Below are 57,671 nucleotides of genomic sequence, written 5' to 3'. Positions count from 1 at the left end.
CCACTTCTACTTTTGCTTCCAATGCAGAAGCCGGATATGGGAATTTACTCTGCTCAGAAGAAAGAGTATATTGATCCGGATTGCAAAGTTTTTCGGATTGATAAAATCTTCTATTCGGTAAGCAGCACTCATACATTATACGTGACAAATCTCTAAGAGGATCCCGGATAGTTTTCTGACCTGGCAAGTAATTCCTCAATACGATCCAAAACCTTTTTCGCAGTTTTAAATCCTTTCTTTACTGAATTCTTGTCATAGTAATCATCTACCTTAGTCAATCCTGCTAAATGTACACGGTTTCTGTGGGACGGTCAGCGAAAACTACCTCCAGGTACACTTCAATTTCATTCTTGCAGATTTTCAGTGAGTTTAAATCAGGATTTACATTCTTTTTAAACTTCCTCCTGAATTCCCAGCTAATTCAATTTTTTCAGTCATCGTGAACGTTTCTATAATCTTGACCTCCCTTTGGGATTTTTTATTTTTGAATTGGCAGATGTCACATTTTCTATTCGTGAAATTAAAGATTTAAAAAAAAGCTGCAATTTTATATTCTAAATTATTTGATTCGAATTAGCAAATTGTTTTATAATAATATAGGAAAACAACGAATGAAAACTTCTGCAATGCTCACGGGTTAACCTGGAAATAATACATTCCCCATGAAAGCAATTGTCCTGACTAAAAACGGTTCCCCGCAAGAAGCCTTTGAAATGAGGGAACTACCAATACCCGAACCTAAAGGAGGGGAGGTGCTGGTAAAATCTGAGGCATTCGGGCTGAACTTTGCCGATGTGCTGTCGCGGCAGGGGCTGTACCGCGATGCCCCAGAACTTCCGGCTACTATTGGTTATGAGGCTGTGGGCCGCATTGAAAAAACAGGAAGCGGCACTTCCCGTCTGAAGCCGGGGCAGCGCGTGGTAGCTTTTACGCTTTTCGGAGGCTACGGCCAGTATCTCTGCACAGGCGAGGAAGGCGTAGCGGCCATCCCTGAAGATATGGATGCAGGCGTGGCGGTGGCATTGGCCGCACAATATTGTACTGCTTGGTATGCCGCCTACGAAATGATGAACCTCTATCCGGGTGACAAAGTCCTGATCCATGCAGCAGCGGGCGGTGTGGGAACAGCCCTGGTACAGCTTTGCAAGCGGAAAGGCTGCATAATCTTCGGCACAGCAAGCCAGCCGCAGAAGCTGACTTTCTTGAAGGAGCAGGGTGTGGATTATCCGGTTAATTACAAGGAAAAAGATTTTGAGGAGGAAATAAAGCACATCCTGAACGGTGACAAACTGGACGTGGTGTTTGATTCTGTGGGTGGCAAAACGTTCAGGAAAAGCCGGGCGCTGCTGGGCGCAGGCGGCAGGATCGTAGGATATGGCGCATCTTCCCGCAGCGGTGGAAGCGATTTTTTCGGCAAGCTAAAACTGGTATTTGGCTACGGGTTTCTGCACCCGGCCATGATGCTGATGAAGTCGCAGTCCATTATAGGAGTGTATATGCTTCCCGTGGCCGAGCGGAAACCTGCAGTTTTACAACGCTGCCTTCAGGGTGTGGTGGACCTTGCGGCAAAAGGCGAAATATCGCCCCACGTTGGTGGCCGCTTTAAAGCCACCCAAATTGCGGAGGCGCACCAAATGCTGGAAAGCCGCAACTCCATGGGAAAGATCGTGGTGGAATGGTAGCCTCGGGCCATGTACCTCCGGGCAGAAGCCCGGAGAATTGTGGCGCTTTCATCATTTGGTTTTGCGAATCGTCCCACTGAAAGCAATTTTTATATCAGAACAATTTTGTGAATAAGTTCGCCATCGGCTGTTGTTACCTTTAATAGGTACGTTCCTCTTGGGATGTCAATTAGGTCCAGCAGCCGCATATCCTTTGGGAATTTTTTGAGTAGCCGCCCGTTCAGGTCCAATAGTGAAATATCCAGAATTTCAACCGGTTTATTCAATTTTAAATAAACCGTTCCCCCTGTAGGATTTGGGAAAATCTCAATTCCCTCAATTCCTGGCGCTACCAAACTTTGCGTGGATAGGCCGCCCCCATTGGTGGTTTTGATGATGATCCCGTCCTGGCCTACGGCAAATCCGGTCATTAAATCTGTGAAATAGACGGCATAAAAATTCTCGTTACCGAAGTTTTGTTTTATCCAGGTGTGGCCTGCATTGGTCGTGTTATAGATCTCTCCATACCAGCCCACCGCATATCCTGTATCCTTGCCTGGAAAATAAACGGAATTGATCTGAAACGAACCTGTAGAATCTCCCAGGTCAGTCCAGGTATCCGCACCATCTGAGGTTTTCCATAAGACGGCATTGTACCAGCCCCCGATATAGCCTGTATTGGCATCTGTAAAATAGCAGCTTTCCAAAATACTGAACGGAAAAACAGAGTCCTTTCCTCCTTCATAATAGATAGCAAGCGACCAGCTATCCCCTGCATTAGTTGTTTTTATTACACCCGATCTGAATACAGCATAACCGGTATCCACCGTAGGAAAATGAATGCTATTTAATTGAAAATCAGATGAAAGCCCGTGAGACAAAGCCACCTGGTTCCAGGCTGCGCCTCCGTCCGTGGATTTCAGAATGACAGGATCGGCAAACTCGCTGCCCACAATTAATCCTACCGTTTGACTGGCAAAGTATATATCATTAAACTGAAAATTGGAATCCTGAGCATTTAGGTTCCAGTTAGCACCTCCGTCCGTTGTTCTCAGGATCTTTCCCTTGTCTCCAACGGCCAGTCCAATATCATTATTAATAAAATGAACGGCATTAATGGCAGAAGTTACAGGGCAAGCCAGAGAATCCCAGGTTGTGCCTGCATTTGTGGTTTTTAAAATTGTACCGTTAATTCCGACAGCATACCCGGTTTCCGCGCTGGGAAAATGCACATCGTGAAGGGTATTGGTGGTTCCGGAGGTAAGTTCCTTCCACTGCGCATTGAGGCTCAGGGTGGAGGTCATAAGGACCATGAAGCTTATATGAAATATTTTGTTTTTCATGTTGTTTCGTTTTTTAGTACCGCCTGGCAGGCAGATGATGAGGATCAAAGGTGAGGAAGTACAGCCGGAGAATAGCTGTAAATTTTCTCCTTTTAATGGTATATATATTCTGTACCAATATGATTCATACAAAATGGTCAGGCTACCGGACTGTCATAATTGAAGCAATGGTAATGTCATGAAAAACCGTGGCGGCCTGGCGGAAGACCTGAAAATAACATTGCAAAGATTAAATTCGCTATTATTGCCACGCAAACACAAAAATCTATGGATTATGGAACAGATACTAGACCGTACGGATGAAACACTTTCAGGGGAGCAGGTGGAGTATGCAGGCTTTTGGATCAGAGTTGTGGCCTATATTATTGATGCGATTATTCTGGGTATTGTGAATGTTTCTCTCACTTGGGGGATGACAGGCACCTTCTATTCCACAGAAATGAACATTGGGCTGAGTAGTGTCACTTTTCTGATAAATCTTGTCTACTTCGCGGCAATGGAAAGTTCATCGTACCAGGGTACGCTCGGTAAAATTGCGATCAATGCAAAAGTAGTTGACGAAGCGGGCCAGCGGATTTCTTTTGCTAATGCATTGGGCCGTTATCTGTCCAAGATCATTTCGGCCATCATTCTGCTTATCGGCTTTATGATGGTAGGATGGGACGACCGCAAGCAAGGTCTTCACGATAAAATTGCCTCTACTTTTGTAATTTACAAATAATGGAAGTATTAATTATTTAAATTTTTTAAACATTAAAACAACTAATCAAAACAAACCTAATTATGAATAAAATACTGTCAGCGATCGTATTAGTTTTTGCAGCTTTAAATTTTGCGGCTGCTCAGCACATTACGGATGAAAAAGGCCGTACATATTACGATGAGGAAAAAACAAAACCGAAAGAGGTTTTCATTTATAAGGAGGTACATAGTTTTAGCTCTACCAATCCCAAAGAAATGACTACCACGCAGGTGAAGGACGGAGCCTATTTCCTCTACCGTGAAGATGATGGGTCATTGGAGGTGGAAGGCCATTACACGCAGGACAAGAAAAGTGGCGAATGGAAATATTATGATAAAGAGGGGAAAGTCATTAAAACGGAAAATTATAAGAATGGAGAATTAGTAGAGTAATTTTAAATTTAATAAAATTACCGGGTTCGTCATACCATAAATGTTTGGTGGCGGGCCCGGTGCTGTTTATTGTTTAAATGTGTTGCTTTAAATTATTAGAAAATTACACTTTTCGTTTGTATTAGAATTTTGAGTAATAAACATTTCCTTGAAAATCCTGATCATCCGCTTTAGCTCAATAGGTGATATCGTATTGACCACTCCAGTGATTCGTTGCCTCAGGAAGCAGTTTCCGGAAGCAGAGATCCATTACCTTACGAAAAGTGCCAATGCGCAATTGCTGCTGCACAATCCGTATCTCACAAAATTGCATTTGCTGAAGGAAAGTTTGCAGGAGGTGAATAAAGTGCTTGCAAAAGAGCGGTTTCATTATGTGGTGGATTTGCATAACAACCTGCGCTCTTTGCTGGTAAAAACAAGGCTGGGCCGCAGCAGTTTCAGTTTTAATAAATTGAATGCGGAAAAATGGATGCTTGTGAATTTAAAAGTAAACCGGCTGCCGCAACAGCATATTGTTGACCGCTATATGGAAACCGTGGAGATGCTGGGTGTGAAAAATGATGGTGAGGGCCTCGATTATTTTTTTCCGCCTGAAGGCCCGCCATCCCTGGATTTTTTGCCTGAATCATTTAAGCGGGGATTTCACGCTTTTGTAATTGGTGCGGGGCACGAGACGAAAAAATTGCCAAAAGAAAAGATTCTGGCGCTATGCGAACGAATTGAATATCCGGTAGTGCTGGTAGGCGGAAAGCAGGAAGAAGCCGCGGGTGCCTGGCTTCAGGAGCAGTTGCCGGAAAAGATCCTGAGCGTATGCGGGCAACTTTCGCTGCACGAGTCGGCTGCGGTGGTGAGGCAGGCCGAAAAGATTATTTCGCATGATACCGGCTATATGCACATTGCGGCTGCATTTTTCAAACCCATTCTATCCATCTGGGGAAATACGGTACCTGAGTTTGGGATGTATCCTTACTATCCCGGTGGTTCGGCTTTGCAAGAGCAACAGATGATGGCTGAAGTAAACGGCCTGGGTTGCCGGCCCTGCTCAAAAATCGGTTTCAGCCGCTGCCCGAAAGGACACTTTAAGTGCATGAGAGAGCAGGACGTGGGCGAAATGGCCAATTGGGTGAATCGCTGATAATGGGTTATTCGTAGCGCAAAGCTTCTATGGGATTTTCGCGGGCTGCCTTCAAGGCCGGAAGAAGCCCCGCAGTAATACCCACCACAAAACAAAGCAGAAATCCTGTGATCACCCAGACCCAGGGCACAATAAAACTTCCGCCAATGGCCATGGAAACGAAGTTGCCCAGCAGCAATCCCATTCCTATGCCCGCCAACCCGCCTACCTGGCCAATCACGATCGCCTCCATCAGAAATTGGTTGCGGATATCAGCGGTGGTGGCGCCAATAGCTTTGCGCGTTCCGATCTCTTTTGTGCGCTCTGTAACGGAGACCAGCATAATGTTCATCAACCCGATGACGGCACCGAGCAGCGTCATCAGGCCGATCACAAACGCTGCTACCTGCAAAAAGCTGAGATTTTCAGAGAGGCTGCGGGCCAGGCTGTCACTGCGGGTAATGGTAAAGTCGTTCTCCCTGCCCACGTTCAACCGCCTGATGATGCGGAAGATGCCCGTAGCCTCCTCCACTGCCATGTTTAGTTCGCCCTGATGGGCTACTGTCACCTTAATCTCATAGGTCTTGTTATTGTCAGGAAAGATAGGACGGGCGGCATTCACAGGAATGTAGGCATCTTTATCCAGCGTCATGCCCATTGTGCTGCCTTTTTCTTCGAGCACGCCCACGACCCGGAACCTGTAGCTGCCAATATTGATATTCTGCCCCAGGGCTTCGCGATTGCCAAAGAGTTGGTCGCGCAGGGCTTTTCCAATGATCACCAGGTTATTTCCATATTCGGTTTCGATCGCGGTAAAATTCCGGCCTTCTTTCACCTGCATCCCCGAGGCGGCAAGATAATTTTCGTCAATCGCTTTCACATTAATGTTGGGATTGGTCTTTTCATCAGGGGTTTTTAATATGGCCGAGCCGGTGGCATCGTAGGAAATGGAAACATTGCCTGAGAATTTGAAATGGTCGCGGAAGCGCTGAGCCTGGCGGTATTCGATGAGTTGCGCTGATCTTTGCCTGCCGTGGCCTCCCGAAATAAAAGTTTCGTAAAGGGGGGTGATAACGAATGAATTTGCGCCCATGTCTGAAAACTTACTCACGAGGTTGCTCTTCAGGCCTTCCAGCGCGGTGAGCATCCCGATGAGCGCCATAATTCCAAATGCAATGATACACATGGTAAGGATGGCCCGCAAGAGGTTCATCCTGATGGCGATAAATGCGATATTAATATTGTCCAGCAGTTTCTTCATGTCGGTATTTGCAGGAAGCAAGCACAGCGGCTGTAAACAGGAGGAGCGGCCGGGTATGGCAGGCTAACGCAGAAATGGTAATTTAGCCCCCGAAATTATGCAATGGCAACGGGAAGTATACCACCTTTTGTCGTTTCAGCCGTTCTGAACTTAGACAATAGAATAAAATAGCACATGGAATTTCTTGATCTCATGATGATACTGCTGCCTTCAGTGGTAGTATTTCTCACGGCTTTTTTCATACTGAAAAAATTTCTGGAAGCCGAATACAACCTGCGCAAGTTGGATATGAGGATGAAGCATGCGCAAACTACCTTGCCCATCCAGCTTCAGGCGTATGAACGGATGATCCTGCTGATGGAGCGCCTCACCCCGAACAATCTCATCTTCCGCACCAAGCAACCGGGAATGTCAGCCACAGATCTGCAGGTGGCACTGCTGGCCGAGATCCGTGCTGAATTTGACCATAACCTGTCGCAGCAATTGTACATATCTCAGGCAGGCTGGGAACACGTGAAGCAGGCAAAAGAAGAGGTCATTAAGCTCATTAATATTTCTTACAGCCACTTGCAAAATGAAGATGCCACAGCGCTGGAGCTAAGTAAGGTTATTTTCAATAATGTGATCAGTATCGAAGCGGTGCCCACGCAAAAAGCACTTGACCACCTGAAAAGGGAGGCGCAAAAGCTTTTTTAATGTTTAATTTTAATATTGGATTTTTTAAAAATTGCGGGTTTTGAAATCTTAAAAATTTAATTATATAATTATTTTAGAAAAAGATGATTTGATTCAATTCTCGCATCATTTCAGCGATGACACATGCAGAATAAAAATTCAGTATCAGCCAATAACCCTATTTTCATTCCTTTTAAAACCTTAGTAAACTGTAAATAGAAGTAACCCAACTTTATTATTTTCTGCCACGGGCCATCTCATCTGTTTCTGTTAAATAAGGTTGTATGAGGTAGGCGTTCCGAGGTTACTAAGGTTTATTCTGAAAATAAGGTTGGGCAGAATTCACTTAATAGAAGGCAGAGGGTTCCAAACCCTCAGATCGCTAACACCCACAGGTGGGCAAAGAATACCCTTCAATCAAAGATTACATTATTATTTTTGAGCGCAAACAATTAAGGTTCTGAGAATAACATCCTCCCCTTGCAGTTGCACAGGCGGTTCTTCCAGTTCAGCAGCACTCACCACCTCCAGCTTGTTCTGAGATAACAATTGCACCAGCTCCGGTTCTGCGTATAATTCAAATCCCCATTTAACAAAAGGAAAGTTTTCCATTAAAGATTTTGGCCTTACAGAAATATATAGCCGGCCTCCGGGTTTTAAGACCTTCCATATTTGCGAAAGTGCAAGAGATACGTCATCCCAGAAATAAATGCAATTCACTGCAAATACTTTATTAAATTGTGCTTCGGCAAAAGGTAGATTGAATACGCTGGCAACATGAAATTCAGCTTTTTCCTCGTTTATCAATTTTGCATTATGCCTGCTTGCCTCCTCCACCATTTTCCCGGAAAAGTCGCAGCCGGTATAATGAATTTCATCGCTGAAGGCAAATATATCCTTTACGAATAATCCGTTTCCCATACCGATCTCAAGAATGTTATCTCCGGCTGAAACCTCCAGCGCATCAATGGTAAAATGGTTTTGGTGGAAATTTGATTTATTCATTTCATTGCTCACCTCCACTCCAAATTCTCCCTGTGGCTGCCTCAGTTGTCCCGCCAGCATTCGCAGTGTGTTTTCATCCATCTTTTCAGTCATAGTTTTAATTATTTAATGTTGATAAAGCGTGAATATTCCATTTATTGATCATTCTGATCCTTTGGTTTCGGAAAATTATTTCCTGACAATCTAAGGTTCTTTCGTTCGATGCCAAACACCACTGCCACGAAGATGGCCAGGAATCCGGTATTAATGATCAGCATCCAAATATTCAGGCCCTCCCTCACAAATCCGGCTGAGAAAACAATCTGCGAAATACCCAGCGAAATGAAAAAGAGCAGCAAAGCAAAAGCTACATAAGCCAGAATTGTAAATACCGGATAGGGCACGGGATAGAATCTTTGGCCGAGGAAATATCCGGCAATGGCCATTGAGCCATAGGCCGCCAGCGTGGCCCAGGCAGCCGCCATATATCCGATCACGGGAATGAGCGAAATATTCAGCCCCAGCGTAATGATTGCGCCCATCACGGAGATTAAGGCACCGTAACGCGTGCGGTCTGTGGCCTTATACCAGATGCTGAGAATGTAATACATGCCTAAAAAGAGATTGGCCAGCAAGAGGATGGGAACGATCACCAACCCTGACCGGTAATCCGGACCAATGATGAATTTGGCGATATCTATATAAAGTACCACCACCAGGAATATAAAGCAACCAAGGATGGCGAAATAGCGCATCACCTTAGCATAGGTCTGCTGCGCGTCCTGCTCTTTAAATTGCGCGAAAAAGAACGGTTCTGCACCCATCCTGAAAGATTGGATGGCAAGCGTCATAAAAATAGAAAGTTTATAGCAGGCACCGTAAATACCGAGCTGGGCAAGCCGGTATTCGGTATCGCCCGGCAACAGGTATTTGAGGAGTATCCGGTCAATCGTCTCGTTGATCATTCCTGCAAAACCCACGATTACCAAAGGACTGCAGTAAATAAGCATTTTCCGCAGCAACGGAAGGTCTATCCATGCGCGGAGCCGGCTGATCTCTTTCCAGAGCATCGGTAGCGTAAATGCACTGGCCAATAGGTGGGAGAGAAATACATAGCCCACCCCGGTTTCAGGATTATAAACAGCATTGATAAAGGGATGTAATGCAGACCAGGCGGAAGACGCAAGTATGGCGGGGCAGGCTATCAGGAAGAACAGGTTAAAGCCTATGTTGATCAGGATATTGGAAATTTTGATCAGGGCAAATTTCTTTGGCCTTGCATCCTTACGCAGTTGTGCAAAAGGAACCGTTGCCAAAGTATCAAAGGCGAGGGTGAGCGCGATATACTGGAAAAATTCAGGATGCTGCGGATAGGATAGCGTAGTGGCAATATTAGGTGCCAGGAGAAAAATGATCCCTGAAAACAGGCCGCTGAGAATGAGCAGCGAATTAAAGGAAGTACTGAAAACTTTACGGCTGTCGCTTTCGCGGTTGCTGAAATGGAAGAACCCGGTTTCCATTCCGTAAGTATAGATCACCAAAAGGAAAGTGACGTAAGCATATAGTTCCGTTACAACGCCATATTCATCAGGAGTGAAAATAGCATAAGTGTAGAGCGGAACAAGCAGGTAATTGAGCATCCGCCCGATAATGCTGCTGAGGCCATAAATTGCCGTCTGCCCTGCCAGTGATTTGAGTTTGCTCATGTATCGCGGTAAATGGTCGCTCTGCTGGTTTTATAAGATTTGCGAAACTAAAACATTAACGGAAGCATAAAATGTATGTCATTGAACGGGGTCTCACAAATTAAGAGGAACAGGTAACTTATTTTTGCGCTCTTTTTGAAATTTTAATGGTTTAGAAATGAATAGTGCTGATATAAATATAACGTTGCCGGATGGCAGTCAGCGGCAATATCCCTCCGGAACCAGCGGCCGGCAGATCGCTGAAAGCATCAGCAGCGGCCTGGCGAGAAATGCACTGGCTGTGGAGGTTGATGATCAGATCAGGGAACTGAACCGCCCGCTCCACAAGGATGCAAAGGTGAGCATCCTTACCTGGGAAACGGATGGCGGAAAGAATGCATTCTGGCATTCCTCAGCTCACCTGCTTGCCGAAGCACTGGAATCGTTATATCCCGGTATCCGGTTCGGTATAGGCCCTCCAATTGACCGCGGTTTTTACTATGACGTTGATCCTGGAGATCGTACCATCAACGAAGAAGATTTGCCAAAGATTGAAGCCAGGATGATTGAACTCGCGCGCCAAAAGAATGAATTTTTGCGCAGGGAAGTGAGCAAGCAGGAAGCGCTGGAATATTTTACCGAAAAAGGTGATGAATATAAATTGGAGCTAATCAGGGATCTTCCGGATGGAGAGATCAGTTTTTATACCCAGGGAAATTTTACGGATCTCTGCCGTGGGGGCCATATTCCGGACACGGGCCTCATCAAAGCCGTTAAACTGCTGAGCATAGCCGGAGCCTATTGGCGCGGGGATGAATCGCGCAAGCAGCTTACGCGGATCTATGGCGTATCCTTTCCCAAGCAAAAAATGCTTGAAGAGCACCTGGCCATGCTGGAGGAAGCCAAAAAACGCGATCATCGCAGGCTGGGGAAGGAACTGGAGCTTTTTGCTTTTTCTGATAAGGTGGGCCCCGGGTTACCGCTTTGGTTGCCCAAAGGCGTGATCGTACGCGAGCAACTTGAAAAATTCCTGAAAAATGAGCAGCGCAAACGTGGTTATCAACCCGTGATCAGTCCCCATATCGGAAAGAAGGATCTGTATGTAACATCAGGCCACTATGCTAAATATGGTAAAGACAGTTACCAGCCTATTCATACACCCGATGATAAGGAAGAATACCTGCTCAAGCCGATGAATTGCCCGCATCATTGCGAGATCTATAAAACACTACCCAGATCGTATAAAGATCTGCCGGTCCGGCTGTCAGAGTTTGGAACCGTATATCGCTATGAACAGTCTGGAGAGCTGAATGGGTTGGTGCGGGTTCGTGGATTTACACAAGATGATGCCCACATTTTTTGTGCAGCGGAGCAGCTCAAGGATGAGTTTAAAGATGTAATAGACATCACGATGCTGGTGCTGAAGAAGTTGAGCTTCGATGAATTTACAGCGCAGATATCTCTTCGTGATCTGACAAATAAGGAAAAATACATTGGGGCTGATGATGCCTGGGATAAAGCAGAACAGGCCATTATTGAAGCGGCTGCAGAATCAGGATTGGAAACCAAACAGGTGGCTGGCGAAGCAGCCTTTTACGGCCCAAAGCTGGACTTTATGGTGAAAGATGCGCTGGGCCGGCCCTGGCAGCTCGGTACTATCCAGGTTGACTATAATCTGCCGGAGCGGTTTGAACTGGAATATATCGGAAATGATAACCAGAAGCACCGGCCGGTGATGATCCACCGGGCTCCTTTTGGAAGCATGGAGCGTTTAATGGGTGTTTTCCTGGAACATACCGGTGGAGACTTCCCGCTTTGGCTTGCACCTGTTCAGGTAAGCATTTTACCCATAAGCGATAAGTACCTGGCGTATGCTGAAAAAGTTTCTCAGATGCTAAATAATTCCGATCTTCGCACCCTTATTGACGACCGGGCCGAAAAGATCGGAAAAAAGATCAGGGATTCGGAAGTTAAAAAATCACCTTACATGCTGATCCTGGGCGAGAAAGAAGAAAATGCAAATACTGTTTCCGCCCGTAAACATAAAGAAGGTGATATTGGTACATTTAATATAGATGAATTTGTGAGCCGTCTCCTTTCGGAGATCGGCAATTAGGTTTAAACCAATTTTTCAAAAAAGGAGGAAGTCATAGCAAGAGATTACAGAGGCAACAGGCGTGAGGATAGTAAATTCAACTATCTGATAAACGAAGAGATCAGAGCACCTGAAGTAAGGGTGGTAGGTGATAATGTTGACGAGGGTATTTACCAGATTCGGGAGGCACTGCACATGGCGGAGCAACAGGAACTTGACCTTGTTCAGATTTTTGCCAAGAGCGTACCTCCTGTTTGCAAAGTGATTGATTACCGCAAGTTCATTTACGAACAAAAGAAAAAACAGAAAGAGCTTAAAGCTAAAAGTGCCAAAACGGTTTTAAAGGAAATTCGATTTGGCCCTAATACCGATGACCATGATTTTCAGTTTAAACTGAATCATGCAAAGAAGTTTCTTGAAGAAGGAGCAAAGGTGAAAGCGTTTGTGCATTTTAAAGGGCGTACAATCGTTCATCAGGATAGAGGAAAATTGCTCCTCCTCAAATTTGCTCAGGAACTTGACGATCTTGGAAAAGTAGAACAACTCCCGGCACTTGAAGGTAAAAGGATGATCATGTTCCTTACCCCAAGAGGGAATAATTAAAAAAAGTAGAAATGCCTAAAATGAAAACACATTCCGGAGCGAAGAAAAGATTCAAGCTTACGGCTTCCGGTAAAATTAAGCGAAAGCACGCATTCAAAAGCCACATCCTGACTAAGAAAGAAACCAAGCAAAAGCGTAATCTTACGCAAAGTACCCTGGTTCATAAGACGGATGAAAAGCGCGTGAAGCGGATGCTCGTCATTTAATCTATAACTGTTACCTGCTGGCAGTACAGAGACTCCAGCGGTTTTTATTTTTTTTAACATTCAATTCCTAAACACTTATCAGTTATGCCTCGTGCTACTAATAACGTTGCCTCCAGGGCCCGCAGGAAGAAAATCCTGAAAAATGCAAAGGGCTACTTTGGGCGGAGAAAGAATGTGTATACGGTTGCCAAGAACGCTGTAGAGCGGGCATGGCAATACGCGTACACAGGCCGTAAACAAAAAAAGAGAAAATTCAGAGCGCTGTGGATTCAGCGTATCAATGCGGCCTCCCGTCAACACGGACTTTCTTACTCTCAGCTCATGGGTGCTTTGCACAAGAACAATATTGACATCAACAGGAAAGTGCTGGCCCACCTGGCAACAGAGAATCCTGACGCCTTTAAGGCTATTGTTGATAAAGTCAAATAAAAATATTGTTTGATGTTTAATTAAAAAAGGAGGCCCAGGTCTCCTTTTTTATTTTGGTAAAACGATGAAAATGAAAAAGATCAGGAAAACGGGGAGCAAACTCATTCATGATGGTTTTCTGCAAATAGAGAAGCAATACTTTACGAGTGAAGGCGATGAAAGTTTTGACCGCGAAGTGATAACAAGGCAGGACGCTGCCGGCATTGTTCTTTATAATCAATCAAGGAAAACCGTAGTGCTGGTGAGGCAGTTTCGTGCACCAGTGCTTGGGCAGGATGATCCTTACGTGCTGGAAATACCGGCCGGCCTTTTAGAGAAAGATGAGGAACCGGAAAAGACCATAATTCGCGAAACATTGGAGGAGACCGGGTACCAGATCCACAAGCCCAGGCTGATCCAAACATTTTATACCTCCGTTGGCTATACCACAGAACGATGTCATATCTACTATGCCGGAGTAACGGATGACGACAAAACCGGTAAAGGCGGGGGAGTAGCCGAAGAAACCGAGTATCTTGAAATCGTGGAAATGCCCGTAAGTGAAGTGATGCAACTTCTGGATGAGGGCAAAATATCAGACGGAAAAACCATTGTTGCGCTTTGGTGGTTTCGCTGGAATATCATGAACCCCTGATCTTCGCTAACGCTGCGGAATCTTTATCTTTGGGCTTCATACCGTTTAACAAAAACAAAAGTTATGGCCATATCAGCACCTTTTAATTTTACGAAATGGATTGATGAGCACCGGGATATTCTGAAACCTCCGGTAGGAAATGCACAAGTCTATAAGGATGTGAAGGATTTTATCGTAATGGTGGTTGGCGGCCCGAATGCGCGCAAGGATTATCATTACAATGAAAGCGAGGAATTCTTTTATCAGATTGAAGGGGACATTTCTGTTGGAATTATTGAAAACGGAAAACCACGCGAAGTGCAAATAAAGGAAGGAGATATTTTCCTGCTTCCGGCCAAAGTTCCTCATGCACCCAAGCGACCGGCCAATACCATTGGATTGGTCATAGAGAAAGTACGATCAGGAGGAGAGATTGATGGATTTTTATGGTTCTGCGAAAACTGTGGTAATAAACTCTATGAGGAATATTTCGAGATGACCGACATCGTTAAGCAGTTGCCGCCCATTATGAAGCGCTTTTATTCCTCGGAAGCACTGCGCACATGTGAGAATTGTGGAACTGTAATGCAACCACCTGCTCAGCCAAAAACAGAAACTGCAGACTGATCGTATTTACTTTTCGCGAAAACTCCCGGTTTGGTTCCGGACCGGTTTATAATATTATTGCTGCCTATGCCCCAGGATAATGACATCTTCAAAATTGACATCCACACACACATTTTACCGGAGAAATGGCCGGACCTGAGAGAACGTTATGGTTATGGCGGATTTATCAGGCTGGAGCACCATAAACCTTGCTGCGCCCGCATGATGATGGATGATAAATTTTTCCGGGAAATAGAGAGCAACTGCTGGGACCCGGTGACCAGGATGCATGAGTGCGACAATCACAAAGTAAATGTCCAGGTCTTGAGCACGGTTCCGGTGATGTTCGCTTATTGGGCTAAGCCACAACATGCCCATGATCTTTCTATGATGCTGAACGATCACATAGCCGGGATCGTCCGGGATTATCCAGATCGCTTTTTAGGATTGGGAAGCCTGCCGCTGCAGGATCCTGAATTATCCGTAAAAGAACTGGAGCGCTGCGTTACTGAACTGGGATTACCAGGCGTTCAGATCGGTACCCACGTGAACCAGTGGAATCTGAATGCGCCAGAATTATTTCCAGTCTTTGAAGCAGCCGCTGATTTGGGCGCAGCAGTGTTTGTTCACCCCTGGGATATGATGGGCAAAGAGGAGATGAACCGCTACTGGCTGCCCTGGCTCGTAGGGATGCCGGCCGAGACCTCCCGCTCTATTTGCTCTGTGATTTTTGGTGGAGTACTGGAAAGGTTGCCGGAACTGCGGATGGCTTTTGCACATGGAGGAGGTGCTTTTCCATCCACTGTGGGGCGTGTGGAGCACGGGTTCAAGGTACGTCCGGACTTATGTGCTATTGACAATGACGTAAATCCCCGCAGCTACCTCGGCAAAATTTACTTTGACAGTTTGGTTCACGATGACATGATGCTGGAGTACCTCGTAACGCTTGCTGGCAGGGAATGCGTGGCCCTGGGATCTGATTATCCTTTTCCGCTGGGCGAGCACCACCCCGGCTCTTTGATCAGCAGTAGCAAATTCGACCGTGGAACAAAGGAATGGCTGCTTCATAAATCTGCTGCAAAATGGTTGGGCCTGAGCCGGGAGCAGCTAAAAAAGATCGGCCTTTCAGCCGCTGTCAGTGCATAAAAAAACCCGGCTGCCGAATGACATAACCGGGTTTTGCGCTAAGAAATTGGCTTCCCTTTTCTACACATTATGACGATTCAGTTTTTGCTTGAGTTCTTTTCTCGCAAAATGAATCCGGCTTTTGATGGTTCCAATCGGCAGTTCAAACTCCTCTGCAATCTCCTGGTATTTAAACCCGCGGTAGTGCATTAAGAATGGAATTTTGATTTCCGGATTCATTGACGCAAAAGCGTGGTCAAGATCCGTCATGGAAAGATTGGTCTCAGCATCGTTCGGGATAGCTGAACTTGAGGAATTAAGATAGTAGAGGTTATCTGATGAATCTACAAAAGTCTTTCGCTTCGTTTTTTTCCGGTATTCATTGATGAATATGTTTTTCATAATGGTGTAAAGCCATGCTTTGAGATTTGTACCGTCCTGGAATTTATCCTGGCTGCTGAGTGCGCGCAGCATGGTTTCCTGCAAGAGGTCGTTCGCGTCTTCTGCATCCTTGGTGAGCGCCATTGCTATTGGCTTTAAGACTTTGGAAGAATCAATTAGTGCGGAATTAAATTGTGATGCTTTCATGTCAGTCAGTATTTTGTTGGGTGAAAGGGTAAGTGTTTTTCATTAAATACGTAGGCAAAGATACTGACGTTTTGGAAATATCCAAATTTATCTGCGTATTTTTTTAAAAATTTATATAAAAAGTACGTAAAAAATACGAACCTTATTGAAAATCACGCTGATAAAATACGTAAGGGCAAGGCATAAAAAAAGCCTCCGTATGGGAGGCTCTCGTAAGTATAAGTACTGTGTATATAGAAGTGGGCTACACGGCAAAACTTTCACCACAACCACAGGTTCGTGTCGCATTCGGGTTTATAAACTGAAAACCCTTTCCGTTCAACCCATCACTAAAGTCGAGTTCAGTTCCAAAAAGGTAGAGAAAGCTCTTGGTATCCACCACCACCTTCACATTTTTGTCCTCAAAGGTCTGGTCTCCTTCCTGCATTTTATTATCAAATTCAAGCTTATAGGTTAATCCTGAACACCCTCCGCCTGCTACTCCTACACGTACAAAATAACTGGTATCGTGTCCTTCTTCGGTTCTAAGCTTTTCGAGCCTGTCTTTCGCCTTGTCTGTTATAGTTATCATCTTTTCTGATCTTAGAGAAATGCAAATTTAAAAAATGCCTGCCGGCCTGAGTCTTAATATAAGAAAAGATTCAAATTTTATACCCTAACCCCACTATCCACGAACAACGAGAATCGGATCCTCCGGAAACTCAATCCTTCAATCCTTCAATCATTGAACAAACGAACATAATCTACCGGCTTTTACTTTCTGAGAGAAACATATTGAGATGGCAGGAAACAGTATCGGACATTTATTCAGGATCACTACCTATGGTGAAAGTCATGGAACAGCCATAGGCGCAGTGATTGACGGCTGTCCCGCAGGACTTGAGATTGATGAAATCTTTATACAAGCCGAAATGCAGCGCAGGAAGCCCGGCCAGTCTCACCTTACAACGCAGCGAAAGGAGGAAGATACCGTTGAAATCATCTCCGGGGTATATGAAGGTATTTCGACCGGTACGCCCATTCATTTAATGATAAAGAATAAGGATCAGCGCAGCAAAGATTACAGTGCGCTCAAGGATGTATACCGGCCATCTCATGCGGATTATACGTTCGATCAAAAATTTGGAATCCGCGACCACAGGGGTGGAGGAAGGGCGTCAGCCAGGGAAACAGCGGCCCGCGTTGCTGCGGGGGCCATTGCAAAGTTGCTGCTGCGGTATTACCAAATTACGGTCACCGGATTTGTAGAGCAGGTAGGAACAGTGGGAATGGCAAAAACCTATACAGAACTTGACCTTTCGGAGGCAGAGAAAAATCTTGTGCGGTGCCCGGATGCAGAGGTAGCTGCCGTTATGATCGCGGAAATAGAGAAGGCCAGGAAATCCGGGGACAGCCTGGGCGGCATCATCAGTTGCGTGATCCGGAACGCCCCGGCAGGACTTGGTGAACCCGTATTTGATAAGCTTCATTCGGATCTGGCAAAAGCTGTGATGAGCATAAATGCCACGAGAGGATTTGAAATAGGTGCCGGGTTTCATGCAGCATCCATGAAGGGCTCGCAGCATAATGATCGTTTTGTAGCAACTGAAGGAAGCATTACCACTGAAACCAATCGTTCAGGCGGCATTCAGGGCGGCATCAGCAACGGGGAGGATATTCTTTTTCGGGTAGCTTTTAAGCCGGTAGCCACCATCGCAATGTCACAGCAAACAGTAGATAAGGAAGGCCGCGAGGTGCAGGTGGAGGGGAAAGGCCGTCATGATCCTTGCGTAGTGCCCAGGGCCGTTCCGATTGTAGAAGGGATGGCTGCCATCGTTCTTGCGGATCACCTGCTTTTATCACGAAACAACCGGCTATGAACCGGCAAAGCTGTTATTCCGGAACTCAACTTTTGGCTACCACTCAAAGTAGCTCATCTTAAACACATTACCTTCCACCTTGCAAAGAAAGCCGCTTCTCACGGTGTTCTCATCAGGATCAATCTCCATTTCCCGCGCATAGAGGATCTCCCGGAATGCCAGCTCATTTGAGAAATAGTACGAATTATTATAGTGATGCTTCGCGGAGATCTGAAATGCTGCGGCCTTCAAAGTATGAAAATGTGTGCTTTGATCATATTGAGGAATAAGAATATATCCGGTCATTGCCTTGTCCAACGAATATTCCTTATCCATTTTACCCTCGTGCAGCACGAAATACTTTACCGTATCCTGGCCTACAAATACCTGATATACCTTATCATCCTGCGCGAATGAAGGAAAACAGCAGACGAGGAAAAGAATAACTGAAAGAAGGATTTTCAAAATGGAGGAGAATGTTTAGGCTTGCAGGTTTGATCAACCAATTTATTTTGGATGCTTCTGCAAGGCGATGAATGGCAAAAACAATACAATATACTTTATTAAAACAATGGCATTATATACCCTGACCGCATTTGCCGGCAATAAATCCTGTGGTCCATGCTGCCTGGAAGTTGAAACCGCCCGTGATGCCGTCTATATCCATTACTTCTCCGGCAAAGTATAATCCTGGACACTTGCGGCTCTGCATCGTAGCCGGAGAAATATCCTGCAGGCTCACTCCGCCACAGGTTACGAATTCTTCCTTAAAAGTGGTTTTTCCGGAAGCGCAATACAGGTCGTTGGTCAAAACATTGATCAAGCGGTTCAGTGCTTTCTTCCCCAGTTCGCCCCATGTCTTTTGTAAAGGGATCCCGGTTTTTTGCAGCAAATACAGCCAAAGACGCGTTGGCAGTTGAAAAGGATTTTTATTGCCGACCTGTCTTTTGGAGAACGTTGGCTTTTCCACCTCCAGATGTTGGCGGAGCAAATGTTCAGTAGCCGTATCCAGCCAGTTTACCTGCACGTGGAAGCGATAATCCATGTCATGGAGGATTCTGGCGCCAAAAGCCGAAAGCCGCAAAATGGCCGGGCCGCTCATTCCCCAATGGGTGATGAGCAGCGGTCCGCTGGATTGCAGCTTTGTGCCTTGAATGCGCACATTCACAGGTTCCGCCACCACGCCCATTAGTTCGGTGATCGCCTCTCCCGGCATATTGAAGGTAAAGAGCGATGGAACAGGCGGCTCAATCTGATGCCCTGATTCCCGCAGCCATTCCAGCCCCTCCGTTTTTGGAGAACCTCCGGAAGCCACGATCACTTTATCAAATGCCAATTGATCGCCTCTGGAAAAATGGAGGAAGAATTTATCTCCTGCTTTCTCCAGCTTCGTAACCTTATGGTGCAACTTCAGACTGATATTTAGATTATGAAGCGCGTTGAAAAGGCAATCCACAATGGTTTGCGAGCTGTTCGAGATGGGGAACATCCTTCCATCCGGTTCCGATTTCAGCTTTACCCCGCGCTCCGCGTACCATGCGATCGTATCAGCCGTACTGAATTGATGGAAAGCTTTCTTCAGGAATTTTTCTCCTCGCGGATAGCTCTTAGAAAGCTGGGCTATCTCGTGGCAGTCGTGCGCCACGTTGCACCGTCCGCCACCGCTTACTTTCACCTTTTGCAGCACCTTGCCCGTAGCTTCAAAAAGCGCTACTTCTGCTCCGGTATGATGTGTCCTGGCCGAAATAGCTGCAAAAAATCCTGCGGCTCCGCCACCTATAACCGCTATTTTCAAATCAGTGTGATTTTATCGATCATCAGTTTTGGGGCAAAGTAAAACTGACCTGTTCATTAAATTTCATCCGGTTTAAATTCTTCTTTAAAATTTAAATACTACTTTTAAAAACTCAATTTTAAACACCTGATAACATGCCCTCCTACAACGACTTGCGGCCTTCAACTGATGAAAAGAAAGCGGAATATGCTCAGGTCTTCCCGTCTTTGACCGATACTGAAAGAAAACGGATCATTTCCCGATTGCTGCCGCTGCGGAGTGAACTTACATCTGCTATTCCTTCCAAAAGAACAGATGACAACCTTTTGCTAGCTACGTGGAATCTCAAGGAATTTGGTTTCTACACAGATCGTCTGGCAGAATCCTATTATTATATCGCTGAGATCATCAGCCGGTTCGACCTTGTGGCAATACAGGAGGTGAAGCGTGGCTTGCGCGATCTTGACATTCTTATGCGCCTTTTGGGAACCGATTGGAAGTATATTATTACTGATGTAACGGAAGGCGTGGATGGCAACCGGGAACGATTTGCTTATGTATATGATTCCAGGCGGGTGCAGCCTTCCGGCCTGTCTGGTGAACTCGTGCTCTGGGAGGAACTTACGGCCTCTTCCGGCATCAAACAGTTGAAGCGCACTCCGGCTATCACAGGCTTTATAGCAGGCTGGAAGGAATTTGCGATCGTGAACGTTCACCTCTGCCCGGGTCCCGGACCGCAGGATCGAGAATACCGGCAGGAAGAAGTGAGGCTGCTGCTTCAGGCCATTCATGAAAAATATGTGAAAGGCCATTTATGGAATGAAAACCTCCTCTTGCTGGGAGATACCAATCTGTACCGAAGTGACAGCGATACGGTGGCACTATTCAGCGATAATCAATTCCGGGAATCTTCCGGGTTGGCGGGCAAGTTTACCAACGTGAGCAATACTGAAATTTATGACCGTATATTTCTCAGGGTCAATGAATTTTTCAGGCTGAAAAGCACTGACAATGTAGAATCCGGAAATGTACTCAGCTTTTTCGATCATGTATTTACGGAAAATGAACGCGCTGCTTATCACGCTATTATGCGGGAGCATAAAACCAATCCAGCCACATTGAAAGAGGATAAGCACTATAAAAGTTATTATCACCGCTACTGGAAGCGGAATCAGATTTCAGATCATAATCCTGTTTGGATTGAGATAGAAATAAATTCCTCTGATGATTTTCTCAAAAAGAAGCTCCAAGCACTGAAGGATCATTAAACCTGGGAGGGCTGCAAAGTAGTCTGCCATTTATAAATTCAGGAAAGAACCCATTGCTTATTGTGGCGGTCTCTGCCTTATTTTCGCGCAATGAAATGTAATACCCTTCTACAATCCTGTTTCTTTTTCGTACTTCTTTATATAGCCCTTCCCGTCCATGCCCAGCAGACTGGTGAAATACGTGGGTTTGTGTATGACCAGAGCAATGGCGAGCCTATTATTTTTACGAATGTTTACCTGCGCGAAAACGGTATGGGTTCCGCTACGGATGTTAATGGCTTTTATAGCATTACCAAAGTGCCTCCCGGAGATTATTCCCTCGTAGTGAAATATGTTGGTTATGATTCCACAGTAATGAACATCACCGTGGAGCCGGGCAAAATATTGAATCAAAATATTTATCTGGAGCCCGGAGCTTTTCAGCTACAGACGGTAGAGATAACAGAGAAAGGCAGTGAGAAACAGGCTGAGACGGGGGTGAGCGTAAAAAAAGTGCAGCCGGTGGAGATTCAGCGAATTCCCTCTGTGGGGGGCGAGCCGGATCTTGCGCAGTATCTGCAGGTGCTGCCAGGTGTCATATTCACGGGCGATCAGGGCGGCCAGATCTATATTCGCGGGGGTTCACCTATACAGAACAAGGTGCTTATGGATGGCATGACCATTTACAATCCATTCCACAGCATAGGGTTCTTTTCCGTCTTTGATGTAGACGTAGTGCGTAATATTGATGTGTATACCGGAGGTTTCGGAGCCGAATATGGCGGACGCATTTCCGCGATCATGGATATTACCACCCGCGATGGAAACAAAAAGGAACTTAGCGGTAAAGTTTCCGCCAGTCCTTTTGTGGCAAAGCTCCTAGTGGAAGGGCCCCTTAAGAAATTCAAAGCTGGAGAAACCAGTTCGTCCCTGCTCTTTACTTCCCGCGCCTCTTATCTGAAAGAATCAGCGCCTATCTTTTATAACTATGCTGACAGCAATGGGCTGCCATATAATTTCCTGGACTTTTACGGAAAATATTCATGGACAGCGCCCGGAGGTACGCAGTTCAACCTGTTTGGTTTTAATCATAATGATCGGGTAACTTTTGATGCCACCACCTACAATTGGAAATCGTCAGGAGGCGGGACCAGATTCCTTGTGGTGCCCTCGCTTTCATCCACTGTGATCTCCGGAAATTTTGCGTACTCTGATTATGCAATGGAGCAATCGCAGCCTGACGAACAGCCGCGATACAGCTTCATTTCCGGCTTTGAGTCAGGATTGGATTTTTCCTATTACCCTGGGAATAATGAGATAAAATATGGTTTTGATATTTCGGGATTTAAAACGGATTTTGAGTTTTATAATGCAGCCAACAGAAGAATAAACCAAACGGATTATACCACCGAGATAGCCGGATTTATAACCTACCGGGCCGTACTCGAAAAATGGGTTATTCAGCCGGGGCTAAGGATGCATTATTATAGTTCGCTTCAGGAAATGTCGCCAGAACCGAGGTTGGCACTCAAATACAACCTTACGGAAGATGTGCGATTTAAAATGGCGGCAGGACTTTATTCGCAAAACTTTCTGAGCGCCCAAAGCGACCGCGATGTGGTGAACCTCTTTTACGGTTTCTTATCAGGACCTGAAGATCTGCCAGACTATTATAAAGGAGAAGAAGTAACCAGCCGCCTTCAAAAGGCCAGGCATGTAGTTTTTGGAATTGAATTCGATTTGGCAAAATATCATGAATTTAATATCGAAACTTATTTAAAAAATTTCAACCAGCTTACCAATATTAACCGGGATAAGATCTTTGATGATTCAAAGGAATTTGAGGATGAACCGGATTATTTGCGGGAAGATTTTATTGTAGAAACAGGAGACGCTTATGGAATTGATTTTCAATATAGTTATGACCGGAAGCCGTGGTATCTGTGGGTAGTTTACAGCTTAGGATACGTAGATCGGGACGATGGGCGCAAAACCTATCATCCCCATTGGGACAGACGCCACAGTGCTAATATCGTAACCAGCTATCTTTTTGGAAAAGACCAGACATGGGAAGTTTCAGCCCGGTGGAATTTCGGAACCGGATTTCCATTTACAAAAACGCAGGGTTTTTATGAATTACTCGATTTTCAACAAAATGGTATTTACACTGACTATACCCGCGAAAACGGTTCACTGGGCATCGTGTATGCCGGCTTGAACGAAGGCCGGTTGCCGGTTTATCACCGCCTGGACCTCTCTGCATCTAAAAAGTTTGAGTTTAAAAATAAAGATAAACTGCAGCTCACGCTGAGTATTATTAACGCATACAATCAGGAAAACATCTTTTTCTTTGACAGGGTAAAGTATCAGCGCATTAATCAATTGCCAATCCTTCCGAGTATTGGAGCTTCCTACTCTTTTTAATTAACCGGTTCTACTTGAAAATAAAACCAAATGGTTCTACTGGTATTTTAATGAAAAGGCACTCAAATGTTCTGCTGGAATTCCCTTTTTACCCCCGCGTTGAACAAGTCCTCCATTGGGTGATTTAGGGGGCTGTTACTATATTCATGATAGAACAATCTAAATATTATCCATTGTTAAAACGTTTGTTTAATTTTCGGTTAATATTTATTTGGCTCGCGCTGTTTTTCTCAGGCACCGCACTGCATTCCCAGGAAAAATATTGGGTTTTCTTTAAGGATAAAAACACGGCTGATTTATTTAATGAAAAAGAATATTTTGACATAAAGGCCATTCAAAAAAGAACCCGTCATAATTTAACATTAAATGATTCTCTCTGCTGGCCTTTGGATCCGCGATATGTTGCGCTGGTGAAGCAAATTGCTGAAGGCATTAATCAGGAAAGCCGGTGGCTGAATGCAGTTTCGGTGTTTGCAACTCCCGGCCAGGTTCGGCAATTGCAGAATCTGGATTGCGTAAAACTGGTGCAACAAATTACTTCAAGCTCCAGGCTTGCCGGTTCTGCTATAATTGGTCCCGATGGCGAGAATGTGGAACTGATGGAGTTCCAGACAGAACGGATGCAGGGAAGCCGGTTCCATCAGGCAGGCTATACGGGTGAGGGCATCAGGATAGCTGTTTTCGATGCAGGATTTCCCGGTGTGGAGGAGCACCCGGCCTTCCGGCACCTCATGCAAAATGGGAGAATTATTGACACGTACGATTTTATTAAAAAGCGAAAGAATGTATTTTATAGTTCCGCGCATGGCACGGCTGTTTTGAGCTGCATTGCCGGGAGATATACCGTTCCTGACGAGCCGGACAGCCTTGTATTTATGGGTTTGGCCCAGGATGCTGAATTCCTGCTGGCAAAAACCGAAAGAGGATTTACCGAATTTATTTCTGAAGAAGACAATTGGATAGCTGCTATGGAATGGGCAGAAAGGCTTGGGGCCGATATTATCAGCAGTTCGCTTGGCTATACCAGCCATCGCTACTTCAGCGAAGAGATGGATGGCCAGACATCCTGGCTGAGTGTGGCTGCCAACCTTGCGGCCAGCCGGGGAATATTGGTGATCAATGCTGCCGGCAACGAGGGACAAAGCAGGTGGCGTACCGTGGCGGTCCCGGCTGATGCTGACAGTGTACTGGCTGTAGGGGCCACCAATCCTTACATGGATGCAGCCACTAATTTCAGCTCGCTCGGACCTGCTTCGGACGGCAGGCTGAAACCTGATGTATCAGCCGTAGGCATTGCGGCTGTGGCAGTGAAGAAAGGATATGCCGTCTTGCAGGGCACCTCCTTTTCAGCGCCTTTGGTGGCAGGTTTTGCGGCTTGCGCCTGGCAAATGGATACTTCGCTCAGCAACATGGAATTGTTCGGCTTGTTGCAGCAGTCCGGGCATTTGCATCCTTATTTTGATCATTCTCATGGCTATGGCATTCCGCAGGCTGGATTTTTCCTGGGGAAAGATTCCACGATATCGCCAACCATAATGCTAATGCAGGAGGAGGAATTGCTGGTTGTGAAGATCATTGGAGCGCTGGCCGACAGCATAGAGAAAGAAGGGGACGAGCCGAAGCAGCGCAATCTCTACTACCGCATTGAAACGCCTGACAACCGGATCAGGAGATACGGAGCCGTATTGGCCGAAACGCTGATACCTTTTCAATTTCATAAAGACGAACTGGAGAACGGAGATATTATCACCATTCATTTTGAGGGATTTACGACTTCATTTATTTATTAAAAATATGTTTAAAATAATAATAATTGCTACATTGATTTTTAGTATTGCACCGGTTTCCACGGCCTTGGCACAGACTGTAATCCTGGAGCAGGAAAATTTATTGGATACAATGAATTCCTCATTTGGCCCAAACAGGAAGCATTTTGTGCAGCTTACGTATGGAATGAATTTCCTTTTTGGACCTGAAGAGGATGGCGCTGAATTGAAGCATTTTGCCTCCCATAGTTTCCAGGTGGGGTTGCGGTATAAGCGTAAACTCAGCTCCACATTTGCGGTTGGCGCTGAAGTGCATAGCATGCATTCCCGTTACAGCATTCAACAAAATGAGGATAAGAAAGTGGGAACTTTAAGAATCCACAACACTGAATTTTTCAATACCACGCATATTATGATGGACGTTTTTTTCCGGATTAATTTCGATCCGGGACGCGGAGATTTTCTCGGCTTTTTTATGGATATTGGTGGTGGTGGCGGCTACCTGCTTTCCTCTGGTTATCAGTATCGTGATAAGCTTCCGGGCGGAGAAATCCGGGAGGTGAAGTATTCAAAACTGCCCATTTTTCAGAATTTCAGCTACCATGCGCTGGCGAGGATCGGGTACACTGGTTTCAGTGTAAATTTCTTTTATCGCTTCTCTGATATTTTTGTAGATGGCGAACAGCAAAGAATAGAATCCGTTGAAAGGAATGTGCTTCCTGATCTTCCACGGATGGGCGTGGGGCTGGAATTGGCTGTTCCTTAATTTTTGATTTAATAAAGAATTAAATCTTCATAAAGGTGGGATTTGTAATTTATTCATTTTTAGCTAAAAATATTATTTTTTTAAATATGGTTCTACTGATAAGTTAATGAAAGAAATGGAGGATGAACAGGTGCTAAAGACTAGTGGTCCTTACCAATGAAAGGATAATCCCCCATCAAGGGTGGGACGAAGGGGGATGTGGCTGCCCTGGCTTCAAGCCACTCCCATTAATTTTCTTGGTACTTTAAATATTAATTTTTAGAATTAACAGAAACATTTTATGTCGTTAAAAATTTCAGTCATTACTATTTGTTTTAATAATCCGGAAGATGTTATTACAACGTGTAAATCTGTTGATCAGCAGACCAGGAAGCCTGATGAGCACCTGATCGTGGACGGCTCTGAAAACCAGGTAATACTGCATTATTTGGAATCTCATCCGCAGCCCGGATTTCGCAAATGGAAGAATGAGCCGGACGAAGGAATAAGCGATGCATTTAATAAGGGGATCCTTCGGGCCAGCGGAGATATTATTCACTTATTAAATTCTGGTGATTATTATTATGACGACACCGTTTTACAGCGGGCGGGAAAGACGTTTGAAGCGAACCCCGGTGTAAAATGGACAAGTGGCAAATACCTGCAATACCGGGGAAATACCTGGATAGAATCGGGCGTACCATTTGAAAAGAAGAAGCTTTACAGAGGAATGCGCCAGGTAGCTCATCCCACCATGTTCGTAAAGAAAGAATTGTATGACCGGCATGGCCTTTATGATTTAGATGTAGAAGTGGCGATGGATTATGATTTTATGGTCAGGATCCGTAACGAAAAATATTTATTTATTAATTATCCGTTGGTTTGTTTTGCTCCCGGTGGAAAAAGCGAAATTGAGTTTGGCACCGGAATTAAAAATATAAAGCACAGCTACCGCAAATACATAGGCCGAAGCGCAAAGCTAAACCTCTGGATGCTTTGGCAGCGTACATTGCCCATCATAATGGGAACCACCCTGGGCCGGCTCCTCTTCAGGATAAAAAACCGTCAGAAAATACAGCGCCCGCCTAAGGGGTAGGGATGTTCTTGGGGGGAACAATTCGGTCGCAGTGAAACCAGATGAAAAACCAGCTTCCACACCAAGCAGTAAAATATATTTAAAGTATGTTTTATTGCAGCTAAAAAAAGTAAAGCCTAAATTTAATATATATCCTATACTGAATAAGGATAAAAATAATAATAATGGAAAGAAAATTTGGTTAGCCAATTCCTTTTGTCAAGTATAGGAGGGAAACGTCTATTTCTCCTTGTTTACGGCCTTAAGAATTTATTACAAATTGGTAGTTATCGAATAAAATAGAATTAGGATACGGCAAGTGCGTCAAAGTTCTTACATTGGAATTCAATATTTTAACCTTTTGAAACCCAATGCAGCCCCAAACCTACCCGGAATATGTATTCCTGCTCGGTGGTCACGACCTCGAAATGGCTGAAATCCGCAAACTGCTGGAGCAGCACTCCCTCCCCTACCATGATGGTGGTTTGTCTTGGAACAACGCCACACTCAGCGCTTACAAGGATATTTGGGACGACCAGCGCTTTTTTGTAGGCATCGAATTGCGGGAAGATATTTCGCCTCCACCCAAATATATTTCCATTGACCACCACAACGAGCGCTCAGATGAGCCTGCGAGTATAGCGCAGGTGGCGAAGTTGCTGGGAATAACGATTGACCGGTGGCAGCAACTGGTGGCGGCAAATGACCGGGGATTTATACCGGCTATGGAGCGCATGGGAGCTACCACCCTGCGGGCAGGAGATATTAAACCGGAATGGTTGCGAAGAACAATAATAACCATAGATTTAAAGGCTAATCAATGACATCATGATAACACCTGAAGACATAAAGAAAAAGCTGGCGGATAAGCTACCGGGTCTGCAGAAACGCTATCCCATAAGTCAACTGGCTTTATTTGGGTCGGTAACACGTGAAGACTTCGATCCGGGCAAAAGCGACATTGACATTATGGTTGACTTAAATGGAGATATGGACTGGAATTATTTCGATCTGGTTTGGGAGCTACAACAGATGTTTCCCGGATACAAGGTGGATGTGATTAGTCGAAATGCCATACAGCCACATTACTGGCCTTATATCGAGGAGGACTTGCAATATGTCTAAACGCAGCGAAAAAGCGATATTACAGGATATAATCATGAACATTCAGGCCATACTGGATTTCACCAGGGGCATGGAATGGGACCAATTCAGTACCGACCTCAAGACCCAATATGCCGTTGACTGCAGCTTTGAGATCATTGGGGAAGCTACACGACAATTGCCGGAAAGCTTCCTCCACTCCCACCCGGAAATTGAATGGCAAAAAATGATTGCATTCCGCAAACTTATTGATACATGAATACTTCCGGGTAGAAAGGAGAATTGAGTGGAACATCATCCGAAACATCCTGCCTGGACTAAAACAGCAATTGGAAAATTTAAAAGACAAGTTATGAGCAACTACGAACTCACATTCAAACTCAAACAGCACACGCCCCTTATCCACTTCCAGCATAGGCAGATGGTTATATTGTGGAGCAAAGCCCGGCATCCTCAACAAAAGTATTGGCGATGAAAGCAGCCATGATAAAGCGTAAGTTGGCAGCGCACCTCCCGGACCTGATGAAGCGCTACCCCATCAAGCACCTCGCCTTGTTCGGCTCCGTAACGCGCGATGATTTTGATCCGGTGAAAAGTGACATAGACATCCTTGTGGAATTTGATGGTGATATCGCATGGGAGTTCTTTGACCTTGAGGAAGAACTACGGAAATTACTCGGAAAAAATGTTGACCTTGTTTCAAGACATGCCTTGAAGCCGCATTATTGGGAATACATTAAAAAGGATGTGATCAATGTCTGACTATAGCCCCAAAATATTGATCATTGACATGCTTGATGCAATAAGCGCCATTTTGGCTTTCAGCGGAGGATTGAGTTACGAAGATTACCTGCGTGACAGGAAAACCCGTGATGCCCTATATAGAAACATCATGGTGCTTGGCGAAGCGGTACATCGGTTGCCCCATCAGTTTATCCTGGCACATCCTGAAATTGAATGGAAAAAGATTGAATCCACCCGCAATGCCTTGGTGCATGGTTATGATAAAATAGATGACCGAATTGTTTGGAACATCATTCAAAACATCCTTCCCGGCCTTAAAGTACAATTGGAAAACCTAAAAGCACAGTTATGAGCAACTATAAACTCACCTTCAACCCAAAGCAACAAACACCCATCATCCACTTCCAACATGACCCGATGGATGCCACCCTTCGGGCAAGGGAACTTAAACCGGGTTGGTTGCGAAGAACAATAATACCCATAGATTTAAAGGCTAATCAATGATATCATGATAACACCTGAAGACATAATGAAAAAGCTGGCGGATAAGCTACCGGGTCTGCAGAAACGCTATCCCATAAGTCAACTGGCTTTATTTGGGTCGGTAACACGTGAAGACTTCGATCCGGGCAAAAGCGACATTGACATTATGGTTGACTTAAATGGAGATATGGACTGGAATTATTTCGATCTGGTTTGGGAGCTACAACAGATGTTTCCCGGATACAAGGTGGATGTGATTAGTCGAAATGCCATACAGCCACATTACTGGCCTTATATCGAGGAGGACTTGCAATATGTCTAAACGCAGCGAAAAAGCGATATTACAGGATATAATCATGAACATTCAGGCCATACTGGATTTCACCAGGGGCATGGAATGGGACCAATTCAGCACCGACCTCAAGACCCAATATGCCGTTGACCGCTGCTTTGAGATCATAGGTGAAGCCACCCGGCAATTGCCTGAAAGCTTCCTCCAGTCCCACCCTGAAATTGAATGGCAAAAAATGATCGCTTTCCGTAACCTGCTAATACATGAATACTTCCGGGTAGAACGAAGAATTGAGTGGAACATCATTCAAAACATCCTTCCTGGTCTGAAACAGCAACTGGAAACTTTAAAAGAGCAGCTATGAGCAGCAATCCTTACCAACTAACCTTCACGCTGAAACAGCAGGATTTCGAGCAGTTTATGCGGGAGCACAAGGATGAGATTACAGCCCTGCGGATATTTTATGACCAGCCTTACGAGCGCAGGAACATTACCTACAGGATGATCACGGAATTGCGAGACGTGTTGCTGCGGGAACGGTCTGCACTGGGCCCCATGCACGTGTGGCAAGCGTATGAGCAGTTGGAGAAGGTGAATGGTCAACGGCATTGGTGGCACTGGTAAGGCACGCAGCAGGTATTGACGGCCAACTGTTGCCATACGAACAAACGGTGAGCGAGAACTTCCGGCAGTGGGTGTTCAGGAAGAATGCCGGGCAGCACAACCGCTACACCGAAGAACAGATGGCATGGCTGCGCCTGATCCGCGACCATGTAACCACCTCCTTTCACTTTGACCGCGATGACCTTAACTTCACACCCTTCGATGCCCAGGGCGGAGTAGGCCGGATGTACCAATTGTTTGGGGAGGAAACGGAAGGGGTTATTGAAGAACTTAATGAAGCATTAGCAGCTTAGTTATGACTAAACAATCGAATAAAAAGGATAAACCTTGGGGTGGCCCTTGGACTGAAAAGAAGCTTGATGCCTTCATTTCATATGTGCAAGAGTACCTTAAGATAATGAAGGACAAATATTGGAAATTAATTTACTTTGATGGTTTTGCTGGAAGCGGTGAAAGAATAGAATATGAAACAGAAGGTATCAAACCATTTTTTCTGACAGAGGAACAAAAAATTTATGAAGGAGCTGCTGAAAGGGTCGTAAAATTAGATCCTCCCCATGTTTTTAACTACTATTATTTCATAGACCTTAAGGAAAACAATATATCAAAGCTTAAAGCCAAAATTAATTCTCTGGAGGAAGCAAAGGGGAAAAAACTGGAATTCCGAGCGGGCGATTGCAACGAACAGATTTTAAAGCTTGCTCAAGTACTTCGTACTAAAGAATACGCTGCACTTATCTTTATTGACCCCTTTGGGATGCATATAGAATGGGAAGCAATTTCCTCTTTGAAAAATACCAGATCAGACATATGGATCTTATTGCCAACGGCAGTAATTATAAACCGTTTATTGGACAAGAACTGCGAACTGAAAAGTATCGCCACGCTCACAAGATACTTCGGACTTTCTGAAGATGAAATCATTTCTACCTTCTATAGAAAAAGTAAGATTCAAAGTCTATTTGGTGAAGATGAAAGGATTGAGAAAGTTCTGGATCCAATTGAAAAAATTGCTGAAGTCTATATTCGACAACTTGGAACCATCTGGAAGTTTGTCACACAGCCGTTAAGATTGAACAATAGGAAAGGGGCACCACTATTTCATCTGATTTTTGCATCCAATAATGAAACAGCCTTAAGAATTGCATCGCATATAATTGCTAAAAAAAGAAGATAATGGCACAATCAAGCATAGAATGGACGGAAATGACCTGGAACCCAACAACGGGTTGCGATAAGGTTTCGGCAGGCTGCAAATTTTGCTATGCAGAAATAATGGCACGAAGGCTAAAGGCGATGGGGGTTGAGAAATATTCTGATGGCTTTAAAATTCGCACCCATGAGCAAGAGTTGGGTACGCCATACAAATGGAAAAAATCGAAAGTGGTATTTGTAAACTCGATGAGTGACCTTTTTCACAAAGATGTTCCTATCGAATTTATTCAGAAGGTCTTTGAAGTAATGCGGGATAATCCTCAGCACGTTTTTCAAATACTTACAAAGAGATCTGACCTTTTGCTGAAATATGACCAAGAAGGATGGTTAAAATGGTCACACAACATTTGGATGGGGGTGTCGGTAGAAGATGCCCGTGTTCTTGAAAGAATAGATCATCTTAGGCAAACTTCCGCGAGGGTAAAGTTCCTCTCTTGTGAGCCATTAATTGGGCCTCTTCCAAACCTAAATCTGAAAAATATTGATTGGGTGATTGTGGGCGGTGAGAGCGGAAGAAAGCCCAGGCCCATGAAAGCAGACTGGGTGCTTGATATTCAAGAACAATGTGAAGTGAAGGATGTGAAATTCTTCTTTAAGCAGTGGGGTGGGACAAATAAGAAAAAAGAAGGACGTGAATTGAATGGCCGAACGTATGATGACATGCCTTCACCAAATGCATAACTTCATAATGAATAAACAGAATCTTCTTCCCCGATTGGCGTCTTTGAGCAGAGACGCCTTTGAAGACTTTATATTTCGCTTATGGAGTGTAGACAATGTACATATTGAAACCTCCTATGTGCATACGAATAGGCTTGACGGTATTGACAAAAAAGTTTATGAACAACATTCGATAACTTGGGAAGATCCGAAAGACTCAAAGTCCTACCAAAGTTTCAACCTGATTGTGCCATTCTTTAAACCCCTTGATTTACTTCTGACATCAAAGAGCATTCATTCAGATTTTAAGGAAGAAAGGAAAATATTATATAGCTATAAGAGAATACTTGATAAGCGAATGCAGGAATGGTTCCTTCCTCAGGATGGAGAGTTTTGCTTGCCTAATATTTATTTTGTCTCGAACATATCTGGAATTAGAAAGGAGGAATATTTTGACAACATACTTCCTCGATTGAGCCCTCTAGTTAAAGGTATTACCATTAGTCAATTTGGGATAGGTACTTATGACAGCTTTATTGATCAAGTTCCTGAAAAAACAGAGGTTGTTCTTAATTCACTACTTCAGCAACACTTTAATCAAATATCAGTAAAGGTTGAAGATGGGCACTATAGATTTGAAATTTATCTTCCGGAAAGTTACTTAACATCAGGGGTTCTTCACAAGAGCCAAAATCCCGTTGAAAGCATCATCACTGATAGATCAAAATCAAATGATAATTATGAAGTTTTGAATGAATTTGCGGACCTTATAAATAGAAAAGCAAAAGAAGATATCCTTGAAAAGTTTATCAAGAAGCATTACCAATTGATATTTGGCAACCACTATGATCGAATTGAAACGCAAGTATGGTTGAAATTTCCAGACCTGGATATATCAGGAAAAAATAGAAGACTCGACATTTTTCTTCGTAATGCGGTTGAAGGTGATTGGGAGCTATTTGAGCTAAAAAGACCAACAAAATTGGTTAGGAGCTATAGAAGCATTCCATCGCTTACTGCTGAGTTTACAAATGCATTGTCTCAACTAAAAAATTACAAAAGAATTCTGTTACAGGATAACGTCCGAAGAAGGTTTGAAAAAGAGGGAATTGATTACTATGAACCAGAACTAAGGCTAGTGATAGGTAGAAAACCAAACATTCCGCAAGGTCAATGGAGGAGATTAAAGACTGAAAATCAAGATAACCTCAAGCTATTGACTTTTGATGATTTATTGGAAGAAATGAAATTTCGCCTTGATTCTTTTAGTAATTCAATTACCTGAAACCAATGTGGAACAATAAAATTTTGAATGACTCTTGTCATACCACCAGTGGTGGTACTCCAAGCCGGAAGAACAAGAGCTTTTATGGGGGCACAATTCCCTGGATTAAATCAGGGGAATTAAATAATTCGACCATCTATGTAAGTGAAGAGTTGATTACTGAAGAGGCCGTTCAGAAATCGAGTGCGAAGATTTTCACGAAAGGCACTTTACTCATTGCCTTGTATGGGGCCACGGTGGGCAAACTTGCATTTTTAGGAATTGATGCTGCTCCAAATCAAGCTATCTGCGGATTGTTTCCAAGTGAGAAACTGGATAGGAAATTTCTTTTCTGGTATCTATTCTTTAAGCGGCCACAGCTAATTAAACAAAGTATTGGCGGAGCTCAACCTAATATCAGTCAAGGCTCGTTGCGGAACTTACAGCTTTCCATACCTCCCCTTTCCGAACAACATACCATCGTGGAGCGGATTGAGGAGCTGTTCAGCGAGCTGGATAGTGGCGTGGAGAACCTGCGGAAAACACAGCTACAACTGAAAGCCTACCGCCAGTCCGTGTTAAGATGGGCCTTTGATCAGCCTTCGCCAATTGTCATGTTGGAACAAATTAGTGAAGCTGTAGGAGGTTATGCTTTTAGAAGCAAAAACTTTGATAATTACGGCCAATATCAGGTAATCAGAATAGGAAATATTAGACCGGGTATTATTAGAACTAATGAATCCCTTGTTTTTGTAAGTGATGTTGAAGATAAAGTGCTTGCGAAATATCTACTTCAGAAAGGCGATGTACTAATTTCTTTGACTGGAACTCGCAAAAAAAGAGATTATGGGTACACCACCATAGTAAACGAGGAAAACTTTCTTTTAAACCAGCGAGTGGCGTACATCAGATTTGATGACCGCTGTCTGCCAAAGTTTTTCCTTTATTTTTCATGGACAGATTTCTTCAAATCTCAATTCTGCGGTTCTGAAACGGGAAATGTAGGACAAGGAAATGTAGACATGAAATCAATAAGACAGACTTCAATCCCTTTGCCCCCAATAGTCGAACAGCACCAAATCGTCCAGGAAATTGAGAGGCGGCTAAGCGTGGCAGACCAACTGGAGCAGTCCATCAACCACAGCCTCCAACAATCCGAAGCCGTCCGCCAAAGCATCCTCAAAATGGCCTTCAATGGCAGATTAACGGAGAAGTGGCGTGAGGAGAATGAGGAAAAGGTTTAAACTTTTTCACGAAATTTGAGCCAATTCAATTTAAAGCTAAAATGAAAACCATAGAAATAGATATTGATCAAATAAAGGGTCCTGGGGAAATTAGGGAATTGATCAAGAAACAAAAGCCCCAAAAGGGGGACGAAGTAAAAGTAGCTACCAGTTTGGATGCTGACAGCTTGGCGTTTTTTGCGGTAGTTCTGGTATTGATAGCCGCCCTATCTTGGTTTTTCAAGAAAAAGGCGAATGACGAATTTGTAGATGGTGTTGAGGAAGATTTTTTTGGCAAATATTCATCAGCCAAGGAAGCAGAGGAGGATATTGAAAAGCAATATGGGATAAAAATTACCATGACGCAAAAAGATGAAGAACACCACGTATTCATAAAGGCAGGTTTGGAGAATATGTCCAACGCCTACGGTGAAGATGAACCGGATTATGACGATGTTGCCGGAGAGCCAAACCCAGATTATAAACCATGGTAGAAGGAAAGATAGCACTTACGGTTCTACCGCAGGATGAACAACAAAAGAAACGTCCGGTATTATTGCTACGGAAACTTTCTGGGTAAGGCGATTACCTGGCATGTGCCATCAGCACACAACTTCACAAGTTTATACCTGATTTTGATAAAAAGATTGAAACCCGTGTTCCCTGGTTCAACCAAACGGGTTTAAAAGCTGCCAGTGTAGTCCGGCTGAGCACCCTTTTCACTTTACCACAAGACAAAATAGAGAGAACCATTGGTGAGGTGCCGGTTCAAGTCCACCAAGATTTACTTCAGCATCTGGCGAATCATCTCACCGAAAATCTTCCATAGCGCTACTGACTGAGTTGATTATTCTGGTTTCCGGCTCACAATCCGCTACTTTTTGAGCCGAATAACTCCTACATTCGGCTCATGTATAATTGGCAACTTCCCGATTGGCCCAACTTCACCTATGAAAGCAGCCACTTGGAAGCTAACCCCATCAAGTTTGCGGAGCAGACCGGGCGCATCAGCGGAATGCTACAAACGCTGCCGGAAAATGAGCAGATGGATGTGATTATTTCCGCATTGGTGACAGAGGCGGTGAAAACTTCAGAGATCGAAGGAGAATACCTTAGCCGGCAGGATGTGATGTCTTCCATTCGCAACAACCTGGGGCTAAATCCAAGTAGATAATTTTTTGTATCTCATTTATGATACACGAATCTTCTTTGTGTCTCATCCGTCTTCACAAAAAGGTTTCGGAAAGGCACATAAAAAAGCATGATGCATTTGCCGAGACGCAGCCCTTCAAGGGTTTTAAACCCTTGAAGGGCTATATATCTATGAAAGGAAATCCTGAAGAATGTCTTAGTGCCTGAACCCCTAAGCCCGTGGATGAAAACTCTGGATCACCGATCTTAAATATTCCCGGTCAAGATGCGTATAGATCTCCGTGGTGGTGATGGAGGCGTGGCCAAGCATTTCCTGGACGGCCCTGAGATCTGCACCGCCTTCTACCAGGTGGGTGGCAAAGGAGTGGCGGAAGGTATGGGGACTGATTTTTTTCGTGATGCCGGCTTTTAGTGCCAGGTCCTTCACCAGTGTAAAGATGGCAACCCGGCTTAATTTCCTGCCGCGCCAGTTGAGGAAGAGATAATCCCGGTTTCCTTGCTGCGGCTCCTGCTCCTGGCGGGTGGTGCTCATATACAGTTTCATTTGGTTCGAGGCCTCCTCTCCTACCGGTACATAGCGTTCTTTGCCGCCTTTTCCATGCACCAGCATATAGCCTTCATCCAGGTTGCATTCCGAGATCCTGAGATTTACCAGTTCCGAGACGCGAAGGCCGCAGCCATAGAGCACATCAATAATGGCCTTATTGCGCTCGCCATCTTTGCGGCTGCGGTCAATCTGATCTATTATCCGGTCAATCTCGCTGAGCGACAGCACTACCGGCAGCTTACGCTCCAGTCTGGGCGCAGAGATGAGTTCAGTAGGGTCTGCCGTAATCACCTTTTCTGATGCCAGGTAACCGAAAAATGCTTTGATCCCGGAAATCACCCGCGCCTGGCTGGTTGTGGCAAAACCAAATTCTGAGTTGACAAAACTGATAAATGCCGCCACTTCCTCCCGCTTCACTTTTTCCGGTCCCAGGCCGGGATATTCTTTGGTAAGAAAATCGGTAAAAAGACGGAAATCAGCCAGATAGGCTGAAATGGTATTGGCGGCAAGCTGTTTCTCCAATTGCAGGTAAAGCTTAAACCCATTCCGGTAACTTTCCCACATACCGGTTATTTCACCTCGCTGGCCTTTTGTTTCGCTGTTGATCTTTCCTGTTTCAGAAAGTCGAGTTCCACCTGGTTTTTCAGCAAATCCACCTGCGTTTCCCTTTTGCGGATGAGGTGCGGACGTCCTTCATGAATAAGTATCTCTGCCGGGCGAAAACGGGAGTTGTAATTGCTGCTCATGCTGAAACCGTAGGCACCGGCATTGTGCATCACCAGCAAGTCTCCCTCGCGCACTTCCGGCAGTTTGCGGTCGGCACCAAACGTATCGGTTTCGCAGATGTAGCCCACCACCGTATAAACCCGCTGCACTCCGCCCGGATTGCTCACGTTGGTGATCTTGTGGTAGGCGTCATACATCATGGGGCGCATGAGGTGATTCTGTCCTGAATCCACTCCGGCAAAAACGGTAGAGACGGTTTGCTTCACCACATTCACCTTTACCAGCAGGTAACCGGCCTGGCTCACCAGGAATTTGCCGGGTTCGAACCATAATTCGAGATCGCGCCCATAATCCTTGCAGAAGGCATTAAAACTCTCCGTTACCAGCTTTCCAAGCTCTTCAATGTTCGTAGTAACGTCTCCATCGCGATACGCCACTTTAAATCCGGAACCAAAATCGAGGTAGGCCAAGTCAGGAAAATCGTTGGCAATGTTGAAGAGGATCTGCAATCCGTTCAGGAAAACCTGTGCATCCAGAATGTCAGATCCGGTGTGCATGTGCAGCCCTTCCACGTTTATTTCGTTGGTGGTGATCACCCGCATGGCATGGCGGATCTGGTGGATGGAAATACCAAACTTTGAGTCAATGTGCCCGGTTTGTATATGCTCGTGCGCACCGCCCAGCAAGTGAGGATTGATGCGGATGCAGACCGGGTAGCTGTTGCCGAACTCCCCACCGAATTGCTCCAGGATCGAGATATTATCAATATTTATCCGCACACCCTCTTTCACGCCTTCGCGGATCTCATCAATCGAAACGCAGTTGGGGGTAAACAGAATTTCCGAAGGTGCAAAACCTGCCTTCAATCCAAGCCGGACTTCGTTTATGGAAACCGCATCAAGTCCGGCTCCCAGATTCTTCAGCAGGCGCAGGATGTTGAGATTTGAGTTGGCCTTGAGTGCGTATTTTATGCTGTGATTCACTCCGGCAAAGGCATTTGATAATTGACGGTGCTGGCCGGTGATTTTATCAGCATCATAAAAATAAAGGGGTGTGTCAAATTCTTCCGCCAGTTTCAATACAGGGTATCCGCCCACCAAGAACTGGCCGTTTTGTAATTCCATCAGGTTGGTTTTAATAATGCAAAAGTAAAATGAAAATTGGCGGCTAAGGTTGAAGCCACCATTGGAAATGCGCGGAGGCTAATAATCCGGGCGCTTAAAAATTTCTGTGTAGATCACCGCTTTAACCGGGTCAAAATCTTCCATTAATGAAGCAGGATGATATTCCGGAAGCGGCTCGCGTTTTCGTTCCTGCTTTTCTTCTTCCAGGCGTTTTCGCTCCTGTGCAGCCCGTTTCTTTTCCTGCTCTGTCCGGAGCCTGGCGGCTTCTCTGGCAATATCGCCCTGGCGCTGCAGCTCTGCCATATCGCGGGCATTACCCTCTGCCTGCTGCCGTGCCGATTCCTCTTCTTCCTGCCATCGCGGCCCGAGAAGATCTTCCAGTGGATTATATTCCTTCTGCTGCTGCTCCCGCTCGTCAGCCAGCGGCTTCTGCCTGAACTCGTCTTGTGATACTGGCTGCGGTTGTTGGGGCCGCACCTGCCTGCGGGGCTGCTGTGGTTGCTGTGGTTGCTCCTGTCCCGGAGGTTGCTGTCCCGGCCTGTTCTGCTTATACTTCTTCCCCGCATTCCAAAAGGTATAGATGAGGTAGATGATGAGAAAAAGAAAGGGAGCATACTGTTCCATGGGGCAAAGTTAAGGCAATGTGCCCGGAACAAGAGGAATACGATCAGGAATGGACCTGGATCCAGGACGTTTTTCTGATCCAGTTTCTATCATTGTTAGAATCAGTTTTTGCCGATCTCCCTGGTTTTCAGCAAAGAAATTTATTGATCACAAATATTATTTTGCAAATGCAACGATGTTGCAACAAGCGATTACCTTTGCGCCCTCACAATGTAAAACCAATCAAATAATGAAACACCTGAATGCCATCCTGCTGGCAACTTTGGTCGTATTGATGTTCTCCGCATCCTGCAAAAAAGACGAACCCGATGATCCCATCATTCCCCATGAGGAAGAAGTAATCACCACCTTGCGCTACTCTTTAATCCATGATACCGTGGGAATCCCGGTTGTCCTCAGCTTTCAGGACCTTGACGGGGATGGCGGCAATCCTCCTGTAGTTACCGCTGACACCCTTCGGGCACATACTACCTATTCCGGATCGCTTACATTGTTAAATGAATTGGAAACACCGGCAGAAAATATTACGGAAGAAATTGAGGAAGAAGCGAGTGACCATCAGTTTTTCTTTCAATCAACCCTTAGCAATTTGATTGTGGAATATGATGATGCAGACGAAGATGGCTACCCGGTTGGGCTTTCCACCACCCTTACCACTGGCAGCCCCGGATCAGGAACCATTACCATTATTTTAAGACATGAACCGGAAAAAGATGCAGCGGGCGTTGCCAGCGGAGACATTGCCAATGCCGGAGGCGAAACCGATATTGAAGTTACATTTAACGTAGATGTTAAATAACAAAACCCTTTTATTCTTCGCATTCTTTTTCCTGCCTGCCATTGCTTTTTCGCAAAATTGTAATGTAAATGTTTCCGGTTATATATGGGATGCCAGTACTGGCGAGCCTATTTCCGATGCGCATATTTATTTGAAGGAAGCCAGGAAAGGCGCGGTGAGTGACAGTGCCGGCTTTTTCCGGCTTTCTTCCGTTTGCCCGCGCAACTACCATCTTTCGGTGAGCCACATTGGATGCAAAACCAGGGAATTGTACATGACCATGGAGGCTGACACTACGCTCCACATTGTGCTGGACCATGACAGCCGGTTGCTCGACCAGGTGACTTTTATCAGTCCGGGCGGCAAAACCACAACTGCGGAAAAGCAATCCCTCAATGAAAAGAATATTGCGGAAAATGCCAATGAGAATCTGGCCAACATGCTTTCGTCCATTTCAGGCGTGCGTGTAATTCGCAATGGGAATAATATCTCCACCCCGGTTGTACATGGATTATACGGAAACCGCTTAACGATTTTGAACAATGGCGTAACCCAAAGCGGCCAGCAATGGGGCACAGACCACAGCCCTGAAATTGACCCGTGGGCAGCCAGCCGGATCACCGTGATAAAAGGTGTGGGAGCACTGGAATACCAGGGAAATTCATTGGGAAGCATTATTCTGGTGGAACCCAGAAAAATAGAAAAAGAGCCGCACATGCACGGAAAGGGAAGTTATTTCTTTGAAACCAACGGGAACGGCCACGGACTAAATGGGCAATTGCAGCAACATTATGAAAAACCGGCTCTGGGATGGAGGGCGGTAGGGACTCTTAAAAAAAGCGGTGACAACGAAACTCCTGATTATTACCTGCGAAATACCGGACGCGAAGAAGCCAATATTGCTGTACAACTGGAAAAAGCATTTTCCGAAAGATGGACTACCGATCTCTATTTCAGCTCTTACAACACGAATATTGGTGTGCTAAGGGGCTCGCATATCGGCAACCTCACTGATCTTGAAGAAGCGCTTACCCGGGAAGTTCCATTTTTTACAGAAGAGGATTTTTCATATAATATTGAGGCGCCCTACCAAAAAGTGAATCACCATTTAATTAAATTTCATAGTAATTATTTTATTACTGATAATTTATGGTTTGACCTTACTTATTCAGGGCAACTCAACTACCGGAAAGAATTTGATGTGCGGAGAAGTGGGAGAACAGAGGACCCTTCGCTAAGCCTGCGGCAATTTTCACATTTTGCTGAAGGCAGGATCAACCGGCAGTTTAGCAAGGGCTGGAAAGTAAAGTCCGGGTTTCAGTTTAACCGGGTGGACAATATAAACCTCCCTGAAACCGGTGTACTCCCTTTAATTCCTGACTATATTTCTTACGAAAGCGGAATTTTTGTTTTGGCATCAAAAACAAAGGAAAAAGCGCTCTTTGAATTTGGGGGACGTTATGATTATGAAGACCGGAGAATTGCAGCAATCTCTTCCTCTGTTCCCAGGGAAATTATTCGTTATGATAATAGCTTTCATAATCTTGGGGCTGCCGGGGGCTTCAATTATGAGTTGATTAAATCTTTAAGTATTGCATATAACCTCGGCTACGCATCCCGAAATCCTGAAGTGAATGAACTGTACAGCAACGGTCTCCACCAAGGCGTGAGCGGCATTGAGGAGGGCGATCCGCTTTTAAAACAGGAGCAATCAATAAAAAACACTTTTTCTTTAAAAGGAAATATAAAAAATAAATTGTTTTTTGAATCAATGGTTTATTTGCAACAAATCAATGATTATATATTTCTTAACCCAACCAACGAGGTACGTTTAACCATACGCGGGGCGTTTCCTGTATTTGAATATGAGCAAACAGATGCCCGCCTTTTTGGAGTTGATGCAGCGGCTACATACAAAATTCTTGATCATTTTAATACTGTAATTAAATACAGCTTTATCAGGGGTCAGGACATCAGCAATAACCTGCCATTGATATATATGCCTTCCAACACCATTTATGCTGAATTGAATTACCAGTTGCCCAAAATTGGAAAGTTTGAGAACCTTGAACTCCAGGTAAATAACCGATATGTTTTTGAGCAGACCTACCTCCTGCCAAACCAGGATTTTACGGCCCCACCCCCAGGCTATAATTTAGCCGGACTAAAAGCCTCTGCTGAAAAGCAATCGGCCAAGATGAGACATAACTTTTTCATAAAGATGGATAATTTATTTAATGTGGCTTACCGTGATTATCTCAACCGTCAAAGATATTTTGCCGATGATCTGGGATTTAATTTAATTATTGGGGTCAGTTCATCATTTTAAAAAATCAATCCTTCATTCCATGAAATATAAACCGCAAAAAATAAAGGATTTGCTAAAAGACCGGAAGCTGAAGGCCACGCCAACCAGGGTGGAAGTGCTGTCCATTATTTCAGGGTTTGAAAGTGCAGTACCGCATTCCGAAATCCAAAAATCACTACAGGATTATGACCGCATCACGCTCTATCGAACACTTAACGCGCTGATGGACAAAGGAATTATTCACAAGGCATTATCAGACGAAAATGAGACTTTTTATGCGCTCTGCACCAACCAGTGTACTACAATAAACCACAATCATAAACATATCCATTTTAAGTGTATAAGCTGCCAGGAAGTAACCTGCCTCCAGGCTGAGCACCCGGTGAATATTTCTGTTCCTGATTATATAATACATACTATTGAAATTGCCGCCACCGGCCTCTGCCAGAAATGTATCCGTTAATTCAAAATAATCGTAATTCACCGGGCGGAAGCCCGGAGTTACATGGCTGACAAAGATGGCCCGGCAACCAAAATCGGCATAAATCGCTACCGTATGCTTTAGTTGCTTTTATCCCTTACTTTAGCCCAAAAAAAACCATGATTTTCAAACTTCATATTTCGCTGGACTATACTGATCCGCTGGTTTGGCGCAGGTTGCTGGTTCCCTCAGCCAATTTCTCGCAACTACATTGGATCATTCAGCATGCCTTCGGCTGGGAGAATTCCCATCTCTATGAATTTACCATTGTTCAGGATGGTGAAAGCGTTTCGATAGGGCCGCCCAATGAAGAATTTCCTGATGTGGTGGCTGCCGCTAAAGTGCCATTGAGAAAATACCTGACTAAGCCGGGTCAGGAGGTGAGCTACCTCTACGACTTCGGTGATTCCTGGGAGCATACGATCAAATTAGAGGAGATTTCCCGGCATAGCCTGAAAGTGCCGCTGTGCATAGATGGAGGTGGCGCATGCCCTCCGGAGGATATAGGCGCAATACCCGGATATTATGAATGGGTCGAAGCCGTAAATGATCCCAAGCATCCTGAACACCAGGAAATGCGTGAATGGCATGGAATGAAACGTGGCGCAAAATGGGATGTAGCGCATTTTGACGTAATAGAGCCTAACGCACGTCTTCAGTGAAGCAGTGAGCAGTGAAATAGTGAATTTCGATTTGCTTACTGGTATCTGACAATTGATAACCGATAAATATTCAAATCTATGCCTGTAACTTTTTCTAAGAGTCAAGCAATTAAATACCTGAAGCAGAAATCGCGGTCGCTCCCCGTGCATGATTGTTTAGTGACTGCTAACTGGCCGGAAACAGGACTGGCTACCTGTTTGATCAGCCGCCAGATGCCGGGTGGCAATTTCATTTTTGCCATTTTTCTGCTGGATACGTTTTGCCTGGGAGTTAAAAATGCCATGTATAACCTGAATCTGATACCCAGGGATTATAAAGAAATGAAAGAACGCGTTATACAGCAATCAGGGGGGAAGATTATAGAAGTTGATATTCACTATTTTCACAACCTGGTTTATGGTGCGGTTGACTTTGCCGAAATATATGGATTCAAGCCGCATAAGGACTTTGCCATTGCCGAATACCTGCTGGATCCAGACCTGATCACGGAGGGGATTGATGAACTGGAATTCGGACTTTCGGGGAAGCCTCACTATATCCGTGGCCCTCATGAATCAGACGCTGATGTGAAGCGTATCCTTAAAACCTTGGAGAGAACCGCAGGAAAGGCCAATTTTACAAAGACCATCACTGATTAACTGATCACTGAACGACTTCTCCGCAAGTCAATTTGCCATTCTTTTTGACCTGACTTCCAGTCAATAAACAGATATCCTGAAAAACTTTACATACTGAACTCGGAACGTTGAACGACCGAACACAAAACACGGAACCCAGAACCAACCTGTCGTAATGATTCGACAAATTATAGATAGTTTTGTCGAACAGAAAAGACATTTATATGGAGGTTTTGTGGTCAAGGCTTTCCTGGCAATAGATGATGTCGGAACCGGATTTAATAAAAAAATACCGCTGTGGCTGTTTGGATTTTTGTGTTAAAATAGTGGAAACAGTAAACACGATGAACGGTAAACGGTGAACATTGAACGATGAACTGTGAAACCATGCCTGGACACTGAACTCTGAACTCTAAACTCTGAACACTAATCTCTACACCCTTTTCCACCGCAAAGGAATGCGCAAAGAACGTTGAGAAAGTAATGTACAATACACCTGCTGATGCAAAACTCAAAACAACTCACTGCCTGAAGGCTTTAGTATTCCTTAGCTTGCCTCATATCTAATCAGCAAGCACAAGAAATAAAAACTGCCTGTTAAAAAATAATTGACTTAATTAAAATTAAATCTTATGAATATCTCCTTAAATTTATTTCAAAGAGGTGAAACGCTTGCCCAGATGTTTGGCTTCAGCTTCTTCCTCCATTGACATTATTGCAGGTTTCCGGTTTGGCCCATTTCCAACCGGGAATTTTCGATAGGTGAATCATTCACTAAAATCATCTATTATTGCGCTATCAATTTCATTTAATAATATAATCTCATGATAAAACACTTGACAATTCTTGCTTGCTTACTGGCTTTATCTAATGGCCTTTATGCGCAATGGGACACGATCAGCACGTTTAACCAGGTGATCTCCGATTTGCAGACCCATGATGGTAAATTATTTTTAGGCGGAGGCTTTACCAAAAATGAAGACCAGACTTGTAATTGGTCGGCTTACTACAACGGAAATTTTATAACCCGCCACACTGCGCTTATTGGCGGTTCGGGAATCAGACAAATGGCGGAATTCAATGGGGAACTTTATAGTGTTGGCGCCCTGCATATTGGTTTTGGCACCGGTGTGTCACTGTGGGATGGAAGCACATGGGTAGACGGGGGTTCTACCAATTACAGCCACTCAGTGATTTATGCTGATGAAAATGATCTTTACGTGGTGAGCGATGACGATATCGTCAGAAAGAAAACTGGTACAGGAACTTTTGAACACCTTATGACGAAGCCTATTTCGGCCATTGTACGATATAAAGACGATCTCATTTTTGCCGGAAATTTTGACTCCATCAATGGGGTGATGGCCAAAGGGATTGCCGCGTGGGACGGAACAACCTGGCGGCCGTTGGCAGGTGGCACTTCAGGTGGCATCGGAAACATGATCGTTTATAAAGACGAGCTATATGTTTCCGGATCAATAAATAATGCAGGAGGGGTTTCGGTAAAGCGCATCGCTAAATGGGACGGTACCGAATGGTTTGACGTAGGAGGCGGCATTACGGGAAATTCGTTCAATGGCATACGGGATATGGCCGTTTACCGGGATCATTTGATTATTGTGGGCGATTTTGATGAAGTTGGGAGCAGCAGTATGGAAAATGTTGCCATGTGGGATGGCAGCACATGGAAAGGCCTTGACCTGGGATTCTCTTTTCCTAACTGTGTGGAAGTGTACGATGACAAATTATATGTCGGCACATTCGATTTTGATAGAACGCATCTGCTTCGATATGCCGGTGACATTGCCGGAACCGGAGCATCCGAAAGAATGCGAAATATCAGCATCTACCCAAACCCGGTTAATGAGGTTATCAATATAAATATAGAAATAGCCGGGACGGAAAATATACAGATCCAGGTGATGGACATGCTCGGCAAAGTGATGCTGCGCGAGGAAATTACCCTCGCGGCACAAGCATCAATTAATTGCAGTGCACTGAAACCCGGCACTTATATTTTATGGATTTCGGATGGTACAAATGATGGAACCGTGCGAAGGAAGCTGATTAAAATATAGGTTGCGGTTCCCGTAACGGCCAGACGGGCTTCACTTCCATTAGATATCGTAAATAATATAAACCACGATTTACTGTTATGATCTCTTCGTTTTTGATTATTGAGAGCTACAAATAAATCGTGAGGTGATCTTGGCCCTTAAGAATAATTCGGGGTTGAAAGATCCATGAGGAATTGAACCTGAATAAATTTTAGCGGAAAAGAAGGTTTGACTTTTTTAATTTTATGATTATAAAATTTTGGCTATAAAAGCACAACGCATTACCAGGGTCTGGTAATGCGTTGTGCTAAACTGATCCTGATCAGGTATCCTACTTAATCTGGATTTTCTTATTTCCTATTATCTGACCACTGGCATTTTTTAAATTAACAAAATAAATACCGGGTAAAGTATTGTCAGGAATAGAAATGGAAAACTTGTCCATCCGGGGAGATTCCATCTTTTCTTCATAAATAACCTGTCCCATTAAATTGATTATGTGTACCGAATTAATGGCCGCTGATGAACTCAATTCAATATTCAGGTCACTTCCTTTATTTACCGGATTAGGTCCCAAAGTCAGGTCATTGGCTGCAAATTCTTCTACGGAAGATTGTTCATCGCCCAGCGCTGCGGCACCTGGCCGGTAGACAAGATTTGCTACTGCAGAGCCTTCTATGTCCAGGCTCAGCACAGGAGAGCCGAATCCGGGAGCATAGATCACATAAAAACTATCTGCTGCAACTGCTCCCTGCGTAAGTCCGAATGCTGCCATTAGGGGCGCGGGGGCGGGTGATCCACCCAAGAAAGTACTGTCGGTCGCGATTCTTACAACGCGGATCAGCAGCCCCTTAAATGGCTTGGAAGGTGACCCGTCAGCGCGTGGGATAACAACCTTTCCTTCGCCAACCACATCGCGATCTTGAGTAAAGTAGCGTACATATTTTCCTGGTGCTTTATTCAGACCAAAGGCGGCCACCGTCAATTCGTAATCAATGAACTGCTCATACGCCATTGACCATTGATTTTGGTAGCTAACCGGAAACTTAAGCTGATTATACGTTCCGGGATAAATGTAGCTGCCACCGACAAAGCGCAACGAATCATTCGCTCCACCGGTGCTGGAAGCAATTGAATAGGTAACATCGGTAATGTCTCGTCCTATTGGATACCATCCATCGGCATCCAGGGCCTCGTACTCCTCGCTCTGAATAAAATATCCCTGAAATGTCAGGTTCCGGCTTCTGTAATTCAGGGCATTGGGATAGTTTGAATTCGCTGAGGCATCCATGTATGTACTAACGCCAATAGTGTCCTCTGTAGCAGCAGAGTATTCCCACACTTGATCTGTACCATGCGCTGGAGAAATAAATGATGAGTTAGCAGCAATTACAAATGTGTCCACGAAGTCAGCAGCTCTGGGGAAATCAGATTGAGACATCGTGACTTGAGAGAATGCCTCGGAACTCAACCCTATCATGCAAATCAGCAGAAATAGGCTGGTGTTAAGTTTTTTCATGTTAGTGTTTTGATTAATTGGTTAAAAAAAGGAAACATTAATTGTGCAATGTTAATCATAATATCTCTATTGCATACCCGTGGTTTCATAATAAATTATTTTATAGGATAAATTATAAAAATGCGGCACGAATTACAACCTAAATTATATTAAACAAATAAATAAGATTTTCCTTAATACTGGCCTTGCTTCTTTATCATTTTAAAAATAATAATTAGCAAACCCGTATAAATCCCTATAAATTATAGCTGACAAATTTCCCTTTAAATTCAAGATATGAGTTCTTAATTAAAAGGAATAGAAAAATCGACCTGCGATAGCGCAGATACATTATATTTCCCACTCCTCACAATAACTTTTTCCACCGATCGTGATTAACTGATCTTCTACGTTTCATTTCTGCTTGCAATCTTTGCGGGATGACTGAAACGATGGACTTTGCAGGCAAAATAGACAAGCTCCTCAATAAGAGTGCTCCCAAGCAAACTCTTGAGAAAGGAATCCTCATTTTTTTTTCAAAGAAGGTGAATATGGAGCGGGTAAACTGGAACTCAGGAACGGCCAGCTTTAAGGTGCAGGGAACGAACCTGTACACCGTGAAATTATGGTTTTCTACCAGGAAGAAGTTTTCCTTGCTTCATTATGAATGCACTTGTCCTTATCCCATGACACCGTGTAAACACCAGGTGGCTGCCCTCTTCGCGCTGCAAAATGCATGGAAAGAAAAAGAGGGCGCGTCAGGGAATCTCCGAGTTCTCCCTGACAGCCAAGAATCCGCTCCTGATGCCATTCCTGAAAAAGGTAGCGTAAGGCTTACCATGAAAAATAAAAATACTATGCATCCGGCATCAAAACCATACCTGATTCCGGACCTTAGCAGCCTTACCCAATCAGACTTGTACAATCACGTTGCTTCTGCAAGCAGAGACCCTGATGCCCTGGAAGAATATTCCCTGACCTTCAGGCCGCACACCATCTTTGCGCAAGCGGCATTTATTTCAGGCTGGAGATCGCGGGAAACCTTTGAGGTGGTGCTGAAACAGCAGGAGAATGACTTGGCAGTAACCTGTTCCTGCAACCGAAAAGTGAAAAAGCTTTGTCTCCACGGCTATAGCGTGCTATACGAATTAATGGAAACCCGCGAGCTATTTCTTAAAATGCTTAACCCTGATCTTCTTGCTATTGACGCCAAAAGAATAATGGAGAGATTAGGCTTGCCCGCTGATGAGAATTGGGAGAAATTCCTGGCCATGCAATATGATGAAGACGGACTTCAATTTATCCCCACCGGGAAGTACAAAGGGCTAAGTAACCCGAATCACTTTAATCAGGAACTGCTTTCGGCAATAGTAGAAGGAAAGCCTGAAAAGGAATTACAGATCCCATCCCCGCAGGAAGTTTACCATCAGGGATATTGCTTCTTTTCCGACCCTGAGACAAAGGGACTCTCTATTGTTCCTATAGCCGGAGTATTAGGGCCTGCCGGAAAGAGTTTTCAGAAAAAAATAAAACCGGTAGAAAAGGTAGCTGATGTAGGAATATTAGAATATGAGGATACTGATTTTCCGCTGATGAAGGTTACCAGGCGGCTTCGGCATCATAGCTTTAATTCCCGGGAGCAGGAGGATGTTTTCAGCGAACGGTTCCATCTGCTTCACTCAGTTGCCGATGTTTTAGAGAACCATCCCAGGCTTTATATTTACCAGGGTGCAAATAATCCCCAATTCCATGTTTCTAAAAAAGACCTGAAACCGGTGAAGATGGTATGTTCCAGCCCTCCGGTGAAAATGGTGCTCACGGAAGAAGATGGCTTTATCACGGCCTCTCCGCATCTTTTTATCAATAACCGGTTGCACCCGCTTCGCTCCCCCCAGGTACACTCGTACGAGTCCCTTTGCCTGGAGTTTGGAGATACACTGTACCTGCACTCCTCCCTGCGCGAAACACTGGCCTTTGAAGTGATGCTGCGAAATGAGCCGGTGATGTGCGCCACCGCTAAATTTCCGGAAATGGCTGCCAATTACCTGGCTAAATTGGCTCCAAAATATGAAATAGATTTCAGTGGTATTTCATCATTTAATATTGAAACTAAAAAACTAAGTCCTGTGCAACGGTCCATTTATTTATCAGAAGTAGGCAATTTCGTAATATTTAAGCCGGTGGTACAATACAAAAAGAATCACCAGGTAGAGGTGCTTTCAGGCCATGATGTGGTGGACGTGGTAAAGGGCAAAAGCATAAGAAAACTGCAGCGCGACAGGGAATTTGAACTGCATTTTCTCAACGATTTCCGGCAATTGCATCCGGTTTTTGAAATACAGCAGCGGAGCGATTTTTTTCATTTGACTTTTGAAGATTTCTCAGCCGGGCAGTGGTTCCTGAAGGCTTTTCCTAAAATGCAGGAAATGGGTATTGAAGTTTTTGGCTGGAAGGAAATGAAGAATTTCAAAGTAAATCCTCATCCGCCAAAAATATCCTTTAGCGTGAACCATAAAACCGACTGGTTTGAGGCCAAAGCGGAGATCGTTATTGGTGACACCCGCATTTCGCTGGCCAACCTCAAAAAGAGATTTTCTCCTGCTGATGGATACGTGAAACTGGATGACGGAACAATGGGCATGTTGCCGGAAGAATGGGTAAAGAAACTGGAAAGTATTTTTCAGCACAGCGATATAAAAGGCAACAAACTGAAAATCTCCGATAAACTATTCAGCCTTGTGGACGATCTTTTTGATAATATAAATGATGAAGATTCACGGGCATTTATCGAAGAGAAAAAACAAAAATTGTTAAATTTCAACAAAATTCAACAGCAGCCAGTGCCGGAGGGCATTCACGCTACTTTAAGGCATTACCAGGAAGACGGCTACAACTGGCTTTGCTTCCTGGATGAATTCGGTTGGGGCGGCATTCTGGCGGATGATATGGGCCTGGGCAAGACCCTCGAAATGATCACGTTCCTAAAAAAGATACTAGAGAATAACAGCCAAACCAACCTCATAGTAGTGCCCACTTCGCTCCTGTTTAACTGGGAAAACGAATTGAAGAAATTTGCGCCCGACATTAAGGTGCATTTTTATTATGGGCAGGATCGAATTAAAAATACTTCAGAATTTGATCAATACGAAATTATTTTTACCAGCTATGGTCTCATGGCCAATGATATTAAATTACTGAGTGATTATCGTTTTAATTATGTGGTGCTGGATGAATCGCAAGCCATCAAGAATCCTGCTTCGAGGCGGTACAAGGCTGCGCGGCTGCTCCAGGCCAATAACCGCATAACCCTCACCGGTACGCCCATAGAGAACAATACTTTCGACCTGTACGCGCAAATGAGTTTCCTCAATCCCGGTCTGTTGGGCAGTGCCGCTTCTTTCAAGTCAGAATATGCTAAACCGATAGACCAGCAGCGCAATGAAGCAAAAGCCGCCAGCCTGCAGAAGATCATAAATCCGTTTGTATTGAGGCGCACCAAAGAGCAGGTAGCCACGGAACTGCCGGACAAAACCGAGGACATTATTTATTGCGAAATGAAAGCCCCGCAGCGAAAAGTTTATGATGCTTTCAGGAATAATTACCGCAACCGCCTCCTGAAGAAGATTGAGCAGGACGGACTGGCCAAAGCCCGCTTCTCTGTACTGGAGGGGCTTACCAAACTGCGCCAGATCTGCGACACGCCAGAAATATTGAATGAAAAGGAAAAATACGAAGGCCACTCCACCAAAATTGAAGAATTGCTGCGGCACATAAAGGAAAAAACCGGTAACCATAAATTACTAGTATTTTCCCAGTTTGTTCAAATGCTGAAAGTAATAGAACGCAACATTAATAACGAGGGAATTTGCTATGAATATCTGGACGGAAAAAGTTCGGTAAAAGCGCGCCTGCAGAGTGTGCATAATTTCCAAACAGATGCCAATTGCCGCGTATTTCTCATCAGCCTCAAAGCGGGCGGTACCGGCCTCAACCTCACCGCTGCCGACTATGTGTATATTGTAGACCCCTGGTGGAACCCCGCAGTAGAGAACCAGGCCATAGACCGCTGCTACCGCATTGGCCAGGACAAAAAAGTGATCGCCTACCGCATGATCTGCAAAGACACCGTGGAAGAGAAAATCCTCCAACTCCAGGAAAAGAAACGAGCCGTAGCCTCCGAGATCATCTCCACCGATGAGAATGTGCTAAAGCAACTTGGGAAGAAGGATATTATGGGACTGTTTGGGTGATGTAGCTCGTAGTTGCACTACGAGTGGCCCGGGTACGGGCCGCTGCGGGTGGTGATGTTGCAGCAGCTATTCGCTATCGCGAATGTCTCGGAATGCAATTCCGAGCTACATTGGATTCAATGCTGGCTTGCAGTAGGAATGTGGCCAATCTTCCCAGCTTTTGACCAATGCTGCTTTTACCGGATTATTTAGCACATACTTGATTATTCGTTCCAACTCATTTCCATCACGAACGCAGTGATCGTATGATTCAGCTTGCCAGAAGTTGCCAGTGCGGTTCAGCAGCTTGTCTGACTCCCGGGCTGTATGCCGTTTGTGCGATTGCAGGATTCGGAATAGCTCCTTCTCCGGTTTTTCCACAACCAGATGTACATGATTTGGCATAATGCAGAAACTAATGAGCGTCCAATCGCGGCTATCGAGATAATGCAGGCTGTCGACTACAATTTTAGCGATGGCTGGTTCTGAAAGATACGTGGGGCCGCTGTTGGCTTTGTCGAGCAGATTATCAAATAAGCCGAAGTAGCGGGATTGGGCGGTTTTTACTCGCTGTCCCTCATTATTAGCGGAATTCAATTCCGACATATAATCCGCTTTTAATTTGTCCAGCACTTCTAAGGGTATTGAATTAAATAGCCTATAGGTGATGAAGAAGATACCATCCTGAGGCTGGTAATGTGGTAAATTCCGGTGATAATGTTCCTTCGGGTAATACATTGAGCTAAGGTAGTAAATGTAATTCGCAGTTGCACTGCGAGTGGTTCGAAATACGGGACTCTTGCGGGCGGTGATGTTGCAGCAAGTATTCGCTATCACGAATGTCTCGGAATGCGAGTGGCCCGGATACGGGCCACTGCGGGTGGGGTATGGCAACACCTATTCGCGGGCGCGAATAATCGGAATGCAATTCCGATCTACATTGGCGATACCAGCCTCAACCTCATCATGGCTATGGAAAAGGGTTGGCAACTTTATTTTTTCAATATACTTTAGCACTTTTACCAACGAACATTTTTCAATAAAACTGATAATTTTTTGTTTAATAAAGAATGGACAAAAATTCCTTGGTAGGGAGTTACGACTACTAAATGCCCGTTTCGCCCCGCAGCGAGAAATCACTTTGCCTGTACTGGCATGGCAATAAGAAGCACCCTTCATCAAGCGCTTCCAGATAGAGCCACACGCATTTGGCCGCAAATTTTATTTCTCCGTATGGACTCCGACCTCAAGTTCGCCACCGATAAGATGGGCATCAACCAAACTGTTTTTGGTCAATAATAAGACCTGCATTGGATCACGTTAATGCAACCCAACATTGTGCAAGATCACTTATCTTAGCCCAAAAATATTCCATGAAATTATTCAAATTTTTTGCACTGCTGATATTTGTATCGTTTATCGGCATGGCCACCCATGCCCAAGTGAAGATCAATGCATATTTCGATGGCGGTCCCTATAAGGATATGTGCGTGAATCTATCAGGCATGTCAATTCCTGTTCAACATACTCCCCGACAAGACACCATCACTTGTACATTTGAAATAAACAGAGGGTCTGGATTTGTGCCTTTCTCCGACCCTGATCCCCATTTTAAAGTTTATTCGATTGACCCTTGGGGTGCATCCATTCATTTTAATGGGAATGCCGCTGCCATTGATGGTTGGTCCATTCGGGCTATCGTAGGGGCCAAGGGATTCATCAGCGACACCACCGACATCCTGACATTCAGACTTAATAAAAAGGTGGTTGACTATTTTAGCGATACAGCCTCCTGCTACCCGGTGACACTGGACTTTCCACAGCACCAAATACTTGGGTGGACCCTGAACGGAGTAGACACACACGTAACGTCATTAGTTGTATCTACAACCGCAAAAGTGGCGCTATACCTTTTCGACAGCACACAGAGTGATTGTCCCGCAGTGGACACCATTCGTGTGACAATTGAGCAGGTAGGACATGTAAGGGGGAAAGTGACGGCCAGCACCGGTCAGGGTCTTTCCACCTCTAAGTTGTTGATGATACGGCACAACCCTATTGACAGCACTATCGTGGCGGTTGATTCGGTGCTTACCGATCAGCATGGGAATTTCAGCATGTTAGCCCATGATTCCATCTTCTATCTCAAGGCCATTCCTGATTCATCTGCATATCCGAACCAAATTCCGACTTATTCGGACACCACTGCGTTTTTCGTAAATGCCAAACCTTTTTATCTGGACTGTGATTCCATTACCATTGTTAATTTCAGCACACTGGCAGGTGCCAATCCTGGTGGTCCAGGATTTATTGGTGGCACCATCAGCCAGGGCGCCAACAAGAAAAAGGGAGTAGGCGATCCTGTGACCGGGGTAAGGGTAGTGCTGATGAATGCCAATAAAGAACCTGTTGCTTTTGGGGAAACGGATGCGGATGGAAAGTTTTCCTTTTCCAATCTCAGTACCGGCAAGTATTACTTTTTTGTGGATGATCCTAAAATTCAGAATGGAATTGCCCCTTCACTCGAGGTCACATCAGCGGCTTTCCAGTTTCCAGATCTCAGTTTTGTCCTGAACAGCGATCATCTTGTACTGGAATCAATAAGTGGAATTGAAGCGGCTGAAGCAACCTTTTCCATTCATCCCAATCCTTTCCGGGATTTTATAGTGATAGACACACCCAATGATTTGATCAACCGGGTTGAGGTTTATGGAATGGATGGCAGGCTATATTTTGCAAAGGAGATCAAGGGTTCAGCCAATGGCAGGCTGAACATTGATCTTTCCAACCTGGAGGTGGGCAGCTACATTTTACTATTGAAATCCAACAGCCAGGTGTATCGCCAACAAATAAAGAAGATTGATTAGAGTAATTATGGCCAGGACAAAAAGGTAATCGCCTACCGAATGATCTGCAAAGACACCGTAGAAGAGAAAATCCTCCAACTCCTGGAAAAGAAGCGAGCCGTAGCCTCCGAGATCATCTCTACCGATGAGAATGTGCTAAAGCAACTTGGGAAGAAGGATATTATGGGGTTGTTTGGGTGAGGTAGCTCGCAGTTGCACTACGAGTGGCCCGGGTACGGGCCGTTGCGGGTGGTGATGTTGCAACAGGTATTCGCTATCGCGAATAATCGGAATGCAATTCCGATCTACATGGAACCCCGCTGTAGAAAGCCATAGACCGCTGCTACCGTATATGCCAGGACAAAAAGGTTATCGCCTACCGCATGATCTGCAAAGACACCGTTGAAGAAAAAATCCTACAACTTCAGGAAAAGAAACGGGCCGTAGCCTCCGAGATCATCTCCACCGATGAGAACGTGCTAAAGCAGTTGGGGAAGAAGGATATTATGGGGTTGTTTGAGTGAGACACCCTGTACAAGAAAATCACCTCCGATGCCATTGAAGGCTTAGAGTTGGTGGATTTGTACGAGGAAGGATGAAGCTGATGCTGGTAGAATCAGAAGAGTCAATTACAAACGAAGATTTAAACATTGAATCACTATCTTAGCTGCTGATATTAAAGAAATAGAGCATGCGCGGGAATTTGAGTGGTATTTGTCCTTTACGGATGCAGGCAGGATTGCGAAATAGCGGGGGAATAAGAAAGGTTGGGAGTGTAGTGGGCAGGTGGGGTTTAGAGACTAATGGTAATTTAAATGAAGTGTTATAATTGCAGCAAAGACTTTATTAAACGAGAACTCACTAAGGAGCATATTCCTGGACAAAATCTATACATTGACTTTGATTCCCAACATAAGAAAAATCGAATAACTGTTCCTGCCTGCTTTATATGCAATAATAGTTATAGCAAAGGTGATGAAGAATTAAGGAATTGGCTCGGCACAATTAGTGAATTGGGCCAGAGTAATATTTTAACAAAAAAATCAGTCAAATCATTTTTAAGACATGATCCTGACTTTACCCGATTGGTATTTAATGATCAGGGAAAAGTCATTGGCACACAATACAAAAAAGGAGACATAAATTCAGCCCACATCAAGAATTTTAAAGGTTTATTTTACAAGCAATATGGCTTTCCTCTTCCTTTAGATTACAAGATACTTCCATATTATGAAAATGATCGTGTAGAATTAACTGGTTCCATTATTTCTTATCTAAGAACTAATTTTCCCTGGAAATACTCAGGCAGTCCAGATATTTTTCAATACATAATTCAACCATATGTGGAAGTATTGCCAATCAAACCTTTCGGAGATTTACCAATTGATGTAGAAAAAGACTCTCAAATTATCTTGGCAGTTTTCATCTATTTGAATCGTTTAGGGGTATTAATAATGGCAGCCAAGCCATAAAGCACAAACTTTTCATCTAATCTTTCCCAAGGGGCGAGCAGAAACACAGCTTCATCAAGCGCTTCCAGGTGGAGAGGCTCTCAATCGACCACAAATTCGAATTCATGGATGCCGGCTCCGACCTGAAGTTCGTCAACGATAAGGTTGTGTTAGGCGTGGTAAAGCGCGACTACTTTTTGGTATCCTTCGATTGCCCCGATTTGGGCGGCTTGACTTCAGGAATATATGCGCCTCTTTTTTCTAAAGGCTTACTATTGTCATTGCTTTTTTTCTGAGTCACTATATTTTTCTTTTTTAGGTGGTTTAACTGAGGGAATATAACTTCCGCTAGAAACTCGTCCACGATTCACGCGTCCTTGAGGTTTGGGTTTTTTATCTGACATGGTCAAAATATGTTTAGAATTAGAAAAAAAACAAAAGAAGCAATTCCTAAGATAACAATAAAGAAATTGCTGATATTGATTGTTTCTATTTTTGAGTTTTGCTTGTCTATTATTAGATTTAACTCTGGATAGCTAAGTTCTTCATTTTCACATTTAGCAAGATTCTTCAGAGTCTTTCTTAACTTTTCAGTGCTATAAAGATGAGAATAAAGACTTAGAACCAACCCACCCAAAAGGAGAACCCATGCTAAAACGATAACGAATTGAAATTTAGCAGAAGTTAATTCCACTACATTATTAGCCAGCCCCACCGAAACAGCCAACGCCCCAGAAGAGATCGCTACTAATTGCTTATCAAAGCTATCCTGGCTTTTGTCAATTGCATCTTGCAATCTATCTTGATTGTCCATTTCGGTTTCTTCTCACAATTAGGGGACATTCATTAGGCCAATCTCTTTAATTTTACTTCTATTTTATCAACTCCTGTGGGTAAATCGCAACCATTTTGGCATACCTACTCCATTGCCCGCAAGATCGACTTCGATGATCCCGCGGCTCCGACCTAAAATTGGGTTGTAGAAGTATCCTTCAAAGCACTACTGGCATGGCGAGCAGAAAGAAGCACAGCTTCATCAAGCGCGTCCTGGAGGAGCCCGCCCTCCGTTGACCGCAAGTAACTGTAAATCTTAATTTGTATATCTTTGGCAACCAAAACAGCCGCCCATGAACGTTCTCACCAGAATAATCGGATTTCTTTCAATTTTCTTCCTGATAAACTTTGAGTTCCTTGCGGCACAAGAACCTACTTTAAAGGAGACTGAGAATTACATTAATGAAAAAATGAAAGTCCAGACTTGGCGCAAAGGGAAGATAGTGATCAGTCGCAATGGAACTACAAGAATTACGATTTTAGAGAATGGCAAATATCGAGATAGTTCAGTTTACTTTTTTGATATCAAAGATATGAAGATTAGTGAAGTGATAAAAGCCAAAGAAAACGAAGCAGATAAGTACAAAATTATAGTTGAATGTTTAAGTGAAAATTGTATTTTTAGTGAAGAGTTTTGGAGGGGCAAAAGAGAAAGGCAATGGCATGGTTCAAATTATCTATATTACTTTAAAGATGAAGTTGAAGCAAATAAGTTAAGAAAGGCATTGTTAAGAGCCAGAGCGATTTGTTTAAAGTATAAAGATCCCTTTGATTGATTTGTTCCAGAGAAGTACAACTTCATCAAGCGCTTCCAGGTTGAGATGCACTCAATTGGCCGCAAGGATCAGTATATTGTTCCGCCCCCCTTAAATGATCTGTGAAAACAACTGAAAAGGGAACTAAGAAGTTCAACACTAACAGCCCAAATGGGCCGCCAAAAGCGTAAACAGGCATCATTTAATATCTATATAATTTTACCGTTAAAGCTAATGCCGCTCTTGCTACAACAAAATCGTTTTCCATTGTGGTCGCTTGAAACCATTATTAACCAACACTCCAGGCTTTATAGTCAGACTATAAGTAGTGTCTGTCCATAAAGTCGTTTTTTCATCGGTTGGGTTAAGAAACCTATTTTG

The 57,671-nt window shown here is 44.4% G+C and carries 61 protein-coding genes; 47 read left to right on the top strand and 14 right to left on the bottom strand.

Features of this window, described 5'->3' with window-relative positions:
* Window positions 1-662: 662 nt before the first annotated feature.
* Entirely contained in the window at window positions 663-1,682 is a 1,020-nt protein-coding gene (locus tag WD077_10650) for a zinc-binding dehydrogenase (GenBank protein ID MEX0967689.1), read from the top strand.
* An 89-nt stretch (window positions 1,683-1,771) separates the two neighbouring features.
* Here the strand turns inward: WD077_10650 and WD077_10645 are convergent, their stop codons facing one another.
* The gene (locus tag WD077_10645; GenBank protein ID MEX0967688.1) at window positions 1,772-3,004 is read right to left on the bottom strand and encodes a YCF48-related protein; all 1,233 of its coding nucleotides are present in this window, start codon (window positions 3,002-3,004) and stop codon (window positions 1,772-1,774) included.
* A gap of 274 nt (window positions 3,005-3,278) precedes the next feature.
* Here WD077_10645 and WD077_10640 point away from each other — a divergent pair, with 274 nt between their 5' ends.
* The 3 genes from WD077_10640 (at window position 3,279) to WD077_10630 (ending at window position 5,273) form a co-directional block, all read left to right on the top strand.
* Window positions 3,279-3,725: an RDD family protein gene (locus WD077_10640; protein MEX0967687.1), complete on the top strand. Its 447-nt coding sequence runs from the start codon at window positions 3,279-3,281 to the stop codon at window positions 3,723-3,725.
* Window positions 3,726-3,787: 62 nt separating this feature from the next.
* Window positions 3,788-4,138 carry a hypothetical protein gene (locus WD077_10635; protein ID MEX0967686.1) on the top strand — a complete coding sequence of 117 codons (351 nt, stop codon included), beginning with the start codon at window positions 3,788-3,790 and terminating at the stop codon, window positions 4,136-4,138.
* Between the two features lie 148 nt (window positions 4,139-4,286).
* Window positions 4,287-5,273, top strand: coding sequence for a glycosyltransferase family 9 protein (locus WD077_10630; protein ID MEX0967685.1), 987 nt, complete (start codon window positions 4,287-4,289; stop codon window positions 5,271-5,273).
* Between the two features lie 7 nt (window positions 5,274-5,280).
* Here the strand turns inward: WD077_10630 and WD077_10625 are convergent, their stop codons facing one another.
* Complete coding sequence (locus tag WD077_10625) at window positions 5,281-6,513, bottom strand: ABC transporter permease (GenBank protein MEX0967684.1); 1,233 nt, start codon at window positions 6,511-6,513, stop codon at window positions 5,281-5,283.
* Window positions 6,514-6,687: 174 nt separating this feature from the next.
* Between WD077_10625 and WD077_10620 the strand changes: the two genes are divergently transcribed.
* Complete coding sequence (locus WD077_10620) at window positions 6,688-7,209, top strand: hypothetical protein (protein ID MEX0967683.1); 522 nt, start codon at window positions 6,688-6,690, stop codon at window positions 7,207-7,209.
* 411 nt (window positions 7,210-7,620) lie between these two features.
* Here WD077_10620 and WD077_10615 read toward each other — a convergent pair whose 3' ends face one another.
* Window positions 7,621-8,286, bottom strand: coding sequence for a class I SAM-dependent methyltransferase (locus WD077_10615; protein MEX0967682.1), 666 nt, complete (start codon window positions 8,284-8,286; stop codon window positions 7,621-7,623).
* Window positions 8,287-8,327: 41 nt separating this feature from the next.
* Window positions 8,328-9,878, bottom strand: coding sequence for an oligosaccharide flippase family protein (locus WD077_10610; GenBank protein ID MEX0967681.1), 1,551 nt, complete (start codon window positions 9,876-9,878; stop codon window positions 8,328-8,330).
* Between the two features lie 157 nt (window positions 9,879-10,035).
* Here WD077_10610 and thrS point away from each other — a divergent pair, with 157 nt between their 5' ends.
* From thrS to WD077_10575, 7 genes are all read left to right on the top strand, one after another.
* Entirely contained in the window at window positions 10,036-11,973 is a 1,938-nt protein-coding gene (gene thrS, locus WD077_10605; GenBank protein MEX0967680.1) for a threonine--tRNA ligase, read from the top strand.
* 33 nt (window positions 11,974-12,006) lie between these two features.
* Window positions 12,007-12,555, top strand: a complete 549-nt coding sequence (gene infC, locus WD077_10600) for a translation initiation factor IF-3 (GenBank protein MEX0967679.1) — start codon at window positions 12,007-12,009, stop codon at window positions 12,553-12,555.
* 11 nt (window positions 12,556-12,566) lie between these two features.
* A complete protein-coding gene (gene rpmI / locus WD077_10595; protein ID MEX0967678.1) occupies window positions 12,567-12,761 on the top strand; it encodes a 50S ribosomal protein L35 in 195 nt (64 codons plus the stop codon).
* Window positions 12,762-12,845: 84 nt separating this feature from the next.
* Window positions 12,846-13,190 carry a 50S ribosomal protein L20 gene (rplT, locus tag WD077_10590; GenBank protein ID MEX0967677.1) on the top strand — a complete coding sequence of 115 codons (345 nt, stop codon included), beginning with the start codon at window positions 12,846-12,848 and terminating at the stop codon, window positions 13,188-13,190.
* A gap of 70 nt (window positions 13,191-13,260) precedes the next feature.
* Entirely contained in the window at window positions 13,261-13,824 is a 564-nt protein-coding gene (locus tag WD077_10585; GenBank protein ID MEX0967676.1) for an NUDIX hydrolase, read from the top strand.
* A gap of 63 nt (window positions 13,825-13,887) precedes the next feature.
* Window positions 13,888-14,430 (top strand): 3-hydroxyanthranilate 3,4-dioxygenase, encoded by a 543-nt coding sequence (locus WD077_10580; GenBank protein MEX0967675.1) that lies wholly within the window; start codon window positions 13,888-13,890, stop codon window positions 14,428-14,430.
* Window positions 14,431-14,496: 66 nt separating this feature from the next.
* Entirely contained in the window at window positions 14,497-15,555 is a 1,059-nt protein-coding gene (locus tag WD077_10575; protein MEX0967674.1) for an amidohydrolase family protein, read from the top strand.
* A gap of 60 nt (window positions 15,556-15,615) precedes the next feature.
* On the opposite strand, the gene WD077_10570 is transcribed toward WD077_10575, so the two are convergent.
* Together WD077_10570 and WD077_10565 are read right to left on the bottom strand one after the other, a co-directional pair.
* On the bottom strand, window positions 15,616-16,122 hold the full coding sequence (locus WD077_10570; GenBank protein MEX0967673.1) for an RNA polymerase sigma factor: 507 nt from the start codon (window positions 16,120-16,122) through the stop codon (window positions 15,616-15,618).
* Between the two features lie 244 nt (window positions 16,123-16,366).
* Complete coding sequence (locus WD077_10565) at window positions 16,367-16,693, bottom strand: iron-sulfur cluster assembly accessory protein (protein MEX0967672.1); 327 nt, start codon at window positions 16,691-16,693, stop codon at window positions 16,367-16,369.
* A gap of 208 nt (window positions 16,694-16,901) precedes the next feature.
* Between WD077_10565 and aroC the strand changes: the two genes are divergently transcribed.
* Window positions 16,902-17,981 carry a chorismate synthase gene (aroC, locus tag WD077_10560; GenBank protein MEX0967671.1) on the top strand — a complete coding sequence of 360 codons (1,080 nt, stop codon included), beginning with the start codon at window positions 16,902-16,904 and terminating at the stop codon, window positions 17,979-17,981.
* 36 nt (window positions 17,982-18,017) lie between these two features.
* On the opposite strand, the gene WD077_10555 is transcribed toward aroC, so the two are convergent.
* Together WD077_10555 and WD077_10550 are read right to left on the bottom strand one after the other, a co-directional pair.
* Entirely contained in the window at window positions 18,018-18,425 is a 408-nt protein-coding gene (locus WD077_10555; protein MEX0967670.1) for a hypothetical protein, read from the bottom strand.
* 112 nt (window positions 18,426-18,537) lie between these two features.
* The gene (locus tag WD077_10550) at window positions 18,538-19,755 is read right to left on the bottom strand and encodes an NAD(P)/FAD-dependent oxidoreductase (GenBank protein MEX0967669.1); all 1,218 of its coding nucleotides are present in this window, start codon (window positions 19,753-19,755) and stop codon (window positions 18,538-18,540) included.
* A gap of 134 nt (window positions 19,756-19,889) precedes the next feature.
* Here WD077_10550 and WD077_10545 point away from each other — a divergent pair, with 134 nt between their 5' ends.
* From WD077_10545 to WD077_10445, 21 genes are all read left to right on the top strand, one after another.
* The gene (locus WD077_10545) at window positions 19,890-21,002 is read left to right on the top strand and encodes an endonuclease/exonuclease/phosphatase family protein (protein ID MEX0967668.1); all 1,113 of its coding nucleotides are present in this window, start codon (window positions 19,890-19,892) and stop codon (window positions 21,000-21,002) included.
* A 90-nt stretch (window positions 21,003-21,092) separates the two neighbouring features.
* Entirely contained in the window at window positions 21,093-23,405 is a 2,313-nt protein-coding gene (locus WD077_10540) for a TonB-dependent receptor (GenBank protein MEX0967667.1), read from the top strand.
* A gap of 173 nt (window positions 23,406-23,578) precedes the next feature.
* Window positions 23,579-25,195, top strand: coding sequence for a S8 family serine peptidase (locus tag WD077_10535; GenBank protein MEX0967666.1), 1,617 nt, complete (start codon window positions 23,579-23,581; stop codon window positions 25,193-25,195).
* Window positions 25,196-25,199: 4 nt separating this feature from the next.
* Window positions 25,200-25,937: a hypothetical protein gene (locus WD077_10530; protein ID MEX0967665.1), complete on the top strand. Its 738-nt coding sequence runs from the start codon at window positions 25,200-25,202 to the stop codon at window positions 25,935-25,937.
* A gap of 280 nt (window positions 25,938-26,217) precedes the next feature.
* Window positions 26,218-27,012 (top strand): glycosyltransferase, encoded by a 795-nt coding sequence (locus WD077_10525; GenBank protein MEX0967664.1) that lies wholly within the window; start codon window positions 26,218-26,220, stop codon window positions 27,010-27,012.
* A gap of 350 nt (window positions 27,013-27,362) precedes the next feature.
* Window positions 27,363-27,815: a hypothetical protein gene (locus tag WD077_10520; GenBank protein MEX0967663.1), complete on the top strand. Its 453-nt coding sequence runs from the start codon at window positions 27,363-27,365 to the stop codon at window positions 27,813-27,815.
* A gap of 4 nt (window positions 27,816-27,819) precedes the next feature.
* A complete protein-coding gene (locus WD077_10515; protein MEX0967662.1) occupies window positions 27,820-28,116 on the top strand; it encodes a nucleotidyltransferase domain-containing protein in 297 nt (98 codons plus the stop codon).
* Complete coding sequence (locus WD077_10510; GenBank protein ID MEX0967661.1) at window positions 28,109-28,354, top strand: HepT-like ribonuclease domain-containing protein; 246 nt, start codon at window positions 28,109-28,111, stop codon at window positions 28,352-28,354. Before WD077_10515 ends, WD077_10510 begins: the two co-directional genes overlap by 8 nt.
* Before the next feature lie 212 nt (window positions 28,355-28,566).
* Window positions 28,567-28,857: a nucleotidyltransferase family protein gene (locus tag WD077_10505; GenBank protein ID MEX0967660.1), complete on the top strand. Its 291-nt coding sequence runs from the start codon at window positions 28,567-28,569 to the stop codon at window positions 28,855-28,857.
* Complete coding sequence (locus WD077_10500; protein MEX0967659.1) at window positions 28,850-29,191, top strand: HepT-like ribonuclease domain-containing protein; 342 nt, start codon at window positions 28,850-28,852, stop codon at window positions 29,189-29,191. Before WD077_10505 ends, WD077_10500 begins: the two co-directional genes overlap by 8 nt.
* Complete coding sequence (locus WD077_10495; GenBank protein MEX0967658.1) at window positions 29,188-29,343, top strand: hypothetical protein; 156 nt, start codon at window positions 29,188-29,190, stop codon at window positions 29,341-29,343. The genes WD077_10500 and WD077_10495 overlap by 4 nt, the downstream gene beginning before the upstream one ends.
* A gap of 4 nt (window positions 29,344-29,347) precedes the next feature.
* Entirely contained in the window at window positions 29,348-29,644 is a 297-nt protein-coding gene (locus WD077_10490) for a nucleotidyltransferase domain-containing protein (GenBank protein ID MEX0967657.1), read from the top strand.
* A complete protein-coding gene (locus WD077_10485; protein ID MEX0967656.1) occupies window positions 29,637-29,978 on the top strand; it encodes a DUF86 domain-containing protein in 342 nt (113 codons plus the stop codon). The genes WD077_10490 and WD077_10485 overlap by 8 nt, the downstream gene beginning before the upstream one ends.
* Complete coding sequence (locus tag WD077_10480; GenBank protein MEX0967655.1) at window positions 29,975-30,238, top strand: type I restriction-modification enzyme R subunit C-terminal domain-containing protein; 264 nt, start codon at window positions 29,975-29,977, stop codon at window positions 30,236-30,238. The genes WD077_10485 and WD077_10480 overlap by 4 nt, the downstream gene beginning before the upstream one ends.
* Window positions 30,226-30,531 (top strand): type I restriction-modification enzyme R subunit C-terminal domain-containing protein, encoded by a 306-nt coding sequence (locus tag WD077_10475; GenBank protein MEX0967654.1) that lies wholly within the window; start codon window positions 30,226-30,228, stop codon window positions 30,529-30,531. The genes WD077_10480 and WD077_10475 overlap by 13 nt, the downstream gene beginning before the upstream one ends.
* A 2-nt stretch (window positions 30,532-30,533) precedes the next feature.
* Window positions 30,534-31,415 (top strand): three-Cys-motif partner protein TcmP, encoded by an 882-nt coding sequence (tcmP, locus tag WD077_10470; protein ID MEX0967653.1) that lies wholly within the window; start codon window positions 30,534-30,536, stop codon window positions 31,413-31,415.
* Complete coding sequence (locus WD077_10465; GenBank protein MEX0967652.1) at window positions 31,415-32,134, top strand: phage Gp37/Gp68 family protein; 720 nt, start codon at window positions 31,415-31,417, stop codon at window positions 32,132-32,134. The genes tcmP and WD077_10465 overlap by 1 nt, the downstream gene beginning before the upstream one ends.
* A 7-nt stretch (window positions 32,135-32,141) precedes the next feature.
* Complete coding sequence (locus tag WD077_10460) at window positions 32,142-33,398, top strand: Shedu anti-phage system protein SduA domain-containing protein (protein ID MEX0967651.1); 1,257 nt, start codon at window positions 32,142-32,144, stop codon at window positions 33,396-33,398.
* 5 nt (window positions 33,399-33,403) lie between these two features.
* Window positions 33,404-34,621 (top strand): restriction endonuclease subunit S, encoded by a 1,218-nt coding sequence (locus tag WD077_10455; protein MEX0967650.1) that lies wholly within the window; start codon window positions 33,404-33,406, stop codon window positions 34,619-34,621.
* A gap of 41 nt (window positions 34,622-34,662) precedes the next feature.
* The gene (locus tag WD077_10450) at window positions 34,663-35,094 is read left to right on the top strand and encodes a hypothetical protein (GenBank protein MEX0967649.1); all 432 of its coding nucleotides are present in this window, start codon (window positions 34,663-34,665) and stop codon (window positions 35,092-35,094) included.
* A gap of 416 nt (window positions 35,095-35,510) precedes the next feature.
* Window positions 35,511-35,774: a DUF4172 domain-containing protein gene (locus WD077_10445; protein MEX0967648.1), complete on the top strand. Its 264-nt coding sequence runs from the start codon at window positions 35,511-35,513 to the stop codon at window positions 35,772-35,774.
* Window positions 35,775-35,963: 189 nt separating this feature from the next.
* Here WD077_10445 and xerD read toward each other — a convergent pair whose 3' ends face one another.
* The 3 genes from xerD to WD077_10430 all read right to left on the bottom strand — a co-directional run bounded on the left by xerD (window position 35,964) and on the right by WD077_10430 (window position 38,773).
* Window positions 35,964-36,863, bottom strand: a complete 900-nt coding sequence (xerD, locus tag WD077_10440; protein MEX0967647.1) for a site-specific tyrosine recombinase XerD — start codon at window positions 36,861-36,863, stop codon at window positions 35,964-35,966.
* 5 nt (window positions 36,864-36,868) lie between these two features.
* Window positions 36,869-38,149: a diaminopimelate decarboxylase gene (gene lysA / locus WD077_10435; protein MEX0967646.1), complete on the bottom strand. Its 1,281-nt coding sequence runs from the start codon at window positions 38,147-38,149 to the stop codon at window positions 36,869-36,871.
* Between the two features lie 78 nt (window positions 38,150-38,227).
* Window positions 38,228-38,773, bottom strand: a complete 546-nt coding sequence (locus tag WD077_10430; protein MEX0967645.1) for a hypothetical protein — start codon at window positions 38,771-38,773, stop codon at window positions 38,228-38,230.
* A gap of 229 nt (window positions 38,774-39,002) precedes the next feature.
* Between WD077_10430 and WD077_10425 the strand changes: the two genes are divergently transcribed.
* The 6 genes from WD077_10425 (at window position 39,003) to WD077_10400 (ending at window position 45,698) form a co-directional block, all read left to right on the top strand.
* Window positions 39,003-39,572, top strand: coding sequence for a type 1 periplasmic binding fold superfamily protein (locus WD077_10425; protein ID MEX0967644.1), 570 nt, complete (start codon window positions 39,003-39,005; stop codon window positions 39,570-39,572).
* Window positions 39,562-41,880: a TonB-dependent receptor gene (locus tag WD077_10420; protein ID MEX0967643.1), complete on the top strand. Its 2,319-nt coding sequence runs from the start codon at window positions 39,562-39,564 to the stop codon at window positions 41,878-41,880. Before WD077_10425 ends, WD077_10420 begins: the two co-directional genes overlap by 11 nt.
* A 19-nt stretch (window positions 41,881-41,899) precedes the next feature.
* Window positions 41,900-42,322, top strand: coding sequence for a transcriptional repressor (locus WD077_10415; GenBank protein ID MEX0967642.1), 423 nt, complete (start codon window positions 41,900-41,902; stop codon window positions 42,320-42,322).
* A gap of 137 nt (window positions 42,323-42,459) precedes the next feature.
* Window positions 42,460-43,002, top strand: a complete 543-nt coding sequence (locus WD077_10410) for a plasmid pRiA4b ORF-3 family protein (protein ID MEX0967641.1) — start codon at window positions 42,460-42,462, stop codon at window positions 43,000-43,002.
* Between the two features lie 78 nt (window positions 43,003-43,080).
* Complete coding sequence (locus tag WD077_10405) at window positions 43,081-43,641, top strand: hypothetical protein (protein ID MEX0967640.1); 561 nt, start codon at window positions 43,081-43,083, stop codon at window positions 43,639-43,641.
* Window positions 43,642-44,444: 803 nt separating this feature from the next.
* Window positions 44,445-45,698 carry a T9SS type A sorting domain-containing protein gene (locus WD077_10400; GenBank protein ID MEX0967639.1) on the top strand — a complete coding sequence of 418 codons (1,254 nt, stop codon included), beginning with the start codon at window positions 44,445-44,447 and terminating at the stop codon, window positions 45,696-45,698.
* A 310-nt stretch (window positions 45,699-46,008) separates the two neighbouring features.
* Here the strand turns inward: WD077_10400 and WD077_10395 are convergent, their stop codons facing one another.
* The gene (locus WD077_10395; protein ID MEX0967638.1) at window positions 46,009-47,196 is read right to left on the bottom strand and encodes a T9SS type A sorting domain-containing protein; all 1,188 of its coding nucleotides are present in this window, start codon (window positions 47,194-47,196) and stop codon (window positions 46,009-46,011) included.
* A gap of 419 nt (window positions 47,197-47,615) precedes the next feature.
* Between WD077_10395 and WD077_10390 the strand changes: the two genes are divergently transcribed.
* Entirely contained in the window at window positions 47,616-51,425 is a 3,810-nt protein-coding gene (locus WD077_10390; protein MEX0967637.1) for a DEAD/DEAH box helicase, read from the top strand.
* A 105-nt stretch (window positions 51,426-51,530) separates the two neighbouring features.
* Here WD077_10390 and WD077_10385 read toward each other — a convergent pair whose 3' ends face one another.
* Window positions 51,531-52,010, bottom strand: a complete 480-nt coding sequence (locus tag WD077_10385) for a transposase (GenBank protein MEX0967636.1) — start codon at window positions 52,008-52,010, stop codon at window positions 51,531-51,533.
* Window positions 52,011-52,777: 767 nt separating this feature from the next.
* Here WD077_10385 and WD077_10380 point away from each other — a divergent pair.
* The 5 genes from WD077_10380 to WD077_10360 all read left to right on the top strand — a co-directional run bounded on the left by WD077_10380 (window position 52,778) and on the right by WD077_10360 (window position 55,997).
* Window positions 52,778-54,271 carry a T9SS type A sorting domain-containing protein gene (locus WD077_10380; GenBank protein MEX0967635.1) on the top strand — a complete coding sequence of 498 codons (1,494 nt, stop codon included), beginning with the start codon at window positions 52,778-52,780 and terminating at the stop codon, window positions 54,269-54,271.
* Window positions 54,272-54,310: 39 nt separating this feature from the next.
* The gene (locus WD077_10375) at window positions 54,311-54,451 is read left to right on the top strand and encodes a hypothetical protein (protein ID MEX0967634.1); all 141 of its coding nucleotides are present in this window, start codon (window positions 54,311-54,313) and stop codon (window positions 54,449-54,451) included.
* Between the two features lie 182 nt (window positions 54,452-54,633).
* The gene (locus WD077_10370; GenBank protein ID MEX0967633.1) at window positions 54,634-54,774 is read left to right on the top strand and encodes a hypothetical protein; all 141 of its coding nucleotides are present in this window, start codon (window positions 54,634-54,636) and stop codon (window positions 54,772-54,774) included.
* Window positions 54,775-55,065: 291 nt separating this feature from the next.
* Entirely contained in the window at window positions 55,066-55,722 is a 657-nt protein-coding gene (locus WD077_10365; protein MEX0967632.1) for a hypothetical protein, read from the top strand.
* A gap of 68 nt (window positions 55,723-55,790) precedes the next feature.
* The gene (locus WD077_10360; GenBank protein ID MEX0967631.1) at window positions 55,791-55,997 is read left to right on the top strand and encodes a hypothetical protein; all 207 of its coding nucleotides are present in this window, start codon (window positions 55,791-55,793) and stop codon (window positions 55,995-55,997) included.
* Window positions 55,998-56,107: 110 nt separating this feature from the next.
* Here the strand turns inward: WD077_10360 and WD077_10355 are convergent, their stop codons facing one another.
* The gene (locus WD077_10355) at window positions 56,108-56,515 is read right to left on the bottom strand and encodes a hypothetical protein (protein MEX0967630.1); all 408 of its coding nucleotides are present in this window, start codon (window positions 56,513-56,515) and stop codon (window positions 56,108-56,110) included.
* 313 nt (window positions 56,516-56,828) lie between these two features.
* Between WD077_10355 and WD077_10350 the strand changes: the two genes are divergently transcribed.
* Window positions 56,829-57,311, top strand: coding sequence for a hypothetical protein (locus WD077_10350; protein MEX0967629.1), 483 nt, complete (start codon window positions 56,829-56,831; stop codon window positions 57,309-57,311).
* Window positions 57,312-57,671 lie beyond the last annotated feature (360 nt).

It is taken from the genome of Bacteroidia bacterium (genome assembly GCA_040880525.1).
Classification (GTDB): Bacteria; Bacteroidota; Bacteroidia; order CAILMK01; family JBBDIG01; genus JBBDIG01.
Note: the sequence above shows the minus strand (reverse complement) of the source record. Positions and strands in the feature narration are given on the sequence as shown.

Excerpts from the sequence above, each read along its gene's own strand:
- WD077_10485 (MEX0967656.1), top strand. The coding sequence starts at position 29,637 with ATGTCTAAACGCAGCGAAAAAGCGATATTACAGGATATAATCATGAAC.
- WD077_10410 (MEX0967641.1), top strand. The coding sequence starts at position 42,460 with ATGATTTTCAAACTTCATATTTCGCTGGACTATACTGATCCGCTGGTT.
- WD077_10650 (MEX0967689.1), top strand. The coding sequence starts at position 663 with ATGAAAGCAATTGTCCTGACTAAAAACGGTTCCCCGCAAGAAGCCTTT.
- WD077_10380 (MEX0967635.1), top strand. The coding sequence starts at position 52,778 with ATGAAATTATTCAAATTTTTTGCACTGCTGATATTTGTATCGTTTATC.
- WD077_10375 (MEX0967634.1), top strand. The coding sequence starts at position 54,311 with ATGATCTGCAAAGACACCGTAGAAGAGAAAATCCTCCAACTCCTGGAA.
- WD077_10615 (MEX0967682.1), bottom strand. The coding sequence starts at position 8,286 with ATGACTGAAAAGATGGATGAAAACACACTGCGAATGCTGGCGGGACAA.
- WD077_10515 (MEX0967662.1), top strand. The coding sequence starts at position 27,820 with ATGATAACACCTGAAGACATAAAGAAAAAGCTGGCGGATAAGCTACCG.
- WD077_10580 (MEX0967675.1), top strand. The coding sequence starts at position 13,888 with ATGGCCATATCAGCACCTTTTAATTTTACGAAATGGATTGATGAGCAC.
- WD077_10430 (MEX0967645.1), bottom strand. The coding sequence starts at position 38,773 with ATGGAACAGTATGCTCCCTTTCTTTTTCTCATCATCTACCTCATCTAT.
- WD077_10520 (MEX0967663.1), top strand. The coding sequence starts at position 27,363 with ATGCAGCCCCAAACCTACCCGGAATATGTATTCCTGCTCGGTGGTCAC.
- WD077_10385 (MEX0967636.1), bottom strand. The coding sequence starts at position 52,010 with ATGTCGGAATTGAATTCCGCTAATAATGAGGGACAGCGAGTAAAAACC.
- WD077_10460 (MEX0967651.1), top strand. The coding sequence starts at position 32,142 with ATGAATAAACAGAATCTTCTTCCCCGATTGGCGTCTTTGAGCAGAGAC.
- WD077_10505 (MEX0967660.1), top strand. The coding sequence starts at position 28,567 with ATGAAAGCAGCCATGATAAAGCGTAAGTTGGCAGCGCACCTCCCGGAC.
- WD077_10575 (MEX0967674.1), top strand. The coding sequence starts at position 14,497 with ATGCCCCAGGATAATGACATCTTCAAAATTGACATCCACACACACATT.
- WD077_10480 (MEX0967655.1), top strand. The coding sequence starts at position 29,975 with ATGAGCAGCAATCCTTACCAACTAACCTTCACGCTGAAACAGCAGGAT.
- WD077_10450 (MEX0967649.1), top strand. The coding sequence starts at position 34,663 with ATGAAAACCATAGAAATAGATATTGATCAAATAAAGGGTCCTGGGGAA.
- WD077_10390 (MEX0967637.1), top strand. The coding sequence starts at position 47,616 with ATGACTGAAACGATGGACTTTGCAGGCAAAATAGACAAGCTCCTCAAT.
- WD077_10530 (MEX0967665.1), top strand. The coding sequence starts at position 25,200 with ATGTTTAAAATAATAATAATTGCTACATTGATTTTTAGTATTGCACCG.
- WD077_10540 (MEX0967667.1), top strand. The coding sequence starts at position 21,093 with ATGAAATGTAATACCCTTCTACAATCCTGTTTCTTTTTCGTACTTCTT.
- WD077_10445 (MEX0967648.1), top strand. The coding sequence starts at position 35,511 with ATGTATAATTGGCAACTTCCCGATTGGCCCAACTTCACCTATGAAAGC.
- xerD (MEX0967647.1), bottom strand. The coding sequence starts at position 36,863 with ATGTGGGAAAGTTACCGGAATGGGTTTAAGCTTTACCTGCAATTGGAG.
- WD077_10570 (MEX0967673.1), bottom strand. The coding sequence starts at position 16,122 with ATGAAAGCATCACAATTTAATTCCGCACTAATTGATTCTTCCAAAGTC.
- thrS (MEX0967680.1), top strand. The coding sequence starts at position 10,036 with ATGAATAGTGCTGATATAAATATAACGTTGCCGGATGGCAGTCAGCGG.
- aroC (MEX0967671.1), top strand. The coding sequence starts at position 16,902 with ATGGCAGGAAACAGTATCGGACATTTATTCAGGATCACTACCTATGGT.
- WD077_10405 (MEX0967640.1), top strand. The coding sequence starts at position 43,081 with ATGCCTGTAACTTTTTCTAAGAGTCAAGCAATTAAATACCTGAAGCAG.
- WD077_10510 (MEX0967661.1), top strand. The coding sequence starts at position 28,109 with ATGTCTAAACGCAGCGAAAAAGCGATATTACAGGATATAATCATGAAC.
- WD077_10585 (MEX0967676.1), top strand. The coding sequence starts at position 13,261 with ATGAAAAAGATCAGGAAAACGGGGAGCAAACTCATTCATGATGGTTTT.
- tcmP (MEX0967653.1), top strand. The coding sequence starts at position 30,534 with ATGACTAAACAATCGAATAAAAAGGATAAACCTTGGGGTGGCCCTTGG.
- rpmI (MEX0967678.1), top strand. The coding sequence starts at position 12,567 with ATGCCTAAAATGAAAACACATTCCGGAGCGAAGAAAAGATTCAAGCTT.
- WD077_10415 (MEX0967642.1), top strand. The coding sequence starts at position 41,900 with ATGAAATATAAACCGCAAAAAATAAAGGATTTGCTAAAAGACCGGAAG.
- WD077_10545 (MEX0967668.1), top strand. The coding sequence starts at position 19,890 with ATGCCCTCCTACAACGACTTGCGGCCTTCAACTGATGAAAAGAAAGCG.
- WD077_10400 (MEX0967639.1), top strand. The coding sequence starts at position 44,445 with ATGATAAAACACTTGACAATTCTTGCTTGCTTACTGGCTTTATCTAAT.
- WD077_10620 (MEX0967683.1), top strand. The coding sequence starts at position 6,688 with ATGGAATTTCTTGATCTCATGATGATACTGCTGCCTTCAGTGGTAGTA.
- rplT (MEX0967677.1), top strand. The coding sequence starts at position 12,846 with ATGCCTCGTGCTACTAATAACGTTGCCTCCAGGGCCCGCAGGAAGAAA.
- WD077_10455 (MEX0967650.1), top strand. The coding sequence starts at position 33,404 with ATGTGGAACAATAAAATTTTGAATGACTCTTGTCATACCACCAGTGGT.
- WD077_10370 (MEX0967633.1), top strand. The coding sequence starts at position 54,634 with ATGATCTGCAAAGACACCGTTGAAGAAAAAATCCTACAACTTCAGGAA.
- WD077_10500 (MEX0967659.1), top strand. The coding sequence starts at position 28,850 with ATGTCTGACTATAGCCCCAAAATATTGATCATTGACATGCTTGATGCA.
- WD077_10395 (MEX0967638.1), bottom strand. The coding sequence starts at position 47,196 with ATGAAAAAACTTAACACCAGCCTATTTCTGCTGATTTGCATGATAGGG.
- WD077_10525 (MEX0967664.1), top strand. The coding sequence starts at position 26,218 with ATGTCGTTAAAAATTTCAGTCATTACTATTTGTTTTAATAATCCGGAA.
- WD077_10625 (MEX0967684.1), bottom strand. The coding sequence starts at position 6,513 with ATGAAGAAACTGCTGGACAATATTAATATCGCATTTATCGCCATCAGG.
- WD077_10355 (MEX0967630.1), bottom strand. The coding sequence starts at position 56,515 with ATGGACAATCAAGATAGATTGCAAGATGCAATTGACAAAAGCCAGGAT.
- WD077_10495 (MEX0967658.1), top strand. The coding sequence starts at position 29,188 with ATGAGCAACTATAAACTCACCTTCAACCCAAAGCAACAAACACCCATC.
- WD077_10365 (MEX0967632.1), top strand. The coding sequence starts at position 55,066 with ATGAAGTGTTATAATTGCAGCAAAGACTTTATTAAACGAGAACTCACT.
- WD077_10490 (MEX0967657.1), top strand. The coding sequence starts at position 29,348 with ATGATAACACCTGAAGACATAATGAAAAAGCTGGCGGATAAGCTACCG.
- WD077_10610 (MEX0967681.1), bottom strand. The coding sequence starts at position 9,878 with ATGAGCAAACTCAAATCACTGGCAGGGCAGACGGCAATTTATGGCCTC.
- WD077_10645 (MEX0967688.1), bottom strand. The coding sequence starts at position 3,004 with ATGAAAAACAAAATATTTCATATAAGCTTCATGGTCCTTATGACCTCC.
- WD077_10420 (MEX0967643.1), top strand. The coding sequence starts at position 39,562 with ATGTTAAATAACAAAACCCTTTTATTCTTCGCATTCTTTTTCCTGCCT.
- WD077_10635 (MEX0967686.1), top strand. The coding sequence starts at position 3,788 with ATGAATAAAATACTGTCAGCGATCGTATTAGTTTTTGCAGCTTTAAAT.
- WD077_10425 (MEX0967644.1), top strand. The coding sequence starts at position 39,003 with ATGAAACACCTGAATGCCATCCTGCTGGCAACTTTGGTCGTATTGATG.
- lysA (MEX0967646.1), bottom strand. The coding sequence starts at position 38,149 with ATGGAATTACAAAACGGCCAGTTCTTGGTGGGCGGATACCCTGTATTG.
- WD077_10465 (MEX0967652.1), top strand. The coding sequence starts at position 31,415 with ATGGCACAATCAAGCATAGAATGGACGGAAATGACCTGGAACCCAACA.
- WD077_10565 (MEX0967672.1), bottom strand. The coding sequence starts at position 16,693 with ATGATAACTATAACAGACAAGGCGAAAGACAGGCTCGAAAAGCTTAGA.
- WD077_10640 (MEX0967687.1), top strand. The coding sequence starts at position 3,279 with ATGGAACAGATACTAGACCGTACGGATGAAACACTTTCAGGGGAGCAG.
- WD077_10350 (MEX0967629.1), top strand. The coding sequence starts at position 56,829 with ATGAACGTTCTCACCAGAATAATCGGATTTCTTTCAATTTTCTTCCTG.